This is a genomic window from Blautia sp. MB18-30 (genome assembly GCF_023669475.1).
GTDB classification, from domain to species: domain Bacteria; phylum Bacillota; class Clostridia; order Lachnospirales; family Lachnospiraceae; genus Blautia_A; species Blautia_A fusiformis.
The window spans coordinates 1-45,076 of the sequence record NZ_JAMOYY010000027.1 but is presented as its reverse complement, the minus strand read 5'-3'; the positions used below and the strand labels follow the sequence as shown (position 1 = coordinate 45,076).

The window sequence follows — 45,076 nt, the reverse complement described above, 5'->3', positions numbered from 1 at the left end:
ACAAAAAAATAAACAACTAAGAACATCAATCATATCACTATATTAATCCCTACCAAAAAGATCCCTGGTATATACTTTTCCTTTCACATCATCCAAGCATTTATCATAACGGTTCGCAATGATGGCCTGACTCTGCTTCTTGAACTCTTCCAAATCATTCACAACAAGGCTGCCAAAGAATTTCTCGCCATCTTTTAAGGTCGGCTCATAAATAATGACCGTTGCACCCTTGGCCTTGATACGCTTCATAACGCCCTGAATAGAACTCTGACGAAAATTATCACTATTGCTCTTCATGGTCAAACGGTATACACCAACCACAACTTCCTTTTCTTTGCTTTCATCCCAGTTATCATTTGCTTCATATGCTCCAGCAATCTCTAGCACACGATTAGCAATAAAATCTTTACGAGTACGGTTAGATTCCACGATTGCTTCGATTAAATTTTCCGGTACATCGGCATAATTTGCCAACAACTGCTTGGTATCTTTCGGCAAGCAGTATCCGCCGTAGCCGAAGGACGGATTGTTATAATGAGTACCGATACGTGGGTCAAGACAAACCCCATTGATGATCTGCTGGGTATTCAGCCCTTTCATCTCTGCATAGGTATCCAGTTCATTGAAGTAGCTGACGCGCAGTGCCAGATAAGTGTTAGCAAACAGCTTAACCGCCTCGGCCTCAGTGAAGCCCATAAACAAAGTGTCGATGTTTTCCTTAGTTGCACCTTCCTGCAGGAGTTCTGCAAAAGTGTGTGCGGCCTTTACCAATCGAGCATTATCCACATCAGTACCAACGATAATACGAGAAGGGTAAAGATTATCATACAGAGCTTTGCTCTCGCGCAAAAATTCCGGGCTGAAAATAATGTTGTCGCAGTGGAATTTCTCACGAACACTTGCCGTATATCCAACCGGTATGGTGCTCTTGATGACCATGATGGCTTCAGGATTGTACTCAATAACCAGCTTGATTACAGCTTCCACGGCACTGGTGTCAAAGAAATTCTTCTTGCTATCGTAATTTGTCGGTGCAGCGATTACTACAAAATCAGCATCACTGTATGCTTCCTTTGCATCCAGAGTTGCGGTCAAATCCAGTTCTTTCTCTGCAAGAAATTTTTCAATGTATTCGTCCTGAATCGGTGACTTTTTATTATTGATAAGTTCAACTTTCTCAGGGATGATATCCACAGCAGTCACCTTGTGGTGCTGAGATAACAGCGTAGCAATGGAAAGACCAACATATCCTGTTCCAGCAACAGCAATCTTTAAATCTTTAAACTCTCTCATTTCTCTATCCCTCTAATTCTTTTATTTATAAAACCCAGCATACCACTCAGCAAAGTTCCTCAGACCAGTCCGCAGACTTGTGCTCGGTTTATAACCAAAGTCTCGTTCCAGTGCGCTGGTATCTGCATAAGTCACAGGTACATCACCAGGCTGCATCGGAACCAACTCCTTGTGAGTCTCGAAGTCATAATCTTCCGGCAGTACTTTCGCTCTCACTAACTCCTCACTCAGAATCTGCACGAAGTCCAGCAGGTTTTCCGGATTCTGATTGCCGATGTTATAAACCGCATATGGCGGAATCGGCAAACCATCCTCACCGTTCTTCTTGTCCGGTGTCTTCTTCATCACACGGACAACGCCTTCAACAATATCATCGACATAAGTAAAATCACGTTTGCAGTTGCCGTAGTTGAAGATTTTGATGGTTTCACCCTTCACCAGCTTGTTGGTAAAGCCGAAATAGGCCATATCAGGACGGCCTGCCGGACCATACACGGTGAAAAAACGCAAACCTGTGGACGGAATGTTGTAGAGCTTCGAATAGGCATGTGCCATCAACTCATTAGATTTCTTGGTGGCTGCATAAAGAGAAACCGGATTATCGACCTTGTCATCTGTGCTATACGGAACCTTCTTGTTGGAACCGTAGACAGAGGAAGAAGAAGCGTAAACCAGATGCTCAAGATTCTCGCAGTGGCGACATGCTTCGAGAATATTGAAAAAGCCAACCAAGTTGGATTCCACATAAGCATCCGGGTTGGTGATGGAATAGCGCACACCAGCCTGTGCCGCAAGGTTGACGACCACAGACGGCTTATACTTCTCGAACACCTCTGTGATCAGTGCTTTGTCAGAGATATTGCCTTTGATAAAAGTGAATGCGGGATACTTGGTCAGCTCGTTCAAACGAAACTCCTTCAATGCCACATCATAATAGGCATTCATATTGTCAATACCGATAACATTGGCAGACGGAGCTTCCTGATAGATTCGTTTCACAAGATTGAATCCGATGAATCCAGCCGCGCCTGTGACTATAATTGTTTTATTATCTAAAGTAACTGCGCTCATTTATATTCCTCCTCTGTTTATCTCTTCGTAAACACATCTTCATACTGTCCACAAATCTTATCCCACGTATACTCTTCTGCCACACGCTTCTTGGCTCTCCGGCCCATTTCTGCTATTTCATCAGAACTCATCTGATCTGCTTTATCTATCAATTTTGCAAGACTTTCCTGTTTTCGGCTCCAATATAACGCGCAATCTTCTGCAACCTCTTTATTAAATCCAACATCAACCAACAGGTTCAAGTCCGTACTTCCAAGAGCCTCAATCAGTGAAGGGTTGGTACCACCAACTGTATGGCCATGGAAATATGCATATGCATTCTCACGAATTTTTTTCAGTAATTCCTGATCGTACACAGTGCCAACAAATTTAATTCTATCGTCACTCTTGAAATGCAGTTTTTCCTCCAGTTCGTTCAGAAACTTATCGTTAACATTTGTGATCAGCGCAAAATCTTTCTGACTATTACTCTTCATAAATTCACGGATCATAACTTCAAAAGAATTCTCTGGAACGAAACGCCCAACAACCAGATAATAATTCTTTTTTGTCAATCCTTTTTCTTTATACCAGCTCACAAGCTTTTCATCATTGTCAGCCAGCTTGCTAAGTGTCAAATCTGCACCGTAAGCAATAAACGTGGTCTTCGGATTTCTACCTTTAATACCCTTTCCGTCATAGCACTCATGGATATACTTTTCGATGTTCACAGAATCACAGATTGCAAGGTCACAATATTTAACCATCATCTGTTCGGAAATTTTCCAATATTTCCGGATCGGTGCAGACCATTTTGCCCGCATCCACTCATGACCATCTGGATTTAAATATACTTTACCGCCTAACTTATGTATTTCTTTATAAAAATGGCCTGCAAAAGGTCCTATACGACAAGCCATTATATAAACAATCGGATGAGGAATATGGTTTTTCCTGATATGTTCACAACACGCTTTCAACGCTGCAACATCATAATAAATTGCCTGCGCAGGCCCAATCTGTGGAATATCGATCTTAAAGCAATGGGCATTGTGGAGTTCAAACTCATGGTCGTTAATCTTTGTCACACCCTCAAATTTGTTCTCGTCCATGCAGCCATCACCATTGGCCTTGCAGGCAACATGATATTTGATGTTTTCCTTATTCTGATGATACTCTGTAAGCTTGTATACAAAGGTCTCATATCCCCCGTATGCACCTAAACTCTTTGCACCAACCAAATACACATGCTGTACTTCTTTTCTAGAATCCATATCTCTGTTCCATCCTCATTTTTTCAACATCTATATACCGAACCCAGCCCAGGCCAAGTTTCAGCAATTTCACATTCTTATAACTTCGAATACACCCCACACCCCAAAGGGCACAGTTCTTCGGCGACGCCTGCGTTGGGCCGCCTGGCGGTATTCAACCGGAAAGGAGACGTCACTGGCGCTTCCTCTCTTGCTGATTGCTCAGCATTTATATATAAGAGGCATTCCTGCCGCTTATTAACTTGGTTTGTTGTTTTTCCGGAAGCTTTCCTGACATTTGCGGCCCAGGTTTCGGGCGCCGTTCAGGAAGCGGTTGACCTGATGGCCGTTCTGGCAGATGAATATGCTGCCCTGTTTTTTTCCGGTGGCTCCGCAGATGGAACATTGCTTTTCTGTTCCGTCGGCGCGTAGCTCTAGTACCAGGATTCCTTCTGCCCAGGCTTTGTATTTCAGATAATTCCGGATGCGGATACTTAAGTGAAGGGGTGAATAATTGCCGCTTCTGTACATAGATATCCTGGAAAAATCTTCATCATACTCCGGCAGTACCAGTATCCCGGTGTGTTTTTCTTTGCAGAAATCTATGATCTCTTTGCTGACCTGATGTGCGTAATGTTCATTCAGGTGCTTGAGATGCATGTAATATTTCCTGTTTGGCTGACTGACGTTGTCTTTATCGGTAAATGCCCTGGATGCTTCTACTTTTTTCAGCAAAGCTTTGCAATGATGTCGGTATGCATTTCCACCTCTGCAGTTTTTTACAGCCAGCTGCCTGGATCCCTCATCCAGAACTGTGCATACTGCAAAGCTGTCCGTATTGGTAAAGCGGACGCTACATACTCTGGCGCCTTCCTGCATTCGTTCCTTTGCTGTCCGGGCATCGGAGTTTTCCTGCTTGACAGGGACATGGAACATGAGCCATTTTTCCTCATGGACCAGTGTCGGTGAAAGGATCGCTGCTTCCTTGGGGAAGGGGCGTCCTGTAAGTCCGCAGGGTACCCAGATCCATTTCTTTCCGTTCCAGAGCTTCAGCACTACGGAGGTGTCTGTCAGGTCTCTGTACATTCCCTTGAAAAAGGTGATATTGGCATCGATCTTTTCGGGGAAGCTTTCTGCACTTGCTGCGGTCTTTACTGCCATTGCAGCTTTGTTCATGGCAGATCTCCGAAAGTAAACGGGGAGCTTTCCGCCTGGCGGGATGTACTTTGGTTCTCTTCCGTCTCTTCCGGGAACAGTGAGTTTTTCCAAATGTCCCTGGATGGTCAGCAGATTTTCGGCCCAGAACTCTTCGCTTTCTTTCAGGAGCTCATAGTAAAAGGCTACGGCTTCCTGATACAGGGCTTCGGTTGTTTCGATCATCTGCTTTTCCGGACAAAAGAGCCGCATTTTCCATGTTTTGATACTGTATCCTGTTTTCATGGCATCTCTTTCTGCTGTCAGGTATCGCTTAATATCTTCATTAGCGAAAAAGAGCTTGAAACACTGTTAAATGCTGCTTTTTTCGGCACAGTTGACCACGATTTTGACCACTAATAATTGGAAAGAAAAAGGAAAAAAGCTTGAAAAGTATTGATTTTACGCGGATTTACGCAAGAAAAAAGTGACCACTTTTTGTGACCACTAATGTTAGATTTCGATGATTATCAGACTGTTTATTCACTTTTTGATAGAAAACGACTGCATATGATGCTTAAAAAACGACATTATTAGCATGCTTCATGTCTTTGGCACGCCTTGACAAAGGAAAATATCAATGGTATCCTTACATATGGCTGTAAAATATATCTTTTTTGGTCTGTGACTAATGAAGATAATAAGCGACACAAATCCCATAATCCACGAGCTGTCCAAGGATATTTCCTCTTGTACCAGCTCTTTTTTTATGTCTAATCGACATTTCCCTCCCCAAATGCTATACTATATCCGCAGGCCGCGCGATCTGGCTTTTGGCCTGCTAAATTTCAGAAAAGGATTTTTTCTATGGAGAGAATTATTACCTATACGATCTCAACCGGGGAGTCCGGGGAAAATGTTCTTGGATTTCTTCGGAAGAAGGGTTTTTCCAAACATATATTGACTACTATGAAGCGGGCGGAGCAGGCGATCCTGCTGAACGGGCAGCCGGCTTTTGGCAGAACGGTCCTGAGGGAGGGGGATGTTCTCCGGATCCTTGTTCCGGAAGAGACCGGGGACGGATCGGAGTCTTCTATCCTTCCGGTACCGCTGCCTTTGGATATCCTGTATGAGGATGAGGATATCCTGGTTCTTAACAAGCCGGCTGATATGCCTGTGCATCCCTCTGCCGGAAACTACGAGAATACGCTTGCCAACGGTGTTGCCTGGTATTATAAGCAGCAGGGGAAGGCTTTTGTCTACCGCTGCATCAACCGGCTGGACAGGGATACCACCGGGGTGCTGGTACTGGCCAAGAATCCTCTGAGCGGGGCTCTTCTCTCTGCCCAGATGAAGCAGCGCCAGATCCGACGTACCTATCTTGCACTTACTGACGGGATCCCGCCGGAAAGGGGGACGATTTCCGCTCCTGTTGCGAGAATGGATGCTTCTGTGATCACAAGGGAGGTTAATTTTGAGCGTGGTGAGGCTGCCGTGACTCATTTTGAGCGTCTTGCAGTCAGCAACGGATATGCTCTTGTGGAGCTGCATCTGGATACGGGGCGGACTCATCAGATCCGGGTGCATATGAAATATATCGGCTGTCCGCTGCCGGGGGATTTTCTGTATCATCCGGTTTTTGACCGGATCGGACGCCAGGCCCTGCATTCCTTCCAGCTGGAATTTGCTCACCCCATCACCGGGGAGCCTATGTGTTTCCTGGCACCTGTGCCTGAGGATTTCCGCAGAGCATTTCTACAGTAAAAAAATCAGCTGTCCGGTAGGTGTTTCCTGCACCGGCAGCTGATTTTTTGTTGTTTTTATTTATTTTTTTTGTAGATCACAAGGAGTCCCTTGAGCAGAAGGTCCTCATCCAGAATGATTTCTTTCTTACAGTGAGAAATGATCTTTTTTGCAAGACCGCCTGTTGCGATCACGGTTGCTTTCTCACCAAGCTCTTCTTCCACCCGGTCTATGATCCCGTCGATGGCTGCTGCGTTGCTGTAGAGCACGCCGCTTTTCATGCATTCGATGGTATTGCGCCCGATCACATGCTTCGGGGCATCGATGCTGATCCCGCTGAGCTGGGATGCTCTGGCTGTCAGTGCATCCAGGGATATTCCGATGCCAGGAAGGATCATTCCGCCAATGTATTGCTTTTTGCTGTTGACAACCGAAACTGTAGTGGCGGTTCCCATATCGATCACAATAAACGGAACCGGATATTCATTTAATCCAGCCACAGCGTCTGCCACAAGATCCGCGCCCAGCTGTCCGGGGTTGTCCATCATGATGTTCAGACCTGTTTTTACTCCTGGTCCCAGGACCATGACTTCTTTTTTGAGGATCTTTTCTGCTGCCAGTTTGGCAATGTTGGTGATCTGCGGGACTACAGATGAAATGATACAGCCTTCTATGTCTGCCTTTTTGATGTGGTAGATTTCCAGTAAGGTTTTCAGGTCTACGGCATATTCCAGTTCTGTTTTTGTTCTTACGGTAGCAAGTCTCTCGATGAAGTATGTTTTTTGATCATCGATGCAGCCCACGACTATGTTGGTATTTCCAATATCAATTGCTAATATCATAATTTTATTTTCCCTGTCTTTATGCTTTTGTCTTCTCACGGCTGATCTGTGCGGATGGGATCAGATGTGCCTTGGAAAGTGCAGCTCCCACTGCTCCTGTGATCACTGTGGAGGAAATCATTTCGCATACTGCGTTGATCCCTACCATGAGACAACAGCCGATGATGATGTTATGACCGCCCATCAGATTTTTTACATAATCGGTATTTCCGAACAGTCCTACAAGCGCTGACATGAAGAACAGGGTATTCAGGAATGCGGAAAAGAATCCGGTTACTGCACATGCCACATAGGTATTGCTGACCTTTCGCATGCCTTTAAAAATATATCCGAGGCAGATACCGTCCAGAAGACGTGGGATGAAGCGCTGGATAAAGGCAAATACCGGATTGATACCGAAAAGCACAACTCCCATTGCGCTGGAACCGCCTACTCCGATGCACTGGAGAAAGCTGGTCAGGCCGAAGATCGCACCTGCCACGGCTCCTCCTACGGGTCCGAGGACGACTGCACTGATGGCTACCGGGATCACGTTAAAGGAAATGGCCAGTGGCCCGATGTTCAGATATCCCAGTGGTGTGTAGGCCATCAGCAGAAGGATCGCTGCCATCAGGCCCAGTAATGTAAGCTGTGCTGTTGTAAATCTGTTGTTTTTCATTTCTTCTCCTCCTTGTTACCGTTCCGCTCTGTGAATATTTCCGGAAATACAGCATTTCCCGGCGTTTTCTGCGGATACAATACGGTGATGGAAAGCGGTGATCTTTTTGTTCCGCTTTTCGTTGTTAAAACCGGCTCCCTGACCGGCTCTGTAGCTATGCTTCTGCCTTTGTAGTAAGCAGAAGAATCTTATCCAGGATCTTTAACGCTGCATCCTCCTTGCTCATAAGCGGGAGTGACACTTCTTCGTCCTGTGTGATCAGAGTCAGGACATTGGTATCTCCCTGGAATCCGGCGCCTTCTACCTTCAGGTTGTTGGCTGCCACCATATCCAGGTTTTTCTTCTCAAGCTTGGCTCTGGAATTACGGAGCATGTCTCTGGTCTCCATGGAAAATCCGCAGAGGAACTGGCCCTGCTTTTTGTGCTGGCCCAGATATTTCAGAATGTCGTCTGTCCTCTCGAGCTCTATGGAAGCCTGATCGTCTTTTTTCTTAACCTTGTCTTCGCTGACCTGCTTCGGACGGTAGTCTGCCACTGCGGCAGCCTTGATGATGATGTCCTGTTCATCGCTTAAGCCGGTCACTGCTTCAAACATATCTCTGGCAGATGTCACCGGTACCACCTTTACAAAAAGAGGCGGCTCAATAGCAGTAGGTCCGCTTACCAGCGTAACCTCCGCTCCTCTGAGCATGGCCATTTTTGCAATGGCGTATCCCATCTTTCCGGATGAATGGTTGGTGAGACAGCGGACCGGGTCGATGGCCTCCTGGGTAGGTCCCGCCGTTACCAGGAGCTTTTTGCCGGCAAGGTCTTTCTGGAAGGCGGCTTCCTTCAGGATATATTCCAGAAGGGTTTCCGGCTCCGGCATTTTTCCGGCTCCGGTGTCCCCGCATGCCAGGTAGCCGCTGGCCGGTGTGATCACCTCATATCCGTAGTTTTTCAGCTTCCGGATATTGTCCTGCACCACGGGATTCTCATACATGGCGGTATTCATGGCCGGTGCAAGGATCTTCTGACACCTGCAGGCCATTACCGTAGTGGTGAGCATGTCGTCCGCAAGGCCGTTGGCCAGCTTTCCGATCACGTTTGCACTTGCAGGTGCGATCATCACAACATCTGCCTTCTTTGCAATGGACACGTGCTCTACCTGGAACTGAAAGTTCCGGTCAAAGGTATCCACCAGGCATTTATTTCCGGTCAGTGTTTCAAATGTGATCGGATTGATAAAGTTCGTTGCATTCTCTGTCATCAGTACATGGACATCTGCATGAAGCTTATGTAATGCACTTGCCAGATATGCGATCTTGTATGCAGCAATACTTCCTGTGATGCCAAGAAGCACTGTTTTCCCTTTCAGCATCCTTGTCCCTCCTGTCAGTCAACCATACGGATACTCTCGATCACCGGCTGCTGATCCTTTGCAATGGTTCCGTTGCCGTCTGTCGGCTTGGCATCCTTGCAGATCTGATCTACAAGGTCCATCCCAGAGGTCACGTGTCCGAATGCAGCATAGTCGCCATCCAGATGTGTGGAATCGGACTGTACGATAAAGAACTGAGAGCTTGCGCTGTCCGGATCTGTGCTGCGGGCCATGGAAATGGTTCCTCTTACATGAGAAATATCGTTCTTCACTCCATTGCTGGAAAATTCGCCCTTGATGGTATCCTCTGCTCCGCCGGTTCCGTCTCCGTTTGGATCTCCGCCCTGGATCATAAATCCGTCAATGATCCGGTGGAAGGTCAGACCGTCATAAAAATTGTCCTGTACCAGCTTTACAAAATTTGTGACTGTGATGGGTGCGGTGTCTGCATCCAGCTCTACATCGATCTCGCCATAATCCTTTACGGTGATGGCAGCATGATGGGTTCCTGTCAGCTGCTGGCTGGTATCGATCACAGTTGTTCCTGCCATTTGTGCATCCTCGGAACCATCGGAAAATTCTCCGTCTGCGCTGTCTGTATCCTCTGTACTGTCTGCAGAAGCTTCGGTTTCATGTGAAGTGTCCTCTGCATCACCGGAAGCCTCCTGATCATCGGTGCTTTCTTCATGGTCTGAAAAGCCTGCCGCCTCAGCCTCCTCCTCGGACACTGCATTGGCTGCTGTCTCTTCATCTACGCCTGTCTGTCCTTCTGAGGTTTCTTCCTCCAGAGATTCTTCCTTCTGGTCTGCTTTTTCAGAAGTACTGTCTGTGCTTCCGCATCCGGAAAGCATTCCTGCGGTAAGAGCTGTCGCAAATAATACGGCTAAAACCTTACTTTTCATATTTATAAGTCCTCCTTATCAGATCCCGAAAACGCCTGTCCCGGCATTTTCAGGTGAGCTTTTCACTCTCCCCCTGTAAGCTTTTCTCAGTTTAACATCATCTTTTCATAAAGTCAACTTTGCACGGAACCAGGTGCAGGAGTTACTGTTCATTTTGTTCTCAGCAACGTGCAGGATTCCCTTTGTTTTGCCTTGTATCTCTTCCGGTTCTCTGCTAAAATCATGTATGGAGCTTATTATGGGCTCCGTACATATAAGTAGAAAGTGAGGAATCAACATGGAAAAGATCACAAGTTTTACCATTGACCATATCAAGCTTCAGCCTGGCGTATACGTTTCACGTAAGGATCCGGTTGGAGATCAGGTGATCACTACCTTCGATATCCGTATGACTTCTCCCAATGAGGAGCCTGTTATGAACACAGCCGAGCTTCACGCCATGGAGCATCTGGCAGCTACCTTCCTGCGGAACCATAAGGAGTTTGGCCCGAAGGTCATTTACTGGGGTCCTATGGGCTGCCGTACCGGAAATTATCTTCTTCTTAACGGGGATTATGAATCCAGAGATATCGTTCCGCTGATGATCGAGATGTTTGAATTTATCCGCGATTTTGAGGGTGAGATCCCGGGAGCTTCTCCCAAGGACTGCGGAAATTATCTGGATATGAACCTTGGCATGGCAAAATATCTGGCAAAAAAATTCCTGAACGAGGTTCTCTACGATATCAAGCCGGACCGTCTTGTTTATCCGGAATGATCTGCGGGTACGATCCGCTGGCATGATCCTTGTGTTCTGAACGGACTATATGCCGAAACAAAAAAACAGGCTGCCTGTATCGATGTATTTCATCGGATACAGCTGCCTGTTTTTTATTATATCAAGGAGATATCTGCAATTAAAGCAGGATCAGGATTTCCCTGATCTGGTCAAAGCCTGTAGTCTGTGCTCTACTGTGCTGCTTCTGTGGTAGTATCTGCTGCCACTGCTCCTACCGGCGGGGTTGTGCTGACGTAATCGCCGGATGCGTAGCAGGTCTGGCCATTATAATCCACACGGATCCATCCATTGTCACAGACACCGGTACATTTCAGGGATTCTCCGGAAAGAACACCTGCCACAAACTCTGCCTCTGCGTTGGCGTCAGAACGTAAATTCACACCCTCCACTGCATAGTAGGTGGCATCCTGAGCCTGCACGTTGATGCCGCTTGGGGTCTGCTCCGTAGCTGCTGTCTGTGCTGCGGGATCTGCTGCCCCGGCTGTGGTGGAGTCTGCCGCTGCTGCTCCGTCTGCTGTGGAATCTGCTGCTGCCTTCGGTGTAGGTGTTGCAGTTGCCTTCGGCTTCTCTGTGGGCTCCGGCGTCGGTGTGGAATCTACTACTGTTACCACTGCATCGGTTCCTTCCTCATATCCACAGCCCTGTGCAAGGAAAGCCGCGCCTATTATCAAAGCCATAATACATTTTTTCTTCATTTTATCTGATTCCTCCTTATACGCCGGTAAAAAATTCTCTGCGTCCAATATACACGATTCTGCAATATTATGCAAGTCCTGGCCGGTTCTTTCACATATTTACCGGCTCAAAAAGCACCCGGACAGTTCCGCCGCAGATCATTCCCAGATCTCCTGCCCCCTGTCCCAGCTCGTAAACCTTTGTTTCCGTATTTCGGATATTTACTGCGTGTTTTCCGGCTTCAAACTCCACTTTTCCGCCGCCGATGCTTCCTGCCGTGCTTCCGTCCCGGAATACGAACATCTTGCTCCCGGTTCCTCTTGGTGAGGAGCCCTTCTTCTCGATGATCGTAACCATGGTTCCCGGTGTCCTGCGGCGTACTGCTGCCTCCACCTCCTCATCACAGTAGGTGCGGAAATGCCGGTTCTTTTCCTGCACGATCTCTGCCATGATGCTCACGGCGATCTCAGCCGGCATCTGTCCTCCGATGGGAAGTCCGATGGGGGCATGGATCTGATCCAGCTGTTCCTCCGTAAAGCCCTCTTTCAGGAGCTTTTCCCTGGTGATCCGCACCTTTGTCCTGCTTCCGATCATTCCGAAATATGCAAAGGGTCTCTTAAGGATCGCTCTTGCACAGGCGGAATCTCCCAGATGGCCTCGTGTCACCACTACATAGTAGGCATTTTCATAGGGAGGGATCCTGTCGGACAGGGTATCAAAATCTCCAAAGATCCTCTCATCTGCCATGGGAAATCTTTCCTCCGTCACAAATTCCTCCCGGTCATCCATGACTGTTACATGAAAGCCCAGCATCCTGCCGATCTCTGCTACCGGAAGAGAAACATGGCCGCCACCCAGTATGATCAGCCTGGGATTCTTCTCGTAGGTTTCCACAAATATCTCCCGGTCTCCGTTTTTCACAACGCCGGTTTCCACAGCTACTTCCACGGAAGCCTTCAGGAATTCTTCTGCTTCTTTATTTCTTTCTGCTCTCTTCGGATAAAAAAAGCTGCTTTCTTCCAAAAGATATTTCAGCCCGGCATCCTTTCCGTTCAGAAGGATCCCTGTTTTTACACGCCCTCTTTTTTCTACCACATCATATATTGTCTGATACATTCTTTGTGTCCTTTCTGTCCGTCTTACGCTGTTTATTCCGCGGCAAGCTCCTTTACCGCCCCGGCAGCAGTGTCCACCTCTTCTTCCGTATTAAAATAAGAAAAGCTAAAGCGGACAGTTCCTGTTTTTTCGGTTCCCAGTGCTTTGTGCATCAGCGGTGCACAGTGGCCGCCGGCTCTTACACTGATTCCGTACTCTTCATCAAGGACCATAGCCACCTCTGCCGAATCCATCTCTGCAATATTCAGAGTCACCACAGGGGAGCGTTCTTCCCTGGAAAAATCTCCGTACAAGGTGACTCCCGGAATTTCCTTTACCTGGTCATAAAAACGCCACATCAGCTGCTGCTCTCTTTTTCGGATCTGTTCTGTTCCAATTTCGGTAATCCAGCTGATGGCTGCGCCAAGACCTGCGATCCCGTGGCTGTTCAGGGTGCCTGCCTCCAGTGTCTCCGGCATATCCTGCGGATGCTCTCTCTGAAAGGTGAGGACGCCGCTTCCGCCTACCTTCAGAGGCTCCACAGATACCCCCGGCCGAACACAGATGGCGCCTGTGCCCTGGGGTCCCATAAGGCCCTTATGTCCGGAAAAGCAAAGAATATCTATATGATCTTTTTTCATGGAAATCGGAAATACTCCTGCTGTCTGGGCAGCATCCACAATAAAAAGCTTCTGGTGCTTCTGTGCGATCGCACCGATGGCGTGGATATCATTGAGATTTCCTGTCAGATTGGAAGCGTGGGTACAGACGATCACCTTCGTCTCCGGACGGATGGCTGCTTCAAGCTCCGTAAGGGAGATCCGTCCCTTGCGGTCTGCCGGCAGGATCGTAAGCTTCATGCCTTTTTTTTCCAGGCGGTACAACGGACGGAGCACACTGTTGTGATCCATCTCCGTACAGATTGCATGGATAGTTCCCTCCTCTGGATGAAGTGTTCCCTGCAGGGCGATATTGAGCGCTTCCGTGTCATTGGATGTAAAGGCCACACATTCCGGTCCCCATACGTCAAACATCTCTGCGATCTGGCATCTTGTATTAAAAATAAGCCTTGAGGCTGCCATTGCTTCGCCGCTGCTGCCCCTTCCGCTGTTTCCTACATGCTGCATGGCTTCCACCACAGCACGCGGCACACAGTCCGGCTTATGAAAGCTTGTAGCCGCGTTATCCAGATAAATCATTTCATCCTCCTTGTGATTTCTATCAAATACCTTTATAATAAACTCTGGCTTTATTTTATACTATCCGAGGAGGTTTTCCAATGAAAAAAACATCTTTTTTCAACAGTCTGCCATTTAAGCTGCTGGTCGCTGTGATCCTGGGGATCATAGCCGGGCTTATCCTGAACCGGTACAGCACCAACGGAATCTCCATGGCAGTTCTTAATATCACAGTTACTATCAAGTACATTTTGGGCCAGCTCATTACCTTCTGCGTGCCGCTGATCGTGCTGGGATTTATCGCTCCGTCCATTACCAGGCTTGGCAAAAATGCTTCGCTGATGCTGGGAGTTGCGGTTGTCCTCGCTTACGGCTCCTCTGTTGGCGCAGCGCTTTTTTCCACAGCCTCCGGCTTTCTCATCATTCCACATCTGTCCATCCATTCCTATGCTGCAGGACTGAAGCGGCTGCCGGAGGTGATCTTTGAGCTGGAGATCCCGCAGATCATGTCCGTTATGAGTGCTCTTGTTTTTGCAATGATGCTGGGACTTGCCGCTACCTGGACAAAGGCAAAGCTGATCACTGGGCTCCTAGATGAATTTCAGAAAATCGTTCTTTCTCTGGTGGCTCGGATCATCATCCCCATTCTTCCGTTATTTATCGGCACTACCTTTTGTGGCCTTGCCTACGAGGGAACCATCACCAGACAGCTGCCTGTTTTTCTGAAGATCATCGTACTGGTGCTTGCCGGGCATTTTATCTGGATGGCTCTTCTTTACATCCTTGCAGGTATCTATTCCGGAGAAAATCCTCTGGAGGTTGTCCGCCATTATGGTCCTGCCTATCTGACTGCCGTAGGGACCATGTCCTCTGCAGCCACACTGGCCGTTGCACTGCAGTGCGCCTCCAAGGCAAAACCACTCCGTAAGGATCTGGTCAGCTTCGGGATCCCTCTGTTTGCAAACATCCATCTCTGTGGCTCCGTCCTGACAGAGGTTTTCTTCTGTATGGCGATTTCGAAGATACTGTACGGCTCCGTTCCCACGCCGGGTACCATGGTTCTGTTCTGCCTTCTTCTGGGTATCTTTGCCATCGGAGCTCCCGGTGTTCCCGGAGGAACCGTCATGGCATCCCTTGGCATCATCACCGGAATACTGAAATTCGACAGCTCCGGCACTGCATTGATGCTTACCATCTTTGCACTGCAGGACAGCTTCGGTACCGCATGCAACGTGACCGGCGACGGCGCACTGACGCTGATGCTTACCGGCTATGCAAAACGCCATCATATTGAGGAGCAGCAGCTTGATGTGGAATTGTAAGTTCGGAGCTAAGTCAGGCGGATATTTGCGATCCGCTTCGTTGCTTGCTCATAACCGGATATCAACCAGATACCAACTGGATGTCAGAAATGCCGCAGGCTTCAAAATGGCTCTGCGGCATTTCTGTATATTTCTATTTGTTTCTGTCTGCTTCTGTAAGTTTCTATATACTTTTGTTGTTTCTATATGTTTTTCTGTTTACGGGCGGATCACTTTTCCTGCTTTTGTGAGCTTTTCCGCTATGGTATACATATTTGTTACGGTTCCCACTGCCGGTTCCTTCAGTCCGTAGAAGTTCACGCAGGTTCCGCAGGTCAGGATCTCGGTTCCCTGCTCCTGTAAGGTCTTAAGGTCTTCGATACATGGTGAATCCTGTGCGGTAAGTCTGGCTCCGCCATTATAAAACAGCATAACTGACGGCGGTGTCTCCAGCTGTGTCAGTGCATACACAAATCCCTTGATCAGGATCCCGCCAAGCTCCGGATCTCCATCTCCCATCTTATCGGAAGTGATGGCAACGGTATAATCTCCCTGCGGAACAGCCGGTGTGCAGACGATCTCAGGCTCTGCCTGGCTTCTTGCAGCAGGATCAGATTTTACTGTCATATTGATCTCGTAACCACCTTCTGTTTTTCTGGATACGAAGCTGCATCCGGTACTTCCGGCAAGTCTGCTCAAATTGTTTACTGCTGTTTCATTGTCTACCAGGATCAAGATCTCGTCTCCCTGCTCAGCCTTGTCAAGGATCTTCTTGGTCATCACAACCGGGATCGGACACTGTTTCCCCATTGCATCTACTGTGTGCTTCATACGCACTCCTCCTGTATTCTGTGATTTTTTATAATTGCTGTTTTATTATTATTGCTGTTTTATCATTATTGCTTTTTCACTGTTTTCTTTTCTTTGATCTTTTATTTCTGCTCCAGCTCATGGGCCTGTTTGAAGATCTCACAGGCGCCTGTGTTTACACATCTTTCATGCGCGCAGTCCATAAAGGTCAGCTTCCTGCTGCTGTCCTCCTGCCGTGTATACTCACAGCAGACGGTTTCGCCCCCGTTCATGGTACGGCAGAAACCGGATATAAATTCCTCTTCGATCTCCATTCCTATCCCTCCGTCGGATTCTCAGTAATCTGGGCAGGTGTGATCTCCTCCAGCATTCCTGTTTCATTGTAGGCTTCAAACTGTTCCTCGATCTTTCCAAGGATATCTGCATACTGACAGAAGGCCTCCGCCAGCTCATCCCTGTGTTCCGGAAGCTTCTTGTAACAGACACGGTGCTCCATGCTTGCCCAGAGATCCATGGTCATCGTCCTCAGCTGGATCTCCACCGGAAAATACTCCATGGTATCCAGATAATACACCGGAACTGCAATGATCACGTGAAAGCTGCGGTATCCGTTAGGCTTGGGATTCTGTATGTAATCCTTTTCCCTGATAAAGATCAGCTCACTCTGCCGCTTCAGCGCATTTACAAGATTGTATATATCATCAATAAAGTAGCAGATCACACGGATCCCGGCGATATCCCGGAGATGATCCTTGGCGTTCTGCACACTGTCCGAATGTCCCAGCTTCCCCAGCTTCTTTTCGATGCTCTTCTTGGATTTGATCCGTTCCTGGATATTGTGGATCGGAGATACGGAAGACTTCTGATACAGGCTTCCGTTGAGCACCTCAAGCTTGGCGCGCATGATCTGACATGCGTTCTGATATGGCTGGATACAATCGTAATACTGTTCGTTTGTCATGAAAAACCCTCTTTCGCGTTTGCTCAGAATATACTTTTATCTTACCGGACAAATGTGAGCAATCTGTAGTGATTTCCTAAGATTTTCCTGACCATTTTCTTAAAAATCTATAAAGTCTCCAGCATCAGTCTGAAAGCTTATGGATAAAAAGACCACTGCGGAGCTTCGGTTCAAACCAGGTGCTCTTTGGCGGCATAAGCTTACCCTCGTCTGCGATCGTCATCAGCTCCTCCATGGATGTAGGATACATAGCAAAGGCAGCTCCTCCTGTCTCATCTGCAGCTGCTGCCAGATCCTTCAGCCGGTGGTTTCCTCCCATAAAGCGGATCCTCTCATCGGTACGCGGGTCACTGATCCCCAGAACCGGACCCAGGACCTTATCCTGAAGAATAGACACATCCAGCTGCCCTACGCTGTCTTTACCCGCATAGATATCCGGATATGCCTTCAGATGGAACCATTCTCCGTCTACATACAGCCCAAAGCAGTGTTTCTCCACCGGTTTACATGGAAATCCCGGCATTGCCATCAGCTCAAAATTAAACTTCATGCTTCCGATAAAGGCTTTGGGTTCCATACCCTTGATATCCTTTACGATCCTGTGGTACGGAAGGATGGTCAGCTGGTCATACGGAAATACCACTGACAGGAAAAAGTTAAATCCTTCTTTTCCGGTGTAATCCGGATGCTCCGCTCTTCTCTTCTGTCCCACCTTTACTGCGGAGGCTGCTCTGTGGTGGCCATCTGCAATATAGATAGAGGAGATTCCGCCAAAAAGACTATGTATAGTCCGGATCTTTTCTTCCTCATCTACGACCCATACACGATGTGTGATCTCGTCATCGGAAGTAAAATCATACACAGGAACATGTGCATTTTTCCATTCTTCCATAAGAGTAAGAAGCTCTGCCGGATATCTGCACGCCAGAAAAATAGGGCCTGTGTTGGCATCACAGACATCCACATGACGGATGCGGTCCTGCTCCTTATCCTCTCTTGTAAGCTCATGCTTTTTGATCACACCATTCATGTAATCATCAATGGAACTGACACCTACGATCCCGGTCTGGGATCTTCCCTTACGGATCAGTTCATACAGATAATAGTTCGGTTTCTCATCCTGGATCAGGATCCCTTCTTTCTGGAAACGATCAAGATTTTCCCTTGCCTTCTGATAAACCATCGGATCATAAAGATCAGTTTCCGGATCCAGATCCATCTCCGCACGGTCTATATGGAGAAAAGATTCCGGATTTTTTTCCCCGATCTTTCTCGCTTCCTCTCTGCTGACTACGTCATAGGGAAGTGCAGCCACCTTTTCTGCTTTTTCCGAAGCAGGTCTTACTGCCCGAAATGCCTGAAATAAAGCCATTATATTTTCCTCTCATTCCTGTCCGGCTATACGCCGGCCCTTCTTAAGATTTCTGCTTAGTTTGCAGAAAAATCATCCTGTCCATTCTAACACATATCAAAATTTCCCGCAAACCTTTATCCGGCCCGTCTTATGCCTTACGTTTGTTCAGCTCCGGCAGTACCGTCGCCAGCATGGTGAAAAAGCATGCACAGCCGCCTACAAGGTTGGAAACCGGTTCCGCCCAGAACACGCCGTCTGTTCCCAGGCCATTCACATGAGGCAGCAGGAGCGTCAGCGGTACTACGATCACTACCTTTCGGAGCAGAGAAAAAAAGGTGGCCTTTTTTGCCTTTCCAAGTGCTACGAACACGCTTTGCCCGGTAAACTGCAATGCCATAAAGCAGAAGCCGAAAAAGTAAATATGAAGGGCGGGAACTCCCTTTTCCAGAAGCCCGGGATCGCTGTTAAAGATCCGGATAAAAAATTCCGGAAGCAGCTTCAGGATTCCCCAGCCTACCAGGGTATAGATCACACAGACAGCTGTAATAAATTTAATTGCTTTTTTGACTCTGTCGTATGCTTTTTCTCCATAATTGAAGCTCATGACCGGAGAAGCACCTGTAGTAAGCCCATGGACCGGCATGATGAAAATGTCACGGACAGAATTTAAAACTGTCATGACACCAACGTAGATATCACCGCCCCAGGTCTGGAGTGTGGCATTGCATACCACCTGCACAAGACTGTTTGTAAATGCCATAAAAAAACCGGACATACCCAGGCTTACGATACTGCCCACTCTTTTCCAGGAGATCCTCATGGCGCTTTTTTTCAGGTTCAGGATCGCCTTTTTTCCTGTAAGGAAGCGTAAAACCCAGATGGCGGAACAGAACTGGGAAATGATAGTCGCCAAAGCCGCTCCCCGGACTCCCATGTGCATCCCAAAGATAAACAGGGGATCCAGAAGAATGTTCAGTACAGCACCGATCAGTATCGTGAGCATTCCTGTGTTTCCAAAGCCCTGGCTGTTGATAAACGGGTTCATTCCCAGAGTGATCATCACAAACAGGGTTCCCAGAAGATAGATCCTTATGTAGTCTGACGCATAGGAAAAGGTTACATCACTGGCGCCAAAGGCATAGAGGATCGGTCTGTAAAAGATAAGGCCAATGGCTGTCAGGATCACTCCTGTGCCGATCAGCATCACAAAGGTGTTTCCCATGAGCATTTCTGCTTCTTCCCGGTTTCCTCTTCCCCGTTCCATAGAGCAAAGCGGTGCTCCTCCATTTCCAAAAAGATAGGTAAATGCGGTGATCAGGGTAATAATAGGAAAACATAGTCCCACTCCTGTCAATGCAGTGGCTCCGATCTCAGGAATCCTTCCGATATAGATCCGGTCCACAATGTTGTAAAGGATGTTCAGGATCTGTGCAATGATCATCGGCACAGCCACCTCCATAATGTTACGATAGACATTTCCTGTTGAAAAGTCTGTCTGATGTATCTGCATTTCTTTACACCTTCCTGCTTTTTTACTATTGTAAATATACTATATCTGATATGCAAAGTAAATATTTCCCTGTAAGGCTGCTGCGGAAATATCAGACGTTACTGTTTGTTCACTGTAATATCCCGCAAGGTGTTTTTTGTGAGCTACTGTTACTCCGTTCTCAGTAACACTTTGTTATCTGTGTATTTATTTCTTGCTATTTTCGTCTAAAAAAGTTATAATAAAGCCATAAAAACGGTAATGATTCCACGTAAAACCGGTCAAGAAACCACATCACTGGAATCTGTTCCGCATGGAGGTATTTTTATGGATAATAATTATAAGGGCATGGCTGTAGGTGTTTTTGAGCTGGATAACCTGGTTGCCTGTTTTGTCGCTCTTGATGCTGCTTCCAAAGCAGCCAATGTCAGAATCCAGAGTGTTGAACGTAACCGTCTGAAGAGTGGCGCCTGTGTCAAGATGCGTGGTTCTGTTTCTGACGTTAATGCAGCTATGGAGGTTGCGCTGGAGGCAGCCAAACCTCTTGGTAAGGTTGTTTCTCATACTGTGCTCGCTTCTCCTTCTGAGGATACTGAGATTGCACTGAAGATGACGATCAATAAATAAAGGGGGCGACGGATTTATGAATTATGGTGCTTTTGGTTTAGTTGAGGTTGTTGGCAGCAGTAATGCAATCCTGGTGATCGACCAGATGCTGAAGACTTCTGATGTTTCTTTTCTTACCTGGCAGACAAAGTGTGGTGGACATGCCACTGTTTTTCTGACCGGTGATGTTTCTGCCGTTACAGCTGCCATTGACAGTGTAAAGGGAAACCCGCCTTGTGAGATCGTAGCTTCAGCAGTGATCTCCAATCCTTCCGGTGAGACGGTTCGTCTGGCTGAGGAAGAAGCGGCTAAGAATCACTTTATGTAGGAAATATCTATATTATAATAACGAACGTACGCAGGGAACCGCCCTGGCTTTTGTATAAGTGAAAATTGTCTCAGACACGGTGATTTCACACATCAGCCGGTGCTTTCATCATCGATGCTCTGCTTCTACAAACTTCACACTTTCACTCTAGCCTATCTCCCCTTTCGCACGTCAGCAACTCTTTTCGCTATATTCTTTAAACTCACGCCTTCACTCTAGCCCTCCACTCCTTCGCACGTCAGCCGGCGAGGTACCGTCTGGTTTGGGCTGGCTCTGCAGGAGGGGTGCGCTTCTTAGGCGGTGGGAATCTGCGTTGCTGGAAAAAATCCAGCTGTTTGAGCGACGCAGGAGCGAGTTCTGGATTTTTTTCAGCGGTTTTAGCAGATTTCCACCGCCTTAGAAGCCAGCCCCCGACGAAGCCCCAGCCCAAACCAGACGGTACCTCACCGGCGTCCGTCCGCAAAAACCACATCCACATCCACCATCTCCCGTCCATCCTCCACCTTCATCACAGCCACATCCCCCCGATGTGCCACAACCACCCTCTTCCCTCCAACATCACCGGAAAGCTCCATCAGCTCCCCATAATACTTCTTCGAAAAAACACAGGGATTCCCGGTCTTCCCATCATGCTCCACACAGGCGATTCCTTTCCCATCTCTCAAAAACACATCCACCAGTCCAAAAACCGTCTCCCACCGCAACCACGGCTGATCTGCCACTGTAAACAAACAAGCATCCATCTCCCGGTTGACCCCAAGTCCGATCTTCAGTGAGGAAGATATCCCCTCATCCGGATGCAGATTATAAAGAAACCGCGCGCCGAGCTTCTCTGCTTCCTGCGCGATTTCCTCATACTGTGTGACAACTGTGATCTCACACCTGTGCCCCTGTTCCTCCAGTGCTGCTTTCACTTCTTTCAGTTCCAGGAGAATATGCCTGTACATCGGCATTCCGTCTATCCCGTACAGCAACTTATTGCTTCCAAACCGCCGGCTGTTTCCTGCTGCCAGCATGATCAGTCCCAGTTTCATATCACCGCTCCACTTCCTTTCGATTCTAGTACAGCGAATATTAAGTAACCGCCATATTGACTTGCCTGATTTTTCATCTGCTGCGTTGTCGTCAATCGTCGTAGCCACCGCTACGCCTCATTCCTCCGCCTTGCAGATGAAGAAATCATCCTGCGTCAATATAGCAGAAACTTAATTTTCGCTGTACTAGCTGTTTACACTTCTCTGCAGGCTTCCGCAGATCACCATGATCCCAGACTCCTGACCTTGTGCCATAAGCTCCTCCACCACACAAGGATCCTCCAGAGTATCTGCCTTGTTCAGATACGCAAGAAATCTTCGCCCGTCCACGCCTTTTTGCAATCCGTCTTCAGACCGGATGATCTTCCACACATCCATCCATGTCACAGGCTCATCTGTACGCTTTCCCAGAAATCCCGCCACATCATCCGGACGATGTGCCGTATCACAGATCCTTTTGCCGATGCAGTCAAGACCGATCACTCCTACTACCATATCTGCAAAAGAAGGGATCACCGGCTCATGAACAGCCGGCACTTTAAGGGGTCGGCGCCTGGATCCGTCAGCTTCCACAAGAAGAAGATCACAAAAGCCGGGCAGCTTTTCCAGGATCTCTTTTTCGGGGCCGGAAATCTTTGGCTGCCCGGCCTTGTGATGAGCCGCGATGACGTATCCGTATTGTTCTATAAGCCGGCATGCTCCCGGAATGTCCTCTGCCTCCGCAAAAGGACGTTCCGGTTCCCATGCCATATGCGTGGTTGTGGTCACGATCACACGTTTTCCCTGTCCGGAAAATATTTCTGCCAGTCCAAGGATCAGACTGGTCTTTCCGCCACCTCCTGTGAATGCCACAGTAAGCGCTTTTTCATTTTTCTTCATGACACACTCCATTTATCTTCTAACTTCTTTCAGGGACACCAGGCTCTGTATTGGTCACAGATTCTCATTCCTCGCAGCTTTCTCTGTTCCCGGAAGCACTCCGCAGGAAAGCAGCACCTCCAGTACTCCCCCTGCGATACACCTCGCCTTGTCTGAGATCGTAAAACAGTTTTTCTTCTGTTCTGCCCTTGGGTCGATGTCCGCGATCTTCATTCCCTCAAAAACAGGGTAGCCGTCCCGGATCAGTCCCCGAATCACGCCGGAAATGGTAGCCTTCACCGGCGTATCCCCTACCATGGCGATCACCTGGTCTTTTTCAACAAGATCTGCGATCTGACAGATGTTTTTCATGTTACCGGCTGCCGGTGAATGGATCACACGTTCCTTTCCGATCCCTGCGATCAGTCCCGGCACTCCGGTATTCGGCAGGGCACTGCCTTTTTTTATGATCCTTCCCAGGTTATGGCCGCGCATGGTCTCGATCACGTAATCCACATCCTCCCCTGCGGTAAAGCCCGGGCCAAGTCCCACAGTCAGTGGTGCCATATCCCTGCTGGTCCCAAGATTCTTTTTTGCAAGGATGGCATCGATCACTGCCTCCGGCTCCAGTTCGCGGATATGTTTTCCATGGGTATCTGTCAGAAGGGGGATCTCTCCCTGTGCCCAGCATTTCCTGCACTGGGTCCGGATATCGTTCTCCGTGATCCTCCTGCACACAACGCCTTCTACCTCTGCAGTTCCGTCATAAACAGCTTCACAGAAGGCCACATGACGGCGGATGGCACTTGGACGGTCACATTCCAGGATCAGGACCTGATAGCCACTCTGATGAAGCTTGTGGATCACTCCTGTGGCCAGATCTCCGCCACCTCTCACAAGGATCATTTTATCCGTATATGCCGCTGTTTTCATCTTCATACACCTGCTGTCCGTTTCCCGGCATTCCTGCCGCAAGAGTATCATAAAGCTCCGCATAGGTTGCATCCTTATACGGGGATACATAAAAGAGTCCCGCGATCCCGGCCGTAATTGCCGAAAGGACAGACCAGGGAATAAAGGAAAGATCCAGGATAAAGGTATCCATCTTCTGTCCGTTCATCATCTCACGGCTTTTTGCAAACACTTCCTTTGTGCTCATATCCGGATATTCCGCAAGAAGATAAGGGATCATCTTATATTCGTAGGATTTTACCACTCCGGGAATAATAAAAAGCAGCGTCCACAATACAAGATACAGGTCCCGTAAAAACATGGTTTTTACGATATTACCGTAATTCCCGGAACGAAATACACTGAGGAGCTTTCCGGGCCCGGGTACAGAATAAAGGTTCTCAATGTAAAAATCTCTTCCGCCTACCTCCAAAACATTTCCCACAAAGAAATGAAAAAGAATTCCGATCAGAGCCACCGCTACCACGGCACTGGCACTCAGAAGTGCAAAAAGCACTGCCAGTGGGGAGCGAAATACATGGCTGACATAAGAAGTAACACCATTGATATCCGTACCCAAATGATACGTTGTAACACCGTAGTCCGGACTTACCGCATTTCCGGCACTGCCTGTGGCCGCACCGCTTCCGCCGGTTGCCATCACAATAGCCAGCACCAGACTTACCAGCACTGCTGACCAATAATTTTTTTTGAATGCCTGTTTTCCGCGCCATTTCAAGTCACTGCGTTTCCAGCTGATCTTCTGCTCATTCATAACTTAACCCTCCATATATGCTTCACGGACACAGAGCTCTCTTCGTCCCTTCTGCCACAGCGCAGGCTCCAGCTCTGCCAGATAACCGCCGCCGTTTTTTACATGCCATTCATAAAAAGCCCTGGGTCTGTCCGCATATTCTTCCATAATGTTCATGATCGTACCGCCATGTATCACAAGAGCCGCTGTCTTTATGTTGTTACGGATACACTGTGTGACAGCCTTCTGAAATCCTGTAAGGCTCCGGCACTTAAACGCTTCTCGACTTTCTCCTCCCGGAAAAGGAAGCGTTCCATTGCTGTCGATCCACCTCTGATAATCCTGATTTCCGGAAAGCTCTTTATAATTTTTATTCTCAAACTCTCCAAAATCACACTCGGAAAGCTCTTCGATGATATGAAAGCTTTTTCCCGGAAAAAGGATTCCCGCAGTTTCCACACAGCGGCAGAGCGGACTTACATAAAGGGCCTCCGGCATGGGATAGGTCAGCTTTTCCAAAAATTCCTTTCCCTCCGTGCTCAGCGGTTCATCCGTTGTTCCGATATAACGCTGAAGCTTATTTCCGGGTGTCTGTCCGTGTCGTATCAGATATAATCTAATCATCCTTCAGCACCGTCCCGATCCCGCATACCACTCTTGTGACCCTTCTGCTTTTTGCAGCCAGTACAGTGCACACCCGGCCAACAGCTTCTCGGTACTGCCGTTCAAAAGCATCCGCCGGAACGATCCCGTAACCTACCTCCTCGCTGACAAGGATCACATCCGGATCCTGCTGTGCCAGCTTTTCTGCCAGGCCAGTGAGATCTTCTCCTGCCTTCAGAGCTTTTCTTATGTATTCCTGAAATCCCAGAACACCCGCTGCCTTCAGAAGCTCCTCTTCTGTGATCTCTCCTCCGAATTTCCAGTCCACATCCGGGAACTGTGCTTTTGCATAGGCAGCTTTTCCCTGATATGCGCCTCCGATTATCATTTCCATATCTTTTTTACCTCATCCTAAATCTTCATTACAGATTAAACGTGCCACCAAGAGCAAGCACCAGTGCCATCACGACCTCGCAGATGCAGAGGAAAAATCCGGAAAGATCACCTGTGGTCCCTCCAAAATATTTCAAAGCCATATGGTGATACCACCAGAATACCAGAAGTGCGCTGACAGCTGCCAGAACACCCAGGACCGGATCTACCCATATCATCAGCGCTGCAAGGATCACAAACATCGTGATAAGAACATTTCGCACTGCGATCTCTGACGCATTTCTGGAAAATTCTGCCACAGTCCCGTCTGTCCTTGCCTTGGGAAATGTGATCACACCGATCCCGGAAAGACATCTGGACATCATAAAGCCCAGGCTCATGATACAGATCCCGTTATAATTTCCAAGGAGCTGATCCCAGGCTCCCAGCCAGAGGATAAAATATACACAGGCTGTGATAATGGCAAATGCACCTGCATGGGAATCCTTCAGGATCTCCAGCCTCCTTGTGCGTTCCTGCCAGGAGCTTAATGCATCCGATGTGTCCAGAAGCCCGTCTACATGAATGCCGCCGGTAACAAATACCGGGATCACAGTAAGGATCACAGCGAGAAAAAATGGCTCCAGAACTGCATGCACTCCGAGGATCCCTCCTGCAAGCCAGGTCAGGATGCCGATGGCAGTACCCACAAAGGGGAAAAAGCACATCATATATTTTATGTTTTCCTTCTTCCAGTCCACCATGGGCATAGGAATCTTTGAAAACATGGCAAAGGCTGCCTTAAAACTGTTCCATAAGCTTTTCATGCTTCCTTTCCTCCTTTATGCCATACAGGGATCCCGTATACGACTTCCACAACCTCTTCTGCCATCTCTGCCAGCTTCTGGTTGATCTGTCCCAATTCTTTTTTATACTGTTCTGATTCTTCCTCGTAGAGGATCCCGTCTGAAAAGATCTCGTTGGTGACGATCACCACATGCTTTGCCTGGGAAAGAAGATTTTTCACTCCTTCTGTGATCTTTTCTGCCACCTCCGGGTGGAAGCCGCCTTCCCGGAACATCTCATTTGCAACCAGATTGGACATGCACTCCAGAAGGACCACGCAGTCCTTCGGAATGAGCAGCTCATCCAGCTCTGTATATCTTTCAATTGTCTCGAAGCCTTTTCCTGCACGCATGTGCCGGTGTCTGCGGATGCGCCTGTGGCTTTCTTCGTCAAAAGCCTGCATGGTGGCGATATAGATCCTTCTGGCTTCGCCAAGGGAAAGTACGGTTTCTTCCGCAAAAGCAGATTTTCCGCTTCCGCTGCCTCCTGTTACAACAACCAGCATATTATTTCAGCTCCTCGTACTGTTCTACATTGATATCACCAAAGGTACTCATGGAATTATATACTGCACAGGACAGATCCATCATCGGAAACAGTGCCACAGCTCCGGTTCCCTCGCCCAGGCACATGCCTGCGTGGATGATCGCTTCCTTGCCAAGCTCCTTCAGGATCAGCTGTGCTGCAGGCTCTTTGGATACATGAGACGCAAGGATATGATCACTTACCTGCGGGCAGATCTTTATTGCGATCAGTGCAGATACGCAGGAAATAAATCCGTCCATGACAACCGGCATTCCAAGTGCTGCTCCTCCAATGAATACTCCTGCCATTCCTGCAATATCCAGTCCACCTACCTTTGCCAGGACGTCAATGGCATCTGAACGATCCGGATTATTCAGGGCGATCGCCTTTTTGATCGCATTGATCTTCCGTACAAGCCCTTCACTGGTCAATCCGGCACCACGTCCGGTCATATCTTCCACCGGTTTTCCGAGAAGCACAGCTGCTACCGCACTGCTGGTGGTGGTATTTCCAATGCCCATCTCGCCGGTTGCAAGAACCTGATAGCCTTTTTCCTTCAGCTCCTCTGCCATGGCAATTCCGGCTTCGATGCCACGGATCGCCTGATCTCTTGTCATCGCCGGCTCTCTGGTCATATTTCTGGTCCCATAAGCAACCTTAAGATCTGTACGGACCTTTGTATCTGTGACCATTCCCACATCTACAGGAAAAAGCTCTGCTCCACACTGACGGCACATCACACAGCAGGTAGTAGTCCCTTCCAGAAAATTCTCAGCCACAACAGCCGTCACTTCCTGTCCGGTCTGGGTCACACCCTCTTCTACAACTCCGTTATCCGCGCACATGGCAACCACTGCTTTTTTCTCCACACGTACCTCCGGTGTACCTGTGATACCGGCGATCTGTGTCAGCATATTCTCCAGCTCTCCCAGAGAATGCAGGGGCTTTGCAATACTGTCCCATCTCTTTCTCGCCCCCTCCATAGCCTTTTCATCCAGAGGGCGGACTTTCTTCACTGCCTCATCCAAAGTCATCATTTGCTACCTCCAATCCTTTTACCTGTGGTAAAAATAATAAATTTACTAAAGATATAATTCAACGCCAGCACGATAAATTGTGTGCAGAATTTTGCAAACATATCCCGGAATCCCAGGATCTCCGCCAGAAGCCATACGCCACCTACCTCAATGACCATGGTCACCAGACGGGCACTTATAAATTTCAGAAAGGGCCGTATATGATCCCTCCATGTTTCACAGCGGTCATGAAATACAAATCTGGAATTCACAACATAGGCAAACAGGATCGCCAGGATGATCGATATGATGTTGGCACTCATCAGTGGAATTCCCATTGCCCTCATGATATAAAAGCTTAACAGATTTACGAGAGTCGTACAACCACCCCAGAAAATATAACGGATCACATCATTTTCATAGAATTTAAGGATCCACTTTTTCATTGGTATCTCCTCCTCGTATGATCTTTGATACGATATATCTTGGACGGCGTTTTACTTCCTCATAGATCCTGGCGATATAATATCCGATGATCCCAAGGCTCATCATCACAGCACTTCCGATAAAGAGCATCACGATCAGAAGTGTGGTATAACCTTCCACCGCATGCCCGGAAAAATACCGGACCAGAGAATAGACCAGAAGGAGCAGGGAGCACCCAAAGCAGCCCACAGCACCTGCTGTTACAAACTGCAACGGAAGTGTTGTAAATGCCACAATATTCCGAAACGCATAGCTGATCAGCGTTCCTGCAGACCATTTGGATTCTCCGGCCTCACGCTCCTGCACCTCAAAAGGTACGGAGATGCTTTTGAAGCCTATCCAGGATGATGCCGCCCGGAAAAACATGCTGCGCTCAGGCATGGCGAGAACACTCTCCACCGCTTTCCTGTCCAGCAGCTTGAAGTCGGAAGCGTTTTCCATATCAAAGCCGGTGGCACGGGACATGATCCGATAGAAAAATCCGGCACTTTTTCTGTGAAAAAGAGTTTCTTTTCCCCGGTTTTTCTTGATGCCCTCCACAACCTCGTAGCCCTGCTTCCAGAGCCGGTACATTTCCAAGAGGATTTCCGGCGGATGCTGCAGGTCACAGTCCATCACTGCCACCGCATCTCCGCATGCCTGTGCAAGGCCGGCCACGATTGCTGCTTCTTTCCCGAAATTTCTGGAAAAATGCACACCTGTCACATTTTTATCTTCCCTGGATACTTTTTCTATGGCTGCCCAGGTCCCGTCAGAGGAACCGTCATCTACCAGGACCAGTTCATAACGAATCCCGGCCTGCCCCAGGAGCTCTCTGAGAGTCCGGCAGGTTTTCTCCACCATCGGTTCCTCGTTACAGGCAGGCAAAACTACCGATAATCGGCTCATTTCTCCTGTTTTCCCCTTTCTTTTTGTTTTCTCTGGCGCCGGTAAGATATTACGATCCCGGCAAACAGGATCAGGCCGATCACCGTCAGTATCATTCCGGGCACAATATACGGTGTACAATATCTGAGTGCGATCGTATGCCTGCCCTTTTTTAATTCCAGCCCCATATACATACTGTTTGCCTGCACAAGTTCTGTTTTTTCTCCATCTACATAGGCGGTAAAGCCAGCGCTGTATGGAATGGAAAATACCAGGATCTTATCGGAAGTGGTTGTGATATCTCCACGAATGCAATTTGTCTCCGTTTTGATATTCTGAAGACTTTCTTTTCCAAGCTCCTCTGTCTGTTCTTCAACAGAAGCCATGGGCTGACATGCCACATACAGATCATCAAAGGTATATTCTCCCGGCATGGAGAATGTCAGTGTCATAGTTCCTGCAGAATAGTTTTTATATCCCATATTCAGAAGAAAATTATGTCTTCCGCTGTAGCCGTTGTATTTATCTGTAAAGATCCGGATAGTCTTGTCCACGGAGCCCAGCGAAACATCCACTGCTGATTCCTTGCTTTCTTTCCAGTAGCGCCAGTTATTGTCTTCATAACGCACGGTATTCTTCTCATATTCTGTCATGGAATCCCATTTTTTATCACTGACCACTGCACGTGGAGAATAGGCATTAAAATCCAGATTTTTTGCCACAAGATAAACCTCAGCCTCCGGCTCTCCCTGATATCCGATCTGTACGGTTGCTCCTTCTTTGGCCACAATGATCTTTCCGTCTTTTATCTTACAGCCTTTTCCTGCTTCCAGTGTAAAATCTGCTTTCTTATCATCAAAGGTGAGGTCTGTCTCAGGAAGACTGCTGTCCTCCAGAACTGCCCCCTGCAGGAGTGCCTGCTGCTTTTCGGTCACGGAAAGCTTTTCATAGTTTTCTCTGGGGATCCAGGAATCATAGGTATAACCAAGAGGAAGGGAATCCTCGTCTTCGTAGATCCTGTATTTTTTTGTGACTGCTGCTTCACTGTCATAGCCGTATGGCAGATACCCATATCCGCTTTTTTTGATGGCAAAATATTTCACCGAGGCAAGACGATCCAGGATACTCCGTCCGTCCAGGCTGCTGTAATGATAATCCCAGGGGGTATTCAGATACATCTCATCAAAGAAACGGCTGATATTTCCATTGGCCACACTGAAATAATAGGAAGTACTGTTGGTTCCAATATACATGGCAGTGTTTACATAAGAGCCCGTTTTGTACTGGTCATATCTGGTAACCGCTGAATCGTCCATTGACCGGATCGCTTTGTCCGGTCCGGACTGAAGCTTCTCCAGCGCCTGATCCTTTTCCTCAAATTCTGACAGATAATCTTTTTCGTAAGAATACTGGTATGAAACATTCAGAAGGATGCTTGTCACAAGCACGGCCACGATTATTCCACAGAGATATTTTCCCTGTGTAAATACGTTTCCGTAGGAAACCACTGTAAACACAGCCAGGACCAGCATCATCAGTGCCATGATATTGCGTTCCGTGCGGGCGGATTCCGAAAACAGTGCCAGCACGCCATATATCAGCAGCATCACAAATATCCGTCGTTTTTCCCTGATGCCCAGCGTAAACAGTTCCGGATATGCCTGTACCAGGATATATGCGATCAGCATTCCATACGCCCAGATCCATCGATTGGACACGTATGAAAATCCATTCAGTACATGACCTGCAAAGGGGATCAGCAAAAACAGGTTCAGAAGCACAAAGCCCAACTTCAGTCCCGTATATTTTTTCTTTTTGGAAAAGATCACAAACACGCCTGCCATTGCGACTGCGGAATATCCAGCAACTCCCCACTGGATCATATTTTCGCCGATCAGGCAGCCGAGATATTTTTCGTAGTAAATGCGGTCATATAACAGCGGCACATAATTCTGCGCCTGAAAGCGCTCTGTTCCAAACAGAGTCATGACCACAGGTAAAAAGATCAGTGCAGCGATCATAAGTGCGACCAGATAAAAGCCAGCAAATTTCAGGAACCACTGAAATACATCTTTTACTGAACGCTTGCGGAATATTCCAAAATACCGGAAAGCTGCATATAGCACCATAAAGATACTGATCATATAAAAGAAATAAAAATTAGACATTGCCGCTACAGCTGTCGCACAGATAAAAAGGTATGGCTTTTCTTTTTTGTAAATCTTTTCAATTCCCATAAGGACCAGCGGCAGATAGATCATGGGATTGGAAAAATATGGGTGCTTCATGGACGCATAAATGGTCCATCCTGCAAAAATATAAACAAGGCTTCCAAGAAATGTGGCCTGTTTGGGATTCTTGCGGTAAAAACAGTAAATGCTGAATGTGATACCCGCCAGATAAATGCGGAGAAAGATCAGAATCTCATATAAGATCTCTGTGTCTTTTTCCGGTACAAAAACGGACAGTAAGGTCAGCGGATCACCGATCGCATAATAATGAAGTGTTGTAAGGATATCGGAACCGTATCCGATATGCATATCCCACATAGGAAGGGAAAGCTTATGCTCCGTCACCAGCGTCTGCAGAACATTCCGCAGATATTTTCCATAATAGGCCAATGCATTGATGTGCTGCGGAACACCGTCATGACTCCAGATCAGGGATTTTCCATTGAAATAAAAACAACTGTAAATAAACAGCGAGATCGCCGCAAAAACAATCGTATACAGAATATAAAAATCTGCTTTTTTCTCTTTCCGGGATTTCTCCTTCGAAAAAAATCTCTTCATGTATATCTCTCCTGTATATGAAAAAAGGCCTGCGGTGCGCTAAACACCGCAGGCCTGTCACCTAATGCTTAATCAGCAAGCACACTGTATAAACAGTAACTATTGATCAATAATTAGTCTTCTTTCTTATCTGCTCCGTAAAGAGTGATAAGTTTCTGCAGATACTCATATCTAGCCTGAGCCTCAGACTCGTTCTTAGCAAACAGTCTTGCAGCTTTCTCAGGATTCTGACGCTGCAGAGAATTGTAACGAACCTCACCGTTCAGGAAGTCCATATAGTTCTCCATATCCGGTGTCTTGGAATCAAGGCTGAACTTGTTCTCAGCAGCCGGGTTGAATCTGAAGTTGTGCCAGTATCCGCACTTAACTGCCAGCTCTTCCTCTGTCTGAGCTTTGCTCATACCTTTCTTGATACCATGGTTGATACATGGAGCGTAAGCGATGATCAGGGATGGTCCCGGATATGCCTCTGCCTCTGCGATTGCTTTTACAGTCTGGTTGAAGTCAGCACCCATGGAAATCTGTGCTACATATACATAGCCATAGCTCATTGCGATAGATGCCATATCTTTCTTCTTAGTCTCTTTTCCGCCTGCTGCGAACTGAGCGATCGCACCTGTCGGTGTAGATTTGGAAGACTGTCCGCCTGTGTTGGAGTAAACCTCTGTATCGAATACCATAACGTTGATGTCACGTCCGCTTGCAAGAACGTGGTCAACACCACCGAATCCGATATCGTAAGCCCATCCGTCACCACCGAAGATCCACTGGGATTTCTTGGAGAGGAAGTCTTTCTGTGCAAGGATCTCGTTAGCCTTGTCACATCCGCAAGCCTCAAGAGCTGCAACGAGTTTCTCTGTAGCTGCACCATTTGTTGCGCCTACAGCATAAGTATCCAGCCATTCCTGACCAGCTGCCTTAACATCCTCGTTTGTTCCGTTAGCTACAAGGTCTTCGATCTTCTCTTTCAGACCGCCACGGATCGCACGCTGTGCAAGAAGCATACCATAACCGAACTCTGCGTTATCCTCGAACAGAGAGTTTGACCATGCAGGTCCCTGTCCCTTAGCGTTTGTTGTGTATGGTGTAGATGGTGAAGAGTTACCCCAGATAGAGGAACATCCTGTAGCATTTGCAATGTACATTCTGTCACCAAAGAGCTGTGTGATCAGCTTAGCGTATGGTGTCTCACCACAACCTGCACAAGCGCCGGAGAACTCAAGGAGCGGCTGTTTGAACTGGCTGCCTTTTACAGTTGTCTCTTTATATTTAGCGATAACGTCTTCCTTCTGAGGAAGTGTTACACCGTAATCGAAGAATTTCTGCTCTTCTGTGTTAGCTTCAAGCGGAGCCATCTCAAGAGCTTTGTTGCCTTTCTTTCCTGGGCAGACATTTGCGCAGGAACCACATCCTGTACAGTCAAGAGCGGATACAGTCATTGTGAATGTATAGTCTTTCATTCCTGTAAGAGGAAGTGTCTTGATTCCCTCTGGAGCGTTAGCTGTCTCATCTGCTGTCATAGCAACCGGACGGATTGCAGCATGCGGGCAGACATATGCACAGCGGTTACACTGGATACAGTTGTCCGGAACCCATACAGGAACGTTAACTGCGATACCACGTTTCTCATATGCAGCTGTTCCGGATGGTGTTGTACCATCTACATAATCCTTGAATGCAGATACCGGGAGGCTGTTACCTTCCTGAGCATTGATCTTGCACTGGATGTTGTTTACGAAGTCCTGAGCATCCTGAGCACCGTGGGATGCGTGAGACATGAAGAGTCCCTCGTCCTCAGCGTTCTTCCAGCTCTCCGGAACCTGAACCTCTACGACCTGTTTAGCACCGGCATCGATAGCTGCCCAGTTCTTCTTAACAACGTCATCACCTTTACGTCCGTAAGTAGCTTTAGCAGCAGCTTTCATAAGCTCGATAGCCTGCTCCTCAGGAATGATTCCTGTAAGTTTGAAGAATGCGGACTGAAGGATTGTGTTGATACGTGTTGGTCCCATGCCAGTCTCAATACCAATCTTAACACCATCGATGGTGTAGAATTTGATATTGTGGTTAGCGATGAAAGCTTTAACCTGTCCTGGAAGATGTTTCTCAAGTCCTTCCATATCCCAAGCACAGTTCAGAAGGAATGTACCTCCGTCAACAAGCTCCTGTACCATGTTATATTTGTTAACATAGGACGGATTATGACATGCAACGAAGTTTGCTTTGTGGATCAGGTATGTGGATTTGATCGGTTTCTTACCGAAACGAAGGTGAGACATTGTAACACCGCCGGACTTCTTGGAGTCATAATCGAAGTAAGCCTGCGCGTACATGTCTGTGTTATCACCGATGATCTTGATGGAGTTCTTGTTAGCACCTACAGTACCATCAGCTCCAAGTCCCCAGAACTTGCAGTTTGTTGTTCCCTCTGGTGTTGTAACAAGTGGTGCGCCTGTCTCAAGAGAAAGGTTTGTAACATCATCAACGATACCGATTGTGAATTTCTCTTTCTCAGTGTTCTCATATACTGCTACGATCTGTGCAGGTGTTGTATCTTTGGAACCAAGTCCGTAACGTCCTGTAAAGATCTTAACATCGCTGAACTTGCTGTCGCGAAGAGCTGCAACAACATCAAGATACAGAGGCTCGCCAAGAGCTCCTGGCTCTTTTGTTCTGTCAAGAACAGAGATCTGCTTAACTGTATCCGGGATTGCATCGATAAGAGCCTGTGCACAGAATGGTCTGTAAAGACGAACTTTAACAACACCGACTTTCTTGCCAGCTGCCATAAGGTAATCGATGGTCTCCTCGATGGTATCGTTTACGGAACCCATAGCTACGATGATGTGCTCAGCGTCAGCAGCTCCGTAGTAGTTGAACAGTTTGTAGTCTGTTCCGATCTTCTCGTTAACTTTGTCCATGTACTCCTGAACAACTGCCGGAAGAGCGTCATAATATGGATTACATGCCTCTCTTGCCTGGAAGAAGATATCCGGGTTCTGAGCGGAACCTCTCTGACATGGATGGTTCGGGTTCAGAGCACGGTTACGGAACTCTGCGATCGCGTCCATATCTGCCATATCTTTCAGATCTTCATAGTCCCATGTCTCGATCTTCTGGATCTCATGAGATGTACGGAATCCGTCGAAGAAGTTGATGAATGGAACTTTTCCTTTGATTGCTGCAAGATGAGCAACCGGTGTAAGGTCCATAACCTCCTGTACAGAAGACTCACAAAGCATTGCACATCCAGTCTGACGACAGGCCATAACGTCGGAATGGTCACCGAAAATACAAAGTGCGTGGGAAGCAAGTGCACGGGCAGATACGTTGATAACTCCCGGAAGCTGCTCACCAGCGATCTTGTAAAGGTTCGGGATCATAAGCAGAAGACCCTGGGAAGCTGTGTAGGTTGTAGTCAGGGCACCTGCTGCCAGAGAACCGTGAACGGCACCTGCTGCACCTGCCTCAGACTGCATCTCTGTAACCTGTACTTCCTGTCCAAAGATGTTCTTTCTTCCCTGAGTTGCCCACTCGTCTGTAGCCTCAGCCATTACAGATGAAGGGGTAATCGGGTAAATAGCAGCTACATCAGAAAAAGCGTATGATGCATGAGCGGCTGCATGGTTACCATCCATGGTTTTCATCTTTCTTGCCATTGTTTTTTCCTCCTTAAAGGTTTGTTAAAAAATATATTATTTAGGCTTATGAAGGCCTAAAATTCCATTGGTTATTATATCATAGATTCCCAGTTATGTCCATTTTCTTTCATTGTTTTTTGTATATTATCCTGTACAAACGCCGTTATCTTTTTCGCAAATAAAAAAGAGCTGTTCGGAATTTTTCCTCTCCAAACTGCTCTCCTTATCATCTCATACGCTTATCCCAACTCACATCCGGGAATCACTTCTCCTCTTTTCCGAAAAGATCCTTCATGGATTTCCGACGGAGCATTGTCCACAGCTGATCCTGGATCTCCTGAAGCTCATCATGTGCATGGCAGGGAACTCCGTCCTGTCCGTTCCTTGGACACTGATATGTGCCGTTCAGGCACTCAATGATGGACATATCCGGATCGATCGCACTGTATATCTCATATAATGACAGTTCTTCCGGATCTCTCTTCAGCGCGTAACCGCCATGAACTCCGCGGTATCCTTCCACGAGCCCTGCATTCTGAAGCTTCTTCAGTATCTTGTATGCAAAGGGTGCTGTGATCGATTCCCTCTCACAGATCTCGCTGACGCTCAAACGCGGCTCCCACATCAATGCGCGGATAACCCGCATCGCATAATCGCTTTCTCTGGTGATAAACATTTTTAACCTCTCTTCTGTTCAACTAAGCTGCTGATTTATGATAGTTTCCGCATTCCATCCGATCTGCCACGTTCCTGGGTGTTTCTGATGTGCCAGAGAGCCGGATATCCATATCCCCGGAATACTTCATTACCACATACGACAGTATAACCCATTTTTTTATATAATAAAAGGTTATTATTTTCCTGTGATTCATAGTAATCCCCTGTTTTTCCTTTATTTAGCCGAAAAAAGGAAAATACAGCTTGCAAATTTTTCAGTTTACGGTACAATAGGAAACGATTGTAATGCTTTCGTATGTAATTGAAACGATATTTATTTAATGAAAAAAGAGGTATGATATGATTTCAGCAAATAACATCACACTGCGCGTTGGAAAAAAAGCGCTGTTTGAAGACGTTAACATCAAATTTACAGAGGGTAACTGTTATGGATTGATCGGCGCCAACGGCGCAGGAAAATCTACATTCCTCAAAATCCTTTCCGGTCAGCTCGAGCCTACCAAGGGCGACATTGTGATCACCCCCGGTCAGAGACTTTCTTTCCTGCAGCAGGATCACTTCAAATATGATGCTTATCCGGTTCTGGATACTGTCATCATGGGTAATGAAAGACTCTATCAGATCATGAAAGAGAAAGAAGCCATTTACGCAAAGGAAGATTTCACAGACGAAGATGGCATCCGTGCCAGCGAGCTTGAGGGTGAGTTTGCAGAAATGAACGGATGGGAAGCAGAGTCCGATGCTGCTACTCTTCTCAACGGTCTCGGAGTCGACACCGAGTTCCACTATACACAGATGGCAGACCTTACCGGTAGTATGAAGGTCAAGGTTCTTCTTGCACAGGCTCTTTTCGGAAATCCTGATATCCTTCTTCTTGATGAGCCGACCAACCACCTGGATCTTCCTGCTATCGAATGGCTGGAGGAGTTCCTGATCAATTTTGACAATACGGTTATCGTAGTATCCCATGACCGTTATTTCCTGAACAAGGTCTGCACACATACTGCTGATATCGATTATGGCAAGATCCAGCTTTATGCCGGAAACTACGACTTCTGGTTTGAATCCAGCCAGCTTCTGATCAAGCAGATGAAAGAGGCCAACAAAAAGAAAGAGGAGAAGATCAAAGAGCTCCAGGAGTTCATCTCCCGTTTCAGCGCCAATGCTTCCAAATCCAAGCAGGCGACTTCCAGAAAACGTGCCCTGGAAAAGATCCAGCTGGATGACATGCGTCCTTCCAGCCGTAAATATCCATACATCGACTTCCGCCCGAACCGTGAGATCGGAAACGAGGTCCTCATGGTGGAAAATCTGTCCAAGACCATTGATGGAGTAAAGGTTCTGGACAACATTTCCTTCACTCTTGGTCGTGAAGATAAGGTTGCCTTTGTGGGCGCCAACGAGCAGGCCATCACAACCTTCTTCAAGATCCTTACAGGTGAAATGGAGCCGGATGAAGGAAATTACAAATGGGGCGTTACCACTTCCCAGGCATATTTCCCGAAGGATAACACACAGGAATTCGATAACGACCTTACTATCACCGACTGGCTGACACAGTACTCCGAGATCAAGGACGCAACCTACGTCCGTGGATTCCTTGGCCGTATGCTTTTCCCTGGTGAGGATGGTGTAAAACGTGTCCGTGTTCTTTCCGGTGGTGAAAAGGTTCGCTGTCTTCTTTCCAAGATGATGATCTCAGGTGCCAATATCCTGATCCTGGATGAGCCAACCAACCATCTGGATATGGAGTCTATCACAGCACTGAACAACGGACTGATCAAATTCCCGGGAGTGATCCTTTTCACCTCACACGATCACCAGTTTGTACAGACAACTGCAAACCGCATCATGGAGATCCTTCCTAACGGCAAGCTGGTAGACAAGATCACCACTTACGACGAGTATCTTGCCAGCGACGAAATGGCCAAGAAGCGTCACGTATTCCAGGTTAACGAAGAGGACGCACAGGATAACTAAATCCCATGCTTCTGTAACAAAAAATCTCCCCTGCTTCCGCCTTTACAGGCAGTCAGGGGAGTTTTTTTATCTGTTTTATATGCGCTTACTCCATGGTGATCGGAGCAAGCTTGCCCTGTGTTACATCCAGAAGATCTTTAAGCGGTACCTTCAGGGTAAGGCCTACTCTTCCACCACTTACATAGATCTCATCAAAGTTTTCGGCAGACTGGTCAAACACCACCGGATAATTTTTTTTCATTCCAAGAGGGCTGCAGCCTCCGCGGATATAGCCCGTGATCTTTGTAAGATCCTTTACATGGATCATATCTACTGTTTTTTCGCCTACAGACTTTGCGGCTGCCTTACGGTCCACCTCTTTCTCGATCGGAACTACAAACACATAGTAGCCGCCGCTTTTCCCTTCCATGACCAGGGTCTTAAAGGACTGATCATGAGGGGCTCCTGTGATGTCTGCACAGTGGATCCCATCTATGAACTCTCCACAGTCATATGCGATTGCTTCATATTTTACTTTTTTTCGATCCAGCATTCTCATCGCGTTTGTTTTGGCTTCTTTTCCCATTTCTGTCACTCCTCGGATTTTTCTCAGTTGTCTTTCCACTCATCAAGCTCATCCAGATCCTCATCATTCATCAGATCCGGGTCATTCCTGTAATTTCCATATTCTTCCTGCTCATCAAAATCCGCCATATTTTCAATATCCATCCGGCGTCTTTTCTGCTGCAGTTTTTCAAAATCTTCATAGCTATCCCTGTTTTCCGACTCATCAAAACGATCACAGTCTTCATGATCCTCCGGATCTGCATAGCGGGATCTGCTTCCCGTTCCTGCATTCCTTCGTTCCCTGGTGCTGCTGCTCTGGCTGTATCTGCGGCCTCTTCTGTCATCCGAAGCATAATTTCTGTCGGAGGTTCTGTTTCTGCCGGAGGTTCCGGAAGTGCTTCTTCTTTCAGTGGAACTGCCTTTGCTGTTTCTTTCGCTTCCGGATCTTTTTCGGCTGTCTGCATAATTTCTTTCTCGTCTGTCAGAGTTGCGTCCTTCTCTGTCAGATGGTCTGCGGGAACGTCTTTCACCCCGGCTTTCCCGGTCATCGTTTGCCCGGTTTTCGTATGTATATCTGTGATCGTCCCTGTTACGGTCAGAGGTGTATTCACGACTGTTTCCTCTACGGTCCCTTCCTGCCGGCTTCCTGGTCTCCTCCGGCAGAGTTCCATCGTCGTCATCCTCTTCTTCGTCATCTTCCTCATCGTATCGGTCTTTGTTGATGGCGAACTGGATCAGCATACCAAGGATCGCAATTCCTGCTGCCATACCGACGCCATATGGAAACTGCGCCAGCCCTGCGATCTTTGCAATGGATAATCCTGCCAGAACACCACCCAGTATACTGGTTCCGACAATGATCACTCCTTTCGCATAACGCATAGCAAGTACTCCCAGTCCCACGCCGATAAGGATGCACAGGAAAAAAGAAAAAGAACTGGTCGGATGGACCAGATAGATACTCAATGTTATTCCGATACCAAATCCCAGTACAAAGATTCCTGCCCTGTAGATCAGAAACGAAACAACAGCCAGTACGATCCCCAGTCCCGCCATGGCACCTGCGATCACCATTTTATCCTGAACACCGGACATATAGGTTACACCAAAGCCGGCGCCTGCTCCGATGATAAATCCAAAGATCATCATCCAGAACCGGAGGATACGATATCCCAGGATACAGTTCAAAAGCCCGAAAACGCAGAGCACTCCATATACGATCACCATCAGCTGGCTGATCTGTTCCATACCTCCTGCTCTCTGCAGTATGTCAAATCCTCTTGACAACATATCCATATTCATAACTTACTCCTCTCTTTCCAAAACCTCCGGAAATCTTCCCGAAGATGTTTCAGAAAATAAAATATATGGTATAAAAATTATCCATCACTCCATAATGATACTCCACCTGACCAAGTCCGTGAAGTTTCATATAATACTGTGCCACATTCTGTACCACGCCATCATCCAGCAGTTCCTGACAGGCTTCGGAAAAAGCTTCCTGACTGCCAAACTTGAAACGCACTACAGCCGCACCATTATCCAGTCTCATCTTACAATAATCATATATGTCCTGCCAGCTGTAATCTTCAAAGTACCCCTGGTTCAGCACATAAAAATCCAGATCCTTCGCAGTACATGCCGGAACTGTCAGTTCTTCCGATGGTGTGTAGGTTTTTTCATATTCTTCCGGGAAAGGGCAGAGATAATCGTAAATGATCGTCTTATGTTCTTCCAGCTGTGCGGCATCTCCATTTAAAAAATCCGGCTGATCCCCATTGGTAGCATCTACATAATAATACTCCTGGCCTATTTTTACAATATCCCATGCATGACCCTCTGTACTTCCTTTTGTGCTTCCGTCCACATAAATACAGGGAATATCCAGCCTTTCCAGAAGATACTGGACAGCTCCTGCATATCCGGCACAGACTGCGGATTTTTTCCAGAAAACACCTGCTATGCTCTGATCATCCTCCCCGGTCTGATACTGGGTATGGTCAATAACATACGTATAAACAATGCGTACCTTCTCGTAGTCACCGGCATCCTCCGGGATCAGGGCTCTGACCTCCTGAAAGCTCTGCTCCATGGCCGTCTGTATCTCATCGATCTCGCTGTCTGTATAAGTATAGCCCGGAGTAAAAACGCAGTAATCACTGTCTGAATACGTAGTTTTGTAGATTTTTTCACGATTGTGGACCCAGAATATCTCCGGGTGGTCTTTCAATACTGCATGATAGCTTCTGTCAATACTGTCATCATCGGAGATTGTCAGATAAAACTCCTTTTCCCGGGCACGGATTCCTTTCAGCAGCTCCCGATATACCCTCTGCTCTTCTTCCGTAAGCTGTTTGAAATAATATTCCTGATGCCCTTCTTCGCTCTGGGCAACCTCCATCTGACGCAGTTCCTCTACTTCCTTTGGTTCGCCTGAAATAATGCTCTTTGCTATGGAGCGGATCTGACCCAGTGCCCCTGCCGAAGTGCTAAAGGGCTGAAGGATCACTGCAGCTGTAAGCACTGCGGCTGCCATGGGGCAGAAATTTCTTTTTTTCATAATATCATGTCCTATGTCTGAAGCAGCGATTGTAAGAAAGGGCAGCCTCCCGTGGGAGACTGCCCTTATCTTCAATCGCTGTCCCTTAGTTTTCCATTTCCAGTGTTTCTACATCATCATCAAATGTATCCACTGCATCGTCCATGGTCTCCTTATCCAGAGTCAGCGTCTCAACTTCATCTTCTTCCTCATCCTCCTGCAAAGCCCTATTCTTAAAATCTGCAAGAAGGTCACTGGAAACAGTATCACCGGATGCCAGTGCATCCTTCAGTGCATCAGATCTAACCACATCCGTGAGGAGCTTTTCTGCACTCTCCTCTGTCAGAACATCATTCTCTGTAGTTGTGGTCTCATTTTCCTCCGCTGTTGTATCCTGATAGAAGGATGGCTTTCTGATATAACGGAAGCTTGCACTGTATGCCTCACCAACCGTTACACCATTCTTGCTTGAGGAACAATGTACTGCGATCCAGTCGCCGGAATCCGTCTTTCCGCACAGGATACCAACGTGATTGTTGCTTCCTGCTTCCGGTCCTCTCTGGAATACCAGATCTCCTGGCTGTGCATCTGCTTCGCTGACAACACCGGCCTTCTCCCACTGGTCAGAGGTTCCGTCTCCAACTGCTGCCTGCATTCCCTGATCCTTATATCCATTGATCACTGCCCAGGTAACAAAGCCGCTGCAGTCCAGACCATATGCACGGAGCGTACCGGAGCTTCTGCTGCCGTCTGCAGATACCTTCTCAACGGATCCCCAGCTTGGATCTTCTCCGATCACCGTAGATTTACCGCCCCAGAAATATCCGACCTTACCAACCAGTGAATACGCTGCGGTGATAACATCTACACGATCCTCAGAAACATTGTCTCCCACGCTTTCACGGACAAAGCCTTTGGATGCGGTAACTACCGCACAAAGAAGCTTACAGTCTGTTTCCACATATTTCTTAAGGACGCTTCTGTCTTCCTTTGCAATATTGTTCTTCTTGATGTAGTAGTTGATCTTGCGATTTCCGTAGGATATCTTGGTAATATCCTGCTTGTCCCTGACGATGGGGTTCATCTCCGCAAAGATCCTTGCCAGATCATCCTTGCAGGATGCATCCAATGTAAATGACGTTGCTCCTGCTTTGCTCTTTTCGTAAATATAAACAGCAAGGATATCCTGCCAGTTTCTTACCAGAAGTGTATTCTCCGTATCGGTAAGCTTGTTCTTCTCTTTATATTCTCTTTCGATCTCTTCCATTACAGAAGCAAAATCATCAGAGAAGGCCAGATGATAATTGCTCTTAAGACTATCCAGATAAAAATCCTTGCCCGCATGGAGATTGGATACCATATTTGTCACATAAACAGGATCTCCGATCTGTGTTGCTGTGGCGTTATTTCCATCTGTGATCTCTGTATTCTTGTTATCTTCCGTGCTGCTATCATCTTTTTTGTTATCTTTTTTGTTATCACTGTCGTTCTTGTCGACAGCTGCAAGCTTGGCTTCTGCCTCAGTCAGGATCTTATAATTCGTAACCTTGGCCTTTTCTGTATTAGACAGTGCCTCATAAGCTGCACGTACGCTATTTATCTCCGCTTTATCTGCTGCTGTGATCGTTCTGCCTGCCAGTGCTTTGATCTTCCGGATCACCGCCTGTACCTTTGCAGAGTCATCCCTGGCCGGTCTTGCCGTCGGTGCAGGTGTTGCGGTTGGCTCCGGCGTTGCCGTTGGTGCAGGTGTCGCTGTCGGTTCCGGTGTTGCCGTTGGTGCAGGTGTCGCTGTCGGCTCCGGTGTTCCCGTCGGCGCAGGTGTTGCAGTTGGCTCCGGTGTTTCCGTCGGCGCAGGTGTCGGTGTATCTGTTGGCTCCGGCGCTGTAGTTGGTTCCGGGTCAGGTGCAGCAGTTATTTCCGGTTCCGGTGCAGCTGTCGGCACCGGTTCTGCCGGAACTTCTGGTTCCGGTTCACTTACCTCACTCCCGTCTCCTGAAACACCTTCCTCAGCAACAACATTATCTGCTTCCTCGGCGGCTTTTACTCCGGTTGGAATTGCCAGTACCATAGCTGATAACATCGTGATGCAAAAAAACTTATTCAGGTACTTGTTCTTCATATTTATTAAGATGCTCCCTTCTTTCCTTGAACATCCCTTTACTTCCCCTATAATAAAGGTCTGCCTTAAACCGTTTGATAACTTAAAGTTTAATTCAATTTATTTTAGCATACGAAAATCGTGAAATCAACTGTTCTGGTAGGATATCTCCTTCAATTCATCTATTTTTCACTTTTTATTCACATTTTTGTAAGATTTTTTAGAGTTTACCATAACGTAAAAAAGCCACAGTGCTCTCACACACTGCGGCTTTTTATATACTGTCAGACAGTCACTGCCGGCTGTCCGCCCATATGAAACTGTTTTCTGACACAGAGCTGAAAAATTCCCTGTACAACCTGATAGCACACCCGAAGGATAAAACGGATGTCATCGGCAATGCACCGCGGGCTTTCCAGATAATATGCATGACGCTCACGGATATATTCCACAAGTTCCTCAAAGCTTTCAAACTGCTTCGCTTCTTCCAGCTGGCTGTCTGCTGCGCCACTGAGGATACATTCTCTCAGGCGGTTCTTCAGCTCAGCTTCATAAGAATTATGTGCTGCAAGATTTCCTTTGTATGTTTTGTTATGAGGAAAAGTAAAATAATCAGCCATATAATGCATGACCTCACCGAATCTTCTCCAGTATACTCTGGCATTCTCTTCCTCCGGGTTCTTCTCGACAAGCGCCCTCATCTTATTCTGGAGGTGATCGAATGTTCCGAAAAACTCATGTCTGGTGGTGAGAAACGATGGTTTCAGATCAGGCATGATATTGCCCAGGCAAAACGCTTTTCTGTGCTGCTGGAGACTGTACACCTCAGACATCTGGTCAGCCAGGTATCTGCCTAACAGTATATGTGATTTTTTACGCAATTTTTTCCCTCTTCCTTCTTTCCTGATCCAGATCCTGACCGGTCAACAGTAATTTGGTTCCGCCCGGTCCTCTTCTGGGATCCATAAATCATCCGTTTACCGGAACCAACTTTACTATAGCACTGTTTTTTCAAATAATCAAATAAAGATTATGTAAATTTAATCCAGATCAAAAAGCTGCCGCTGCTTCAGATCAATAGATGCCCAAACGGTACTTGTCTTCGGTTCTCCGTAAAGATAAACCGTGCTGGAAACCAAGCAGCATATATAATTCACTTTTTGTTCCAATCCCTCCGTCAAGTCCAACACTGTTGTGCGCAGCTTCAACCAGGGTCTTTGCCCTATCTTCAGTAACTCCTCTGCCTCGCATCTTTTTATCATGCCAGATCTTTCGGATCCTATTTACTCCAAGCGCGATCACATCTTTTGGCAATGGTGCTTTTTCAAGCACTGCCAGGCCGCTTATTGCATCAAATCGTGTGTATAATCCCAGATATTCCGGGAAATGTATTGCAAGCCATCTCTGGATCCTGTTTGCAGATATGTTGTGCTGCTTCATGATTCTGTCACGGCTGTATACCAGGTCTCTTATTTCGGCATAAATGCCTTCTGGCATGTATGGGATTGAATATCTCCCATCCACAACCAGTTTTGCGATTGTTTTTGGATCTTTTGAATCTGTTACTTGCTCAATCTTTTCATTCTGTGTATAATTCATTTGGAACCTCCAGTGCTTGATTGTTTTGTTTACATCCGCCAAGATGCAACTCAATCATACCTTGAGGTTCTTTTTTATTCA

At 47.3% G+C, this 45,076-nt stretch carries 42 protein-coding genes; 6 read left to right on the top strand and 36 right to left on the bottom strand.

The window, feature by feature from the left end; translation table 11 throughout:
• Positions 1–42: 42 nt before the first annotated feature.
• From NCY57_RS12315 to NCY57_RS12300, 4 genes are all read right to left on the bottom strand, one after another.
• Complete coding sequence (locus NCY57_RS12315; RefSeq protein ID WP_250789724.1) at positions 43–1,293, bottom strand: nucleotide sugar dehydrogenase; 1,251 nt, start codon at positions 1,291–1,293, stop codon at positions 43–45.
• A 21-nt stretch (positions 1,294–1,314) separates the two neighbouring features.
• A complete protein-coding gene (locus NCY57_RS12310) occupies positions 1,315–2,364 on the bottom strand; it encodes an NAD-dependent epimerase/dehydratase family protein (RefSeq protein WP_250789723.1) in 1,050 nt (349 codons plus the stop codon).
• A 17-nt stretch (positions 2,365–2,381) separates the two neighbouring features.
• Positions 2,382–3,617, bottom strand: a complete 1,236-nt coding sequence (gene cps2T, locus NCY57_RS12305; RefSeq protein ID WP_250789722.1) for a beta 1-4 rhamnosyltransferase Cps2T — start codon at positions 3,615–3,617, stop codon at positions 2,382–2,384.
• Positions 3,618–3,854: 237 nt separating this feature from the next.
• The gene (locus NCY57_RS12300) at positions 3,855–5,036 is read right to left on the bottom strand and encodes a transposase (protein ID WP_250789721.1); all 1,182 of its coding nucleotides are present in this window, start codon (positions 5,034–5,036) and stop codon (positions 3,855–3,857) included.
• Positions 5,037–5,597: 561 nt separating this feature from the next.
• Between NCY57_RS12300 and NCY57_RS12295 the strand changes: the two genes are divergently transcribed.
• Positions 5,598–6,494 carry an RluA family pseudouridine synthase gene (locus NCY57_RS12295; RefSeq protein WP_250789720.1) on the top strand — a complete coding sequence of 299 codons (897 nt, stop codon included), beginning with the start codon at positions 5,598–5,600 and terminating at the stop codon, positions 6,492–6,494.
• A 56-nt stretch (positions 6,495–6,550) separates the two neighbouring features.
• On the opposite strand, the gene NCY57_RS12290 is transcribed toward NCY57_RS12295, so the two are convergent.
• The 4 genes from NCY57_RS12290 to NCY57_RS12275 form a co-directional block, all read right to left on the bottom strand.
• Positions 6,551–7,315 (bottom strand): type III pantothenate kinase, encoded by a 765-nt coding sequence (locus tag NCY57_RS12290; protein WP_250789719.1) that lies wholly within the window; start codon positions 7,313–7,315, stop codon positions 6,551–6,553.
• A 19-nt stretch (positions 7,316–7,334) separates the two neighbouring features.
• The gene (locus NCY57_RS12285; protein WP_092069058.1) at positions 7,335–7,973 is read right to left on the bottom strand and encodes an ECF transporter S component; all 639 of its coding nucleotides are present in this window, start codon (positions 7,971–7,973) and stop codon (positions 7,335–7,337) included.
• A 154-nt stretch (positions 7,974–8,127) separates the two neighbouring features.
• Positions 8,128–9,333: a bifunctional phosphopantothenoylcysteine decarboxylase/phosphopantothenate--cysteine ligase CoaBC gene (gene coaBC / locus NCY57_RS12280; RefSeq protein WP_147603024.1), complete on the bottom strand. Its 1,206-nt coding sequence runs from the start codon at positions 9,331–9,333 to the stop codon at positions 8,128–8,130.
• Positions 9,334–9,347: 14 nt separating this feature from the next.
• Complete coding sequence (locus NCY57_RS12275) at positions 9,348–10,061, bottom strand: peptidylprolyl isomerase (RefSeq protein ID WP_442863820.1); 714 nt, start codon at positions 10,059–10,061, stop codon at positions 9,348–9,350.
• 451 nt (positions 10,062–10,512) lie between these two features.
• Here NCY57_RS12275 and NCY57_RS12270 point away from each other — a divergent pair, with 451 nt between their 5' ends.
• Positions 10,513–10,992, top strand: a complete 480-nt coding sequence (locus NCY57_RS12270) for an S-ribosylhomocysteine lyase (RefSeq protein ID WP_015524777.1) — start codon at positions 10,513–10,515, stop codon at positions 10,990–10,992.
• A 191-nt stretch (positions 10,993–11,183) separates the two neighbouring features.
• On the opposite strand, the gene NCY57_RS12265 is transcribed toward NCY57_RS12270, so the two are convergent.
• The 3 genes from NCY57_RS12265 to NCY57_RS12255 form a co-directional block, all read right to left on the bottom strand.
• Positions 11,184–11,708 carry an SH3 domain-containing protein gene (locus NCY57_RS12265; RefSeq protein WP_250789717.1) on the bottom strand — a complete coding sequence of 175 codons (525 nt, stop codon included), beginning with the start codon at positions 11,706–11,708 and terminating at the stop codon, positions 11,184–11,186.
• Between the two features lie 91 nt (positions 11,709–11,799).
• Positions 11,800–12,804 carry an XdhC family protein gene (locus NCY57_RS12260; RefSeq protein ID WP_250789716.1) on the bottom strand — a complete coding sequence of 335 codons (1,005 nt, stop codon included), beginning with the start codon at positions 12,802–12,804 and terminating at the stop codon, positions 11,800–11,802.
• A 32-nt stretch (positions 12,805–12,836) separates the two neighbouring features.
• Positions 12,837–13,982: an aminotransferase class V-fold PLP-dependent enzyme gene (locus NCY57_RS12255; RefSeq protein WP_250789715.1), complete on the bottom strand. Its 1,146-nt coding sequence runs from the start codon at positions 13,980–13,982 to the stop codon at positions 12,837–12,839.
• 80 nt (positions 13,983–14,062) lie between these two features.
• Here NCY57_RS12255 and NCY57_RS12250 point away from each other — a divergent pair, with 80 nt between their 5' ends.
• Positions 14,063–15,283, top strand: a complete 1,221-nt coding sequence (locus tag NCY57_RS12250; RefSeq protein ID WP_092069043.1) for a dicarboxylate/amino acid:cation symporter — start codon at positions 14,063–14,065, stop codon at positions 15,281–15,283.
• Between the two features lie 198 nt (positions 15,284–15,481).
• On the opposite strand, the gene yedF is transcribed toward NCY57_RS12250, so the two are convergent.
• The 5 genes from yedF to NCY57_RS12225 form a co-directional block, all read right to left on the bottom strand.
• The gene (gene yedF, locus NCY57_RS12245) at positions 15,482–16,093 is read right to left on the bottom strand and encodes a sulfurtransferase-like selenium metabolism protein YedF (RefSeq protein WP_015524772.1); all 612 of its coding nucleotides are present in this window, start codon (positions 16,091–16,093) and stop codon (positions 15,482–15,484) included.
• A 101-nt stretch (positions 16,094–16,194) separates the two neighbouring features.
• Entirely contained in the window at positions 16,195–16,386 is a 192-nt protein-coding gene (locus tag NCY57_RS12240; RefSeq protein WP_015524771.1) for a hypothetical protein, read from the bottom strand.
• 2 nt (positions 16,387–16,388) lie between these two features.
• Positions 16,389–17,033, bottom strand: a complete 645-nt coding sequence (locus NCY57_RS12235; protein ID WP_250789714.1) for a GTP pyrophosphokinase — start codon at positions 17,031–17,033, stop codon at positions 16,389–16,391.
• A gap of 124 nt (positions 17,034–17,157) precedes the next feature.
• Positions 17,158–18,405: a DUF1015 domain-containing protein gene (locus NCY57_RS12230; RefSeq protein ID WP_250789713.1), complete on the bottom strand. Its 1,248-nt coding sequence runs from the start codon at positions 18,403–18,405 to the stop codon at positions 17,158–17,160.
• A gap of 130 nt (positions 18,406–18,535) precedes the next feature.
• Positions 18,536–19,897 carry an MATE family efflux transporter gene (locus NCY57_RS12225; protein WP_250789712.1) on the bottom strand — a complete coding sequence of 454 codons (1,362 nt, stop codon included), beginning with the start codon at positions 19,895–19,897 and terminating at the stop codon, positions 18,536–18,538.
• 306 nt (positions 19,898–20,203) lie between these two features.
• Between NCY57_RS12225 and NCY57_RS12220 the strand changes: the two genes are divergently transcribed.
• Positions 20,204–20,503 (top strand): BMC domain-containing protein, encoded by a 300-nt coding sequence (locus NCY57_RS12220; RefSeq protein ID WP_250789711.1) that lies wholly within the window; start codon positions 20,204–20,206, stop codon positions 20,501–20,503.
• A gap of 16 nt (positions 20,504–20,519) precedes the next feature.
• Entirely contained in the window at positions 20,520–20,810 is a 291-nt protein-coding gene (locus NCY57_RS12215) for a BMC domain-containing protein (protein ID WP_059085607.1), read from the top strand.
• A gap of 443 nt (positions 20,811–21,253) precedes the next feature.
• Here NCY57_RS12215 and NCY57_RS12210 read toward each other — a convergent pair whose 3' ends face one another.
• The 14 genes from NCY57_RS12210 to NCY57_RS12145 all read right to left on the bottom strand — a co-directional run bounded on the left by NCY57_RS12210 (position 21,254) and on the right by NCY57_RS12145 (position 36,231).
• The gene (locus tag NCY57_RS12210; RefSeq protein ID WP_250789710.1) at positions 21,254–21,952 is read right to left on the bottom strand and encodes a nucleotidyltransferase family protein; all 699 of its coding nucleotides are present in this window, start codon (positions 21,950–21,952) and stop codon (positions 21,254–21,256) included.
• Between the two features lie 78 nt (positions 21,953–22,030).
• Positions 22,031–22,723, bottom strand: a complete 693-nt coding sequence (yqeC, locus tag NCY57_RS12205) for a selenium cofactor biosynthesis protein YqeC (protein WP_250789709.1) — start codon at positions 22,721–22,723, stop codon at positions 22,031–22,033.
• Positions 22,724–22,777: 54 nt separating this feature from the next.
• Positions 22,778–23,641 carry a selenium-dependent molybdenum cofactor biosynthesis protein YqeB gene (gene yqeB / locus NCY57_RS12200; protein ID WP_330638997.1) on the bottom strand — a complete coding sequence of 288 codons (864 nt, stop codon included), beginning with the start codon at positions 23,639–23,641 and terminating at the stop codon, positions 22,778–22,780.
• Positions 23,610–24,428 carry a DUF975 family protein gene (locus tag NCY57_RS12195; protein ID WP_250789708.1) on the bottom strand — a complete coding sequence of 273 codons (819 nt, stop codon included), beginning with the start codon at positions 24,426–24,428 and terminating at the stop codon, positions 23,610–23,612. Before NCY57_RS12195 ends, yqeB begins: the two co-directional genes overlap by 32 nt.
• A gap of 3 nt (positions 24,429–24,431) precedes the next feature.
• Entirely contained in the window at positions 24,432–25,031 is a 600-nt protein-coding gene (locus NCY57_RS12190; RefSeq protein WP_059085603.1) for a histidine phosphatase family protein, read from the bottom strand.
• Positions 25,024–25,404: a bifunctional adenosylcobinamide kinase/adenosylcobinamide-phosphate guanylyltransferase gene (locus tag NCY57_RS12185; RefSeq protein WP_173739653.1), complete on the bottom strand. Its 381-nt coding sequence runs from the start codon at positions 25,402–25,404 to the stop codon at positions 25,024–25,026. Before NCY57_RS12185 ends, NCY57_RS12190 begins: the two co-directional genes overlap by 8 nt.
• A gap of 28 nt (positions 25,405–25,432) precedes the next feature.
• Positions 25,433–26,209, bottom strand: a complete 777-nt coding sequence (gene cobS, locus NCY57_RS12180) for an adenosylcobinamide-GDP ribazoletransferase (RefSeq protein ID WP_250789707.1) — start codon at positions 26,207–26,209, stop codon at positions 25,433–25,435.
• Entirely contained in the window at positions 26,206–26,733 is a 528-nt protein-coding gene (locus tag NCY57_RS12175; protein ID WP_092069010.1) for a bifunctional adenosylcobinamide kinase/adenosylcobinamide-phosphate guanylyltransferase, read from the bottom strand. The genes cobS and NCY57_RS12175 overlap by 4 nt, the downstream gene beginning before the upstream one ends.
• Before the next feature lies 1 nt (position 26,734).
• Positions 26,735–27,787: a nicotinate-nucleotide--dimethylbenzimidazole phosphoribosyltransferase gene (gene cobT, locus NCY57_RS12170; RefSeq protein ID WP_015524753.1), complete on the bottom strand. Its 1,053-nt coding sequence runs from the start codon at positions 27,785–27,787 to the stop codon at positions 26,735–26,737.
• Positions 27,787–28,215: a GtrA family protein gene (locus tag NCY57_RS12165; RefSeq protein ID WP_015524752.1), complete on the bottom strand. Its 429-nt coding sequence runs from the start codon at positions 28,213–28,215 to the stop codon at positions 27,787–27,789. The genes cobT and NCY57_RS12165 overlap by 1 nt, the downstream gene beginning before the upstream one ends.
• Positions 28,196–29,143, bottom strand: a complete 948-nt coding sequence (locus NCY57_RS12160; RefSeq protein ID WP_015524751.1) for a glycosyltransferase family 2 protein — start codon at positions 29,141–29,143, stop codon at positions 28,196–28,198. Before NCY57_RS12160 ends, NCY57_RS12165 begins: the two co-directional genes overlap by 20 nt.
• Positions 29,140–31,914 carry a YfhO family protein gene (locus NCY57_RS12155; protein WP_250789706.1) on the bottom strand — a complete coding sequence of 925 codons (2,775 nt, stop codon included), beginning with the start codon at positions 31,912–31,914 and terminating at the stop codon, positions 29,140–29,142. Before NCY57_RS12155 ends, NCY57_RS12160 begins: the two co-directional genes overlap by 4 nt.
• Before the next feature lie 113 nt (positions 31,915–32,027).
• Complete coding sequence (nifJ, locus tag NCY57_RS12150; RefSeq protein WP_110102189.1) at positions 32,028–35,573, bottom strand: pyruvate:ferredoxin (flavodoxin) oxidoreductase; 3,546 nt, start codon at positions 35,571–35,573, stop codon at positions 32,028–32,030.
• A gap of 244 nt (positions 35,574–35,817) precedes the next feature.
• Complete coding sequence (locus NCY57_RS12145) at positions 35,818–36,231, bottom strand: RrF2 family transcriptional regulator (protein WP_015524747.1); 414 nt, start codon at positions 36,229–36,231, stop codon at positions 35,818–35,820.
• 341 nt (positions 36,232–36,572) lie between these two features.
• On the opposite strand from NCY57_RS12145, the gene NCY57_RS12140 reads away from it, so the two are divergent.
• Entirely contained in the window at positions 36,573–38,213 is a 1,641-nt protein-coding gene (locus NCY57_RS12140; RefSeq protein ID WP_021650411.1) for an ABC-F family ATP-binding cassette domain-containing protein, read from the top strand.
• An 85-nt stretch (positions 38,214–38,298) separates the two neighbouring features.
• Here the strand turns inward: NCY57_RS12140 and ybaK are convergent, their stop codons facing one another.
• From ybaK to NCY57_RS12110, 6 genes are all read right to left on the bottom strand, one after another.
• A complete protein-coding gene (gene ybaK / locus NCY57_RS12135) occupies positions 38,299–38,778 on the bottom strand; it encodes a Cys-tRNA(Pro) deacylase (RefSeq protein WP_022426473.1) in 480 nt (159 codons plus the stop codon).
• A 23-nt stretch (positions 38,779–38,801) separates the two neighbouring features.
• Entirely contained in the window at positions 38,802–40,061 is a 1,260-nt protein-coding gene (locus NCY57_RS12130) for a DUF4203 domain-containing protein (RefSeq protein WP_021650409.1), read from the bottom strand.
• A gap of 49 nt (positions 40,062–40,110) precedes the next feature.
• Entirely contained in the window at positions 40,111–41,319 is a 1,209-nt protein-coding gene (locus tag NCY57_RS12125) for a transglutaminase domain-containing protein (protein WP_021650408.1), read from the bottom strand.
• Positions 41,320–41,404: 85 nt separating this feature from the next.
• Entirely contained in the window at positions 41,405–43,417 is a 2,013-nt protein-coding gene (locus tag NCY57_RS12120; RefSeq protein WP_250789705.1) for a C40 family peptidase, read from the bottom strand.
• Positions 43,418–43,680: 263 nt separating this feature from the next.
• Entirely contained in the window at positions 43,681–44,277 is a 597-nt protein-coding gene (locus tag NCY57_RS12115; protein WP_022426477.1) for a zinc dependent phospholipase C family protein, read from the bottom strand.
• A 193-nt stretch (positions 44,278–44,470) separates the two neighbouring features.
• Positions 44,471–44,995 carry an IS110 family transposase gene (locus NCY57_RS12110; RefSeq protein ID WP_250789704.1) on the bottom strand — a complete coding sequence of 175 codons (525 nt, stop codon included), beginning with the start codon at positions 44,993–44,995 and terminating at the stop codon, positions 44,471–44,473.
• Between the last annotated feature and the right edge of the window lie 81 nt (positions 44,996–45,076).

Coding starts and splice junctions, on each gene's coding strand:
- NCY57_RS12265 (WP_250789717.1), bottom strand. CDS start 11,708: ATGAAGAAAAAATGTATTATGGCTTTGATAATAGGCGCGGCTTTCCTT.
- NCY57_RS12270 (WP_015524777.1), top strand. CDS start 10,513: ATGGAAAAGATCACAAGTTTTACCATTGACCATATCAAGCTTCAGCCT.
- NCY57_RS12145 (WP_015524747.1), bottom strand. CDS start 36,231: ATGTTTATCACCAGAGAAAGCGATTATGCGATGCGGGTTATCCGCGCA.
- yedF (WP_015524772.1), bottom strand. CDS start 16,093: ATGAAGCACACAGTAGATGCAATGGGGAAACAGTGTCCGATCCCGGTT.
- NCY57_RS12185 (WP_173739653.1), bottom strand. CDS start 25,404: ATGGAAATGATAATCGGAGGCGCATATCAGGGAAAAGCTGCCTATGCA.
- NCY57_RS12120 (WP_250789705.1), bottom strand. CDS start 43,417: ATGAAGAACAAGTACCTGAATAAGTTTTTTTGCATCACGATGTTATCA.
- NCY57_RS12225 (WP_250789712.1), bottom strand. CDS start 19,897: ATGCAGATACATCAGACAGACTTTTCAACAGGAAATGTCTATCGTAAC.
- NCY57_RS12165 (WP_015524752.1), bottom strand. CDS start 28,215: ATGAAAAAGTGGATCCTTAAATTCTATGAAAATGATGTGATCCGTTAT.
- NCY57_RS12240 (WP_015524771.1), bottom strand. CDS start 16,386: ATGGAGATCGAAGAGGAATTTATATCCGGTTTCTGCCGTACCATGAAC.
- NCY57_RS12160 (WP_015524751.1), bottom strand. CDS start 29,143: ATGAGCCGATTATCGGTAGTTTTGCCTGCCTGTAACGAGGAACCGATG.
- NCY57_RS12130 (WP_021650409.1), bottom strand. CDS start 40,061: ATGAATATGGATATGTTGTCAAGAGGATTTGACATACTGCAGAGAGCA.
- yqeC (WP_250789709.1), bottom strand. CDS start 22,723: ATGAAGAAAAATGAAAAAGCGCTTACTGTGGCATTCACAGGAGGTGGC.
- ybaK (WP_022426473.1), bottom strand. CDS start 38,778: ATGGGAAAAGAAGCCAAAACAAACGCGATGAGAATGCTGGATCGAAAA.
- NCY57_RS12300 (WP_250789721.1), bottom strand. CDS start 5,036: ATGAAAACAGGATACAGTATCAAAACATGGAAAATGCGGCTCTTTTGT.
- NCY57_RS12220 (WP_250789711.1), top strand. CDS start 20,204: ATGGATAATAATTATAAGGGCATGGCTGTAGGTGTTTTTGAGCTGGAT.
- NCY57_RS12155 (WP_250789706.1), bottom strand. CDS start 31,914: ATGAAGAGATTTTTTTCGAAGGAGAAATCCCGGAAAGAGAAAAAAGCA.
- NCY57_RS12190 (WP_059085603.1), bottom strand. CDS start 25,031: ATGATTAGATTATATCTGATACGACACGGACAGACACCCGGAAATAAG.
- NCY57_RS12215 (WP_059085607.1), top strand. CDS start 20,520: ATGAATTATGGTGCTTTTGGTTTAGTTGAGGTTGTTGGCAGCAGTAAT.
- NCY57_RS12310 (WP_250789723.1), bottom strand. CDS start 2,364: ATGAGCGCAGTTACTTTAGATAATAAAACAATTATAGTCACAGGCGCG.
- cobS (WP_250789707.1), bottom strand. CDS start 26,209: ATGAAAAGCTTATGGAACAGTTTTAAGGCAGCCTTTGCCATGTTTTCA.
- NCY57_RS12250 (WP_092069043.1), top strand. CDS start 14,063: ATGAAAAAAACATCTTTTTTCAACAGTCTGCCATTTAAGCTGCTGGTC.
- cobT (WP_015524753.1), bottom strand. CDS start 27,787: ATGACTTTGGATGAGGCAGTGAAGAAAGTCCGCCCTCTGGATGAAAAG.
- NCY57_RS12175 (WP_092069010.1), bottom strand. CDS start 26,733: ATGCTGGTTGTTGTAACAGGAGGCAGCGGAAGCGGAAAATCTGCTTTT.
- NCY57_RS12140 (WP_021650411.1), top strand. CDS start 36,573: ATGATTTCAGCAAATAACATCACACTGCGCGTTGGAAAAAAAGCGCTG.
- yqeB (WP_330638997.1), bottom strand. CDS start 23,641: ATGAAGATGAAAACAGCGGCATATACGGATAAAATGATCCTTGTGAGA.
- NCY57_RS12230 (WP_250789713.1), bottom strand. CDS start 18,405: ATGGCTTTATTTCAGGCATTTCGGGCAGTAAGACCTGCTTCGGAAAAA.
- NCY57_RS12235 (WP_250789714.1), bottom strand. CDS start 17,033: ATGACAAACGAACAGTATTACGATTGTATCCAGCCATATCAGAACGCA.
- NCY57_RS12315 (WP_250789724.1), bottom strand. CDS start 1,293: ATGAGAGAGTTTAAAGATTTAAAGATTGCTGTTGCTGGAACAGGATAT.
- NCY57_RS12110 (WP_250789704.1), bottom strand. CDS start 44,995: ATGAATTATACACAGAATGAAAAGATTGAGCAAGTAACAGATTCAAAA.
- NCY57_RS12290 (WP_250789719.1), bottom strand. CDS start 7,315: ATGATATTAGCAATTGATATTGGAAATACCAACATAGTCGTGGGCTGC.
- NCY57_RS12260 (WP_250789716.1), bottom strand. CDS start 12,804: ATGTATCAGACAATATATGATGTGGTAGAAAAAAGAGGGCGTGTAAAA.
- NCY57_RS12285 (WP_092069058.1), bottom strand. CDS start 7,973: ATGAAAAACAACAGATTTACAACAGCACAGCTTACATTACTGGGCCTG.
- cps2T (WP_250789722.1), bottom strand. CDS start 3,617: ATGGATTCTAGAAAAGAAGTACAGCATGTGTATTTGGTTGGTGCAAAG.
- NCY57_RS12195 (WP_250789708.1), bottom strand. CDS start 24,428: ATGAATGAGCAGAAGATCAGCTGGAAACGCAGTGACTTGAAATGGCGC.
- nifJ (WP_110102189.1), bottom strand. CDS start 35,573: ATGGCAAGAAAGATGAAAACCATGGATGGTAACCATGCAGCCGCTCAT.
- NCY57_RS12125 (WP_021650408.1), bottom strand. CDS start 41,319: ATGAAAAAAAGAAATTTCTGCCCCATGGCAGCCGCAGTGCTTACAGCT.
- NCY57_RS12255 (WP_250789715.1), bottom strand. CDS start 13,982: ATGATTTATCTGGATAACGCGGCTACAAGCTTTCATAAGCCGGACTGT.
- NCY57_RS12295 (WP_250789720.1), top strand. CDS start 5,598: ATGGAGAGAATTATTACCTATACGATCTCAACCGGGGAGTCCGGGGAA.
- coaBC (WP_147603024.1), bottom strand. CDS start 9,333: ATGCTGAAAGGGAAAACAGTGCTTCTTGGCATCACAGGAAGTATTGCT.